Below are 57671 nucleotides of genomic sequence, written 5' to 3'. Positions count from 1 at the left end.
TTAGAAAACGGTTTGGTAGATGAAGCTGCCAATCTTTTAGGTTATCGATTCACTGTCGAATCAGAAGTTATATATGGACAAAAACTAGGAAGAAAATTAGGATATCCTACAGCAAATATGCAGCTACATTCTTCTGTAAATCTAAAGAAAGGTGTGTATGCCGTACGTTTCCGAACGCAGGAAGGAATTTCCTACGGAGGAGTAGCAAGTTTTGGTTATCGTCCTACTGTTATCAAGAATGGAGTACCTTTACTTGAAACTTTTGTATTTGATTTCTCTCAGGAAATTTATCAACAAATATGCGCTGTATCATTTTTTGATTTTTTACGCTCAGAAATAAAGTTTGACAATTTGAATGCCCTTGTAACATGTATGCGCAAAGATGAAGAAAGATCCCGCACCCTCCTTGAAAACAGAAAACCACTCAACAAAATAGATCGCATGATAGCCTTTTAAAAATGAATCTTACCATTAGTTGCTATCAATAAATGAATACGATATAATAACCTTAACAAGCATGCTTTAGGTGTTAATGATTTAAGTGAATGATTTCCATAGCATAAAGGAGTTTTCGATGACGGTACGTCCCCTTAAAAGAGGTGGATTATTTTTTATATTAATAACACAATGTACAGCCTTTTCCATATCAGGCTGCGCTAGCTCTCCTACTTACGGAACCGGCAAAAATTCTACAGAGCAACTTGCACAAGATATATCCCATATCGCTTCACTATCTAACCATGGTCCTAACAGTAAAGGAATAAAATATGTAGAGAGACCAGAGCTTATTACCCCTAATAGTAAAAAGAAATTATTATCCAAAAATAAATATCAAAAAACTGATATATTACAAAAAAATTCCGATACACAAAAACGACAATACCTTTCAGATCCTCCTTCACAATATACCGAAACTTCTGATGATTCAAAACTCAAGGATACAGGAATATCAGAGGATAAAAAAGAAAAGCTGCGCAAGAAAAAATCTGAAATGTCACAAAAAAATTCAATCTGGTGAAAATATTTTCAATAGCACAAAAAGGTATTATTTGCAGTAAACACAAAGTTTTTCTTGCAAACAAACCACCTAAAGTCTGCACTTTATAGCTTTATCTTTTTTTGATCTCATTCAAGAAAGTTAGATTATATCCTGTATCTTCTACCAATAGATTTTCTAGATCTTAAGAAATACGATGTAATATGCTAAATTTTAAAATATTTTTAAAATGACTAGACAAAAGTAAAATTGCTAGTCTATATGATACCGAGTACTCAATGAACAGTACTGGGTGATTAGCTCAGTTGGTAGAGCAGCTGACTCTTAATCAGCGGGTCGTAGGTTCGATCCCTACATCACCCACCAAGTTTAAATTCCCTACTTTTAATAACCCCATTATGTTATATGCAAAACTATATTAAATAAAAAATCTATTAGTCCGAAAATAATAATATATTTTATAAATATCTTTACCTTCAGTTAACTAAATAGATCCCATATTAAAGATTATAGAATAAAAGTCTATTTAATGACCTAGGGTTTTATTATCAGTGATGGATTATAATAGTGCGTGACCAATTTGGTGACCCAAGAGGTCCTATAAACCTCCGTAAAAAAGATGTCGTTTTAATGGCAACCATCACTAGTTTTGAAAATATGCCTGATGCATCCCAAGAAGAATTAAAAGAATTCGAAAAACTTTTTACAGAATTGTTTTATTCTTCAAGTGAGGAAGCAAAACGCCAGGCAGTAGCAGCTTTATCAAGATGTCCTAACGTACCAGAAAAAGTATCCTTTTTTATTGGAAGCCAGCCTATATCAATTGCGGCTATCTTCTTAACAAGGTCTCAAGCCATTAGTGATAAAACTCTCATTACCATTGCTCAAACACAAGGATTTGAATATATACAAGCTATCACTCATCGTAATAACCTATCATCAAATGTCAAAAAAACTCTGATAAGCTTACAACAGAGAATGCTTTTTTCTTTAAATCTTGAAAAATTCAATGCAAAAAATATTTTTTTAGATGAAAAAAATAAAAAAATAGATGCAGATAATATCGGAAAACAATTATTGCAAATTTCAAAACACCTTACTAAAAATCCAGAAAGTCAAAAAAATTCTGCTTGTCTCTCACCCATACACGAAGCATTACTAGTACGGTTTGCAAGATCAGGGGAAAAACAAGCTTTTTCAAGAGTGCTTGCTGACACACTCATGTCAACTATAAGCTTAGCAAAAAAAATCTTATCCAGGAATTCTGGTTACCAATTTGCAATTACTCTCAGAGCACTTCAAATGAACATTTCTCAAGCAACCTTCATACTTGAAAAATTTTATCCTCAGCTTGCTGAGAATAATAAAGGCATAAGTCGCGCAAAAGAAATATTAGAAGAATTAAAACCTGAAGAATGCGCCATAATACTCAATACATGGCGCATTAACGAACAAAATATGCATCAAGTTATTCCTACAAACAATAAAACCTATGAAGACAATTTAACTCTAACGAATGCAAGCTCATTTTAAAAATTAGATAAGCTATGAGAATAGCCAAACCTAATTACAAAAAACCTTGCTTATCAACAATAGACATTTATTTGTTGTATCAGATACAGTAAAATCTGAACTATCAATAGTGGTGCGGTCGAGAAGACTCGAACTTCCACAGGCTTCCCTACAGCGACCTCAACGCTGCGCGTCTACCAATTCCGCCACGACCGCATTACAAAACACTTTATACAGAACTTAACTAACAAAAGCTGTTCTTATATACAAGCTAATAATTAAATCATTTTTTTATAAAGATTTAAAAAATGTATAATTCACACTCATAAAATTAATTTTAACACATTATTTTAAAATACTATTATACTGAAGTATGTCTAGTTTTAAAAACCATGCTCCAATGACTGAAGTCCAAACAAGAAACAACACAGAATAAAAATGAAAAACAAACCAAATACGCTGATTACCTGCCATACGAAGTGCGATTAAATTCGCAAATGAGCTCGTTGCGAAACCAAAACCTCCAATATTGACGACATAAGCCAAAAACTGATTAGATGGAATATATTTGAGCAAAAGGATAGTAGCAGGTACATTACTAATCACTTGAGAAAATCCTATTCCCAATATATATAAATTATCCCGAGATAACGTTGCAATCTCCTGAAAGAAAGATCCCAATGCTGGTAACCGAGTCAACAGACCTATGTCAATGAACACGATACAAAACACTATAATTAAACACCAATCAATGTGAAGCAACACATCTCTTTCTAAAATTAGGAAACCGATAAATACGATAATTAAACCATACATAGGTATACTCATCTTGAGGCTAAACATAAATAAGAAATACAGCCCTATACAACACCACAGTAATTGTCGTTTATAAGAATATCCTTGGATATGAGGCTCTTTCACAAGAATCCGATTTTGGAAACAAAGCCAAGTTAAAGCTAATAAACTGAACATAATAAATATACAAAGTGGAAACATTTGCTGAATAAATGCGAAAAACGATAATTTTGAAGAATGCCAAAGCAAAATATTCTGAGGATTACCTATCGGTGTTAGCAGAGAACCAGCATTCACTGCCATTGCCTGAAACACGATAAGTTTATTGATTGATAACGCAGAAGTTGTTCTTAAAGAAATTGTTAAAGGAATAACAATAAAGAGAGCTATATCATTCGTAAGAAATGCGGATAAAAAAGCAGAAAAAATTACCAGGAATAATGCTAACCACCGTTCATTATATAAATACCGTAAAACAATATGTCCTATAAAATTAAAAAAACCGCTCATTTCTATGCCTTTTGTTAACATCATGAGCCCGGTTATAGTGACTATAGTATAGTTATCAATAAAACCTGATATAGTTAAAAAAGGTTGCGGATGCACACTATACAATATTAGTGCTGTCAACAACAAAAAATGGAGAAGCCAATCTTTAACAAATGGTTGAATGAGTTGAAAAATAATACTTTTTTTTATCAGCATTAATATTATAAGAAAAAAACGAATACCTTAAGGAGACTTATAGATATACTAGACTATAAACCACTTACTCTTTTTGAGTATTCTAAAGACGTGATTGAGATTGAATCGTGGAATTTATTATGCTTAAACCATTTGCACGTTGTGGAGAAAGATGTTCTATTAAACCTAACTGCAAAAATATTTTCATTGCATCAATTTTTTGTATTTCATCCGCCGTCTTCCCTGAATAAATTGCCAGCATAATAAATAATAATCCACGAATAATATGTGAATCTGAATAAACCTCAAAAATTATCCTTGGACTTTTTTCTTTTTCCTCAATAATGTGTTTAATAAGCCAAATTTGACTAATGCATCCTGATATTTTATTACTTGGTGTGCATTTCTCCTCTGGTATTGGAGGCAGTTTCTTCCCTAACTCAATTAAATAATGATAACGATCATCCCAATTATCTATAGAATTAAAATCTTGTATAATATCGCTCAGGATCATCGTATGTTGTTTATTTTTTTAAGCATACTCAAAAATCAACTCTCATATTAACTTATAAGTTTATTTTTTTAAGTTAATAAACTATCATATAGTCCTGTTTAAAGCCAATTAATTTTACTGGGTCATTGCAATAATTCATTGCATTTTTATACCTTATACCGCACACAACAACACAAAAAATGATTATTGATTTAAGTGGCCTCACTGTTGCGGAGATTTCTAAAAGAGCTTTTAAAGGGATGACGAGCTCATATCCCTTCCAAAAATATCATCTCTATGTCAAACGATTCCTTAAAAATAAAAATCTTTTTTCTACTTCGTTAGGCGATTCACTTGTGAAGATACAATAGACGCAATGTTTTGAAAGACTCTAGAGAGTTCTAAAGCACGAGCAACATCGTAATAGTCTCCTGGAGAAGCACAGTCTGTCAAAAACTTATGTGCTGTAGAAAGAGCTTCAAGAGAAAATCCTATTGCGAATATTCTAATTCCTTTTGCTTTTGCAGCTTTACAAATGGGGATACTTGTTTCATTAAAGCCCGGATCATTCTCTCCATCGGTTAAGAATATAATATATTTTTTTATATTTTGATTATTTTTAGCCTTATGTATGAGGTCTTCTTGAGCTGCACTCAACATCTTGTAAGCTGAGTAGAGTGCAGGAGTAGAGTTAGTACTACCTCCTGTACTCTCCAAATTTATAAAATAATCTTTAATATGCTTTGTTCCCCAATTCATAGGAGATTTTGATTTTACTGTACCGTCAAACGCAACAGCCCCCATTCTTATTTTTTCAGCACTGTTCTCCAAAGAATCGAAATGCCTTACAAGGCCAAATACTGCGTCCCTTAAAAAAACAACTTTCGCAGCCGCTGTCTTTTGTACTTCACTTGCTCTCACCCTCTTCAACTTAGAACCATCAATAACACCAGGATAGTACAAAGGATTACAAGAAGTAATGAGATAACGATCAGTAGAGAAGATCTTCTCTCCTTGTGGATCTATCACTACCTCTAGCATAGGGTCAACCATTTTAGCGTCACTAAAACAGTGCGTATAATCATAACCATTTTTATCTATTGGTGGATACCGCATAGAGCCAGATACATCCACTACAAGCTCTAGGGATACGGACTGACTCTCCTGATTTTTGACTCCGCCTGCAACCCCCTCAGAATAAGTTGCCAAACTTACATATTCTTTACCTAAAAAACGCATAGCAAACGAGAATGGATTAATCGGCATATCATAATCAGGTTGAACGACAATCCTATAGGAATCTAAAGCTCCTTTCTTTTTAGCAACATATCTTGTAACAGCAATATCTGCATCCTGAGAAATCTCTTGAGCATCGTTTTGACCAAAGTCATGATATAGATTAAATTCCAAATTGTTTTGAACAATTTCCTTTATTTTCTGCTCTGAAATATTTGTTTCTTTACTTGACAACAAAGCATTAGTTGTTAAAATTGCCCTATCAGAAGCAGCTTGTAACGCATACCGATAATACATCACGTTCACAACATCAATTGCAAAACCAACGATCCCTATCATAACAGGAAGAATAACAGCAGTCAGAAAAAGGAAATTACCCTTAGAAGATTGCATCAATAACTTTAAAATACAAGTTACTTGTCTATAAAATTGCATCATAAATTCCATAAATTTTTAAAAAATAATTAAAATATACTTCGACTTATATTTTTTAACTAAAAATAACACTAAAAAATCTTTAAAATAACATCTATAAAAAATAACTTAGCATCGCAGAAGATAAATAAACCTTCATTCTACTGCGAGATAAAAATTATATTTAAAAAATTATTGCAATAATAATAGATATTTTCAACAACAAAAATGCATATCAGAATTGTTCACTCATAACACAACCCAATCCCACTAATTCTGCTCCCGAAAACCAGTAAAAAATTTCCTGTCTTGCAGTTTCTGCTGAATCAGATCCATGAATAGAATTTTCAGCAATTGACAATGCAAATTTCTTTCTGATCGTTCCTTCAGAAGCTTTAGCAGGATCAGTATCCCCCATAATTTCACGATTTTTAAGTATAGCAGAATCACATTCAAGAACTTGTACAATCACCGGCCCTGAAATCATTGTCTGAATCAGTTCATTAAAAAAAACACGGTTTTTATGAACGGCATAAAATATTTCTGCCTGTTCTTTATTCATCCATACGCGTTTAGAAGCAACGACACACAGGCCCCTGTTCTCTAACATTGTAGTTATAATACCCGTTAAATTACGTCTTACAGCATCAGGTTTTATCATTGAAAAAGTACACTCAACAGCCACAATCTTTTTCCTCACATTATTATATTTAAATAATTATTACATAAATCTTCTTATAAAAATTAAAAATTAAAAATTAAATTCATATTGCTGACATTAAACAAAAATCAATACCTATTCTTAGAACATCCTATAAAAACCGAGAACACATATGTTCCCTATTATTTTATCCCCTTTTTTTCCCAGAGACCGGTTTTGTTTTTCTGGAAATGGCTTAACTTATAACCTTGGGCTTTAAGATTTTTCCATTCACTACGGGCTGTTTCCAGCTGGTTTTTATCATAATCATCGAACATAATAATAACGCTTTCATAAGAGAGAACAGTTTCAATGTTTACAAAAGCATTATCAATCAGGATTCGTACATGAGCATTATTAGGATTATCACAAAAAACTGTCAATAAAACTGGCTGACGAGAAGCAAAACTTGCTTCCTCGCCAACATCTATTCCATGTGGAAGAAAACTATCTTCTGACCAGGTCCACAAATGTTCATTTAACTGATCACGCTTCTTTTCAGAGCCACATTGTATAATTACCTTTTGATCTTTTTTCAAAATTTCTTCAAGTAATGGTGGCAAGGAATCCTCTAATGTCCACCCACTTAATTGATAAAAAAAAATTTCAGGCATTATTCATAATTAGCTTTTATGAACTCATCAAGCAATCGAACCCCAAAACCTGATCCCCAAGAAACATTCACCTCACAAGGGGAAGAACAGGTAGCCATTCCAGCAATATCAAGATGTGCCCAAGGTGTATTATTATCAACAAAACGCTTAAGAAACTGTGCAGCAGTAATAGAACCAGCATAACGACCACCAGAATTCTTTATATCAGCAAATTTACTATCGATCAATTTATCATAATCTTTACCCATCGGCATATGCCAAACATACTCACCTGTAGACAAACCTGCAGCAATTAACTGCTGCACCAATTTATCATCGTTAGAAAACAATCCTGCATGAACTGTACCTAACGAAACCATAATTGCACCAGTTAAAGTTGCCAAATCAATAATAAGCCTTGGCTGGAAATATTCTTTACAATACCATAAAGCATCTGCGAGAACGAGTCTGCCTTCTGCATCTGTATTAATAATTTCAATAGTCTGACCTGACATTGATGTCACTATATCCCCTGGACGCTGAGCAGAACCATCTGGCATATTTTCTACAAGACCAATAATACCGACGACATTAACCTTTGCCTTGCGCGCTGCCAAAACCTGCAAAAGACCAATAACAGTTGCAGCACCTGCCATATCGCTTTTCATATCTTCCATATTAGAAGAAGGCTTTATTGAAATACCTCCTGTATCAAAAACAACTCCTTTACCAACAAACGCAAGAGGTTGTTCATGTGTTTTTTTACCATTCCATTTCATAATGACTAAATAAGGAGGACGAGATGAACCTTGCGAAACAGCTAAAAGCGCTCCCATTCCAAGCTTAGCCATAGCATCCTTATCAAGAATATCAACTTCAACACCGAACTCTTCCAATTTTTTAGCTCTTTCAGCCAGTTCTAACGTACCCAAGATATTTGCTGGTTCATTCACAAGAGTTCGAGTTAAATTGACACCATCAGATATTGATTGAACATCCACAAAAGCTTTTTTAGCAGCAGAAGCTTCTTTCATTACGATTAAAACAGAGACTTCTGTATCCTGATCATCAGAAATTTCATCTTTACGTGTTTTATACTGATCAAAAGAATATGCTCTTAATAAAAGCCCAAGAGAAAAATTGCTGGCTTGTTGCGCTGTCAAAGAAACTTCAGGAGAATCAACAAATATTACAACATTCTTTGCTTTTCCTATTAATGATGCTGCATTTCCTCCTGCTTTTAACCAAGAGTTATTATCAAGCTCTTCCCTTCTTCCCAAACCAATCACTGCCAATCGATTAAATGGAGAAGCCTCAGGAACCAAAATATTGAGCACTGATCCATCTTTTCCAGTAAAACGTTCAATCTCAGCAGCACGTTTTATAACATTTTTAGGATCTACCAGACATATATCTTCCAGATCAACCTTATCTGTTGTTAATATAATAGCAAGATCAGCTGATGGAGAGGGATTGACAGAGAATGAAATATTCACATTCATAAATACAACTTCCTTTCTAGAAAAGAATCTAATGAAACACCCAAAGATACTATCATTGTATGATTTCCCTTGTAAAAACTAAAATATAATAAGATTTATTTCTGCATATAAATAATATTATACAAAAATTGTGTTTGTCTGTATCCTTAAAAAGATACCATAAAAAACACCTTATTTAGATTTTAAAGATCATAAAATGATATTATCATAATTAAATAGAATTGATATGCTATTTTTACTGTCATGAAGCTACTTGAGCTCTATATATTACGTCATGTTTGCAGAAATTTCCTGTTATCATTTATGATAGGCCTTGCAATTATCTGGATAACGCAAGTATTGCAACGCATAAATTTAGTAACAGACAATGGGCAATCTATAATTGCATTTATGCAATTGGCAGCTATGATTCTTCCTACTATTATTCCTGTTATTATACCCTTTTCTTTAGTGATAGCAGTAACACAAACGCTAACTACTCTTAACAATGATTCAGAATTAACAATTATTGACTCTATTGGCGCTTCACGTGTCATTTTGATTCGACCTGTAATGATCGTAGCAATCGCCCTCAGTATATTCTCGTTTATTATAAAAAATACAATAGAGCCTAAATTACGTATCGCAACAAAGAAAACAATCGCAACAGTCTATGCTGATCTATTACCTTCTATCCTCGAAGAAAAAACTTTCAATCGTATAAGTGACGGTCTATATATTCAAATTTCAGAACGAACCCCCAACCATATTCTAAAAAGCCTTTTTGTTGCTGATTCACGAAACCCTTCTACTCATTTTTTATACTATGCACGAAAAGGCTATGTAGATGTAAATGGGACATCTCTTATCATGCAAGATGGTGAAGTTCATCAAAAAAACATGAAGACGAATGCCGTATCCATTATTCGATTTGATTCCTATACCCTTAATCTTTCTTATCTCATGAAAACCCGGGGGCAGATAACTTTAAGAGCAATGGACCGTGACCTTGCATTTCTCTTAAATCCAGATCCTAATGATCCTGACTATCAATCCAGAAAAGGAGAATATAGTGCAGAAATGAATAAAAGACTGGTAGAATGGATGCTTACAATAGTATTTGCATTAATTGCGTTAGTAGCTGCCGGTGATGTGCGCTCACACCGAATTCAAAAAATACACCCTGTAATAGTATCTTTAATAATCGCCTTTGGTGTATATTGGATATTCTTTTATATTGTCAATGGAATAGAAAAACATCTCATATTTATTCCTTTTTTATACTCATTTTTTCCTTTTTCATCTGGAATTATGATCTTTATCCTATTAAGGAAACATAGAAAACTTCTGGCAAAATGAAGAGGCTGTAGATGATGTTTTTTATTTAAAAGCGTATAGTGGAGATATACGATGATATTTGGTACACTATGGCGGTATTTTTTTAAATATTATATCATGGTCACAACTTATTTCTTGCTAGCCATAATTTCTATTGTATTTATGATTGACTTTAATGAAACCCGTTCTCGTATAGGAGGATTTCCTGGTTATACTACACTTAAAGGAGCATTTCTAACTATCTTGCGTATGCCATTAATCATCGAACAGATTACTCCCTTTATTGCCTTATTCGTTGGTATGATTGTTATTATTACACTTAACCGAAGATACGAATTAGTTGTTTCTCGTGCTGCAGGGATTTCTATTTGGCAATTACTTTCACCTTTTATAATAGGTGCTTTCCTATTAGGAGTTTTTACCATAATTTGTATCAATCCATTAGCAGTTTTTGGAGATAATAAAGCTGTCTCTTTAATTAAAAATTGGCGTGAAGAAAGTCATATTCAAAAAGATTCAACTATAATTCCATGGATCAACCAAAATAATGGGAAGGAACGCCTCATTATTGGATTTAAGGCAATCTCTCCCGAAAAAACAAAATTACTAGAACCTACAGTCATACATCTTGATTCTGGAAACAATATCACTCTCAGACAAGATGCTGTATCAGCTATATTAGGAGATGGTTATATTTTACTGGAAAAAGTTATAGAATATCGATACGGAGCAAGGCCTATTGCTTTAGAGTCAGTAAAAATTAAGAGTAATTTACAAAAAAAGTTTCTTAATTCTCTTTTTAAACAAGCAAATAGTATTCCCTTCTATGAACTTCCTCAAAAAATTATATATTCACATGTTCTGGGTTTAGAAACATATCCTTTAGAATCACAATTCTATTTCCTTTTAGGAACACCCTTCTTACTTATTGCCATGACATTAATTGCAGGAGTTATTTCTTTAAATTTCAATCGTACCCATTATTCTCAATCTCTCATTCTTTCTGGAATTTTTTCTGGTTTCATTCTTTACATCATCATAGTACTTATAAAGGCATTTGGGAAAAGCGGCATCATATCTCCTCTGATAGTAACATCAGTGCCAATAATTGTTGCCATATCCCTTACTGCAACGGTTCTTCTTTGGAAAGAGGATGGATAATCATGAGATATCATAAAAAAATCTTAAAAGGTTTTGGAGTTTTCTTGATTACTATGGCCAGTTTATGGATATTCAAATCTGGTAATGCAGCCAATATTCTTCAAAAAAAAGGATCTTCTCCAATAACAGATTCAACTGCTATTGATGACACAAAACTTTTGCTATACGCCAATAATCTTGATTTTTATCCTGATAGTATAATTGCCTCAGGGATGGTACAAATTCGCTATAATGGCTACCGTATGGTAGCTCAAAAAGTAATATATAATAAAATAACAAAAAAACTATCTGCAATAGGTGATATTGAATTTATTGGAACTGATGGGAATCGTCTATACGCTGAACAGCTTGATATAACGGATAATTTTGCAAGAGGATTTATAAAAGAATTAAGACTTGAAACAACGAATAATACCCGCTTGGCAGCCGAAACAGCAGAACGTATAAACGAATCAGAAATAATTCTCCATCATGGCGTATATACAGCATGTGTGCCATGTACCGCACAAGGAGGACATCCTCCATTCTGGCAGGTAAAAGCTGTACGTATTATACAAAACAACCAAAAACATACTATTCGACTTGAGAAAGCAAGATTGGAAATCCTTGGAAAGCCAATTGCCTACTTGCCCTTTATTGAAGTGCTGGACAGTACAGTAAAAAGAAAATCAGGTTTTCTTTTCCCTCGTTTTGGGTATTCACAAAATTTAGGATCTAGTATACAAATTCCTTATTATCAAGTACTTTCTGACCATACAGATGCTACTCTGGCTCTTACCCCATATTCAACACAGGGTTTATTATTAGAAGCTGAATTTCGTCAACTTTTCCAGAATGGCACGCATATATTACATGCTGCCAACATCAATCAAAGCAGCCCTGATAGCTTTACGCCTAATACTACTGATTCAAAATTCAAACATCGTAGTATGATATCATCAGCAGCAGGATTTCAAATTAATCCCAGGTGGACATTTGGATGGAATGGGATATTACAAAGTGATAACAACTTTTCTCGTACCTATAGAATAAATAATTCTTATGATTATGTCTACAATAACAAAATTTATCTTACTGGGCTAGGAGAACAAAATTACTTTGATATGCGCATTATACATTTCAGTATTCAAGATGCTGATATCTCTAAAAAAAGAGAGAAGACACAAGCAAATCTCTATCCATTAATAGATTATCATTATATAGCACCAGAAAGCATTGCAAATGGAGAATTGTCTTTCACTGGAAACATAACAAGTATTTCAAGATCGCAAACAGATATAGAGACAATTTCTAACAATTATACCCGCTTAAGAGGTTTGTCTGGCACAAACAGCAGGCTCAGCACAGAACTTTTGTGGAAACGCACTATAATAGCGCCTGGAGGATTATTGATTACTCCTTTAACAGCTCTTCGTGGAGATATTCATCAACTTGCAGTCAATAATCCATATCCACTTATTGGAGAAAATAGCTCAAGCTCCTTCCTTGATAATGGCTCAATTATAAACGGTATGGCCACAGCAGGTATAGAAACACGCTATCCTATTAGAATCTCTGCAGACAACTCAAATCATATTATTGAAGGAATAGGACAGTTATACATACGTCCCAATGAATCAAAAGTAAGGAGTATTCCAAATGAAGACGCACAAAGTCTCGTCTTTGATTCAACGTCTCTTTTTTCACGAGATAAATTTTCTGGATATGATCGTATAGAAGGAGGAACCCGTTCTAATATAGGCATTCGATATGTAGGAAATTTTGACAATCAATTCACTATTCACAGCATTATAGGTCAATCATTTCAAATTTATGGTAAAAATTCCTTTGCAGAAACAAATTTTTTAAATGTAGGGAAAAACTCAGGTCTTGAAAATAAGGCGTCTGATTATATTGCCGCAGTCAGCTTAAATACTCCTTTTAATATCTCTTTAGCTCTAAATACCCTTTTAGAAAAAAAAACGTTAGATCCGAATCGTATAGACAGTTCTATAGGGTATGAAAACAATCACTTCAAAACTGACTTAATCTATACATATGTAGCAATGCAACCTCAATATGCTTATCCTTTCCATAATAATGAACTTCAAGGAAAATTATCTTTAAAATTACCAAAAAATTGGTCTATACTGACCTCCATAGCATTGGATATACGTAATAATGTTGTTTCACGTCATTCAATTGGTTTAGCGTATGATGATGAATGTACGACATTTAATATTGCCTATCTTCGTAAAAACGATATATCAAAAACTGAAGCAAGCGACTGGACTATTGGTGCTCAATTATCATTTAGAACGCTTGGGAATATACATACAAGTTCAAATTTTAATTAAAAAATAATATGATATTGCAATATAATTGTTTACTATTTAAATATTAAACGCAAGGTAGTATAAAATGCTCTTTAAGAAACTGTATATGAATAAACTCTCTTGGAGAGAAAAAGTAATATTTCTTTCCCTTTTCTTAACAATGATGCCTTTAGATAAAACTTGGACATCAGAAATAAGAAAAGTGCGTATAACAGTTAATGATACAGTGATAACGAATGGCGATGTTTCCAGACGTGCTGCTCTTCTCAAGTTATTTAAAAAAAGTGGCAATCTTAAAAAGATAGCAGAAGATGAACTCATAATTGACGGTTTAAAACAGCAAGAAATTGATCGATTTCATATGTCTCCTAGTGATGCTCAAATCAATAATGTCTTTAAAAGTTTTGCTGAAAGCAATAAACTGTCGGTAAAGCAAATGAAAGAAATTCTTGATCATGTTGGAGTTGGAGAAAAACATTTCAAAAACTTTCTTTCCATCCAGATGGCTTGGCCATATGTTGTGAGCGTCCACTCGGAGCAAAATACAGATACTCCAATCACAGGAAATAAAAAGCCTAATCCAACAACAACAGAATACATATTACAACAGATTATTTTTATAATACCCCAGTCCTTCTCTGCATCAAAACGTAATGTAATGATTAAAAAACGCAAAAAAGAAGCAGAAGCTTCTCGTTCTAAATTTCCAGGCTGTGAAAAAGCAAAAGAATTTGCATCTAAAATGAGAGATGTTTACGTTAGTGATTCTCAACGCTTACTTGAACCGATGCTCTCTCCTGAATTTAAGAAATTATTAAATAAAATTAAAAATGGAACAACGCCTACGCATGTTACAGAAAAAGGTATAGAATATATTTCTATTTGCAGCCAACGGCAAGTTAATGACGATACTGCTTCTTTAGTTATATCCAAAGCGACTGACTTTAATAAAAAACAACAAAAGAATTCTGAACAATATATTGCAGATTTACGTTCAAAAGCACGGATTCGTTACTACTAATACTGGTTGAATTTTATGACCAATCATGAATATCCTTCTCCAATTATCTTAACTCAAGGTGATCCTGCAGGGATTGGTCCTGATATAACTCTCAAAACTTGGATAAATCGTAAAAAACTAAATATTCCTCCTTTTATCTATATTGGAGATCCAGATGTTTTAAATGCACGTGCCAAAACACTCAATCTTGATATTTCTATTCGTGAAGCGAATTGTTCGAATGCTATTTCAATATTCAGAGATCACCTGCCTATTATAATTAATTCATGTGGCATTGAAGTCATAGCAGGAAACCCAAAAATAGAAACAGTATGTTCTACTATTGAAGCTATTAGAAAAGCTGTCTTTCTTACTCTTTCAGGGAAAACACTTGCCATTGTTACCAACCCAATTTCAAAAACAATATTTTACAAAGCAAATTTTGAATTTCCAGGACATACAGAATTCTTAGCAAATCTCGTCCATCAAATGACAGGTGTTGCCTATAAACCAGTAATGATGCTTTCAAGCCCTAGGTTAAAAGTTGTTCCAATAACCATACATACACCTTATGCATCTGTACCTTCTGCTCTATCACAAGAACTGATTATAGAAATATGCAATATCGTAAAAAATGAACTTCAAAAACGTTTTGGCATCAATGATGCACGCTTGTCTATATCTGGTCTTAATCCACATGCAGGAGAAAACAGTGCTCTTGGAACTGAAGAACGCGATATTATTCAACCTGCAATTATAAAATTACAAAATGAAGGTATGAAAGCCTCAGGACCATTATCTGCTGATACCATGTTTCATGATACTGCTCGTCAAAACTATGATGTAGCTATATGTATGTATCATGATCAAGCACTTATCCCAATAAAAACCCTTGATTTTGATACAGCAGTAAATGTAACGCTTGGCTTGCCTTTCATACGTACATCTCCTGATCACGGAACAGCTTTTAACATAGCAGGAAGCAACCTTGTAAGAGAAACAAGTTTGGTATCCGCTATCCAATTAGCTGCGCAGCTTGGATTAAAAAAAGCCTCATAATGAAAATGACAGACCTGAATCCTTTAAACTCTTTAAGAAAAGTTATCAGCCTTCATAATCTTAATCCTAATAAAATAATGGGACAAAATTTCATTCTTGATCTTAACCTGACTCAAAAAATTGCCAAAGCTGCAGGTCCACTCAATAATATTACTGTTTTAGAGATTGGGCCAGGACCAGGTGGATTAACTCGATCAATTTTGGCATCAGGAGCAAAAAAAGTAATTGCTATAGAAAAAGATAAACAATTTTTACCGGCTTTACAAGAAATCATCGGTTATTATCCTGATCAGCTAGAAATTATTCAAGGGGATGCTCTAAAAACAGACTATACAATATTTAATGAATTAGACGATCCTATTCGTGTTATATCCAACCTACCCTACAATATTGGTACACGATTACTATTTGATTGGATCACTTCCCCTATATGGCCTCCTTTTTGGGAATCTTTAACTCTTCTTTTTCAAAAGGAAGTTGCTAAAAGAATAGTTGCAACTAAAAACAATGCTTCTTATGGAATATTAAGTGTATTAACAGCTTGGAGAGCAAATGCTCGTATACTCTTTGATATCCCACCCCAAGCCTTTTTTCCTTCCCCCCAAATTATATCCACTGTTGTACACTTCGTTCCTCATCATGACCCTATTCCTTGTTGTTTAGAATCACTCAAAAAAGTTACCAAAACTGCTTTTGGACAGCGACGTAAAATGTTACGACAAAGCCTAAAAAATCTAGGAGGGGAATCATTGCTAAAAAAAGCAAGAATAGAACCAAGTAAAAGAGCCGAAAATCTCTCCATTGAAGAGTTTTGTCGTATAGCCTCTTTTCTTTAACTTCTTAAAAACAAGAGCTCTTTAAATAGCTATCAATTTTAAAAAATCTTCTTTTATAAACTTTACAATGAATACTTCTGCAATATAACATTACATGTAATGTTGTACTTAGAATGAGACTGTTATTGTATATAATAAAGTTTCCTGGTATTGCTGAAAAAATCATCTTTTTGTATAGAAGACCAACAGCTAAAAATAATAAGTGCATGCGCATAAAAAAACTTTCTGAAAAAGTTGTTAATCAAATCGCTGCTGGCGAAGTTATAGAAAGCCCTGCTTCTGCTGTAAAAGAGCTCATAGAAAATGCTCTTGACGCCGATGCAACACATGTTGAAATAACAACTTCTGCAGGAGGAAAGTCATTTATTCGTGTTTCTGATAATGGTTATGGTATGACACCAGATGAACTATCTATGGCAGTACAAAGACATTGTACTTCTAAAATTTTTAATGACTTAGATAAAATATATACTTTTGGTTTTAGAGGTGAAGCTTTACCTTCCATAGGTGCGATAGCACAACTTACTTTAATCAGTCGTTCTGCTGAACAAGATTGCGGAGCACAAATTATTATTTCTGGAGGTAAAGTCTCCTTGGTGCAGCCAGCTGCCACTAATCCTGGAACTATTGTAGAAATAAAAAATCTTTTTTTTGAAGTTCCTGCAAGATTAAAATTTCTAAAAAGTGAACAAATAGAAGCAAATGCCATCAAAGAGGTAGTTAAACGTATAGCTATTTCTTATCCTAATGTGCGCTTTACTTTATCAGGAATCAATCGCTCTAAGCTAGATTTCTTGCCCACTCCTGGAGATTTGATGTCACGTGTTGCTCAAGTACTTGGAGAAACATTTTATGAGAATTCTATCGAATTAAATAAAGTATCTAAAGATATAAGCCTTAAAGGTTATGTAGGAATCCCTACCTTTAATAGAGCCAATACGAATCAACAGTATTTGTTTGTAAATGGCAGGCCTGTTCAAGATAAATTGCTTTTTTCAGCAGTTCGAGCCTCTTACACGGAAACCATACCAAAAGGAAGATATCCGGTAGTAGTTTTGTTACTCAACATTGATCAAACAATGGTAGATGTAAATGTACATCCAGCAAAATCTGATGTACGCTTTCGCAACCCGGCGATTGTACGTAATTTTATTATTGATACAATCCGTCAAGCTCTTATTAGAAAAGGGCTTGTTACTTCCTCTACTCTTAGTACAAGTATGCTTTCTTCTTTCCACAATAAATTTGGGAAACCTCTTCTCAATAAAGAGTTGGATATAAAATATTCTCCTTCATATCCCTCACATCTTACTTTCCAGGAAGAACAAAAAATCTTTGTTGATTATAGCCCGCCCGGCATCACTCCAATAACAAATGCTGTTGCACAGGATGAAATACCATATCCTCTTGGTATCGCATGTGCTCAAATCCACCAGAATTATATTATATCGCAAACTCATGATAGAGTAGTTATTATTGATCAACATGCAGCACATGAACGCATTCTTTTTGAAAAAATGCGTAAAATATTAGAAAAAGAACGACTTACTTCACAAAAGCTACTGATACCAGAAATAATTGATTTTATTGAAGAAGAATGCAATCTTATAATGGCACATGCGGATCATCTCCATAAACTCGGACTTATCGTTGAACGTTTTGGAGCTGGAGCAATAGCTATTCGTGAAACTCCAACAATACTTGGAAAATTTAATGCATCAGCATTACTACGAGATCTGCTTGATGAGATAATAGACGACCATACAACAGATTGTTTATTTAATAAATTAGAACAAACACTTGCAACTATGGCATGTCATGCATCAATCAAATCTGGTAGAAAAATGCAAATTGAAGAAATGAATGCCCTGCTTAGAGAAATGGAAAAAACTCCAAACTCTAGTCAATGCAATCACGGACGTCCAACGTTTATTGAACTAAAATTAAGGGATATAGAAAAGCTTTTTGGACGTTGATAATATAAAAATAAAAAAATTCTAAAATGTTTCTCAGGTATAAATAATGAATGTATTCAATAGTTATCAAGAACGCGAAGCCAAACTTCATTATATGGATGGCAATTTCAAAATTTTATCTCCAGGAACTTTTGTTATTTGTGCAATAACAGGAAAACGTATTCCACTCCACGAGCTATGTTACTGGAGTGTTGCTCGACAAGCTCCTTACGCCGATGCAGCAGCATCTTTAGAGGCAGAGAAACGCGCAGGAACTTTACCTTATTGAAGAGATTTTTGTTCTTTAAACAAAGTAACTGCCCTATCTATGAAATTTAATGGAGTCAGTGGGTCTTCAAAAACAAGTTCAACTTCTATTATTAAAATCTTAGATAAAAGTTCTTGAGCAATTCCTAAGCGATTTGTAAGTCTTGCAGCATCTTTAGCAGTAGTTACTAATTTTAATTTTTTTTGTTCAGCTCGGGTCAGTAAAAAAGTTATCTGTTCATCTTTTAAAACAGCATGATCAGCAAAAGGATAGCTTTCAACAAGAACTGCTCCAAGACTTTTAACTGTTAAAAAAAATTTTTTAGGATCTGCAATACCAGAAAAAGCAAGAACATGAATACCAAAATAATCAAATCCTAACTTTGGTTGCAACTTTGCAAAATAGACTGGCTTGCCAAGATTATTATATATGGACAATTTAGAATTCATAGCTTCTTTATCACCTATACAAAGGATAATATCTGCATAAGAAGCCTGCGTCTTTAAAGGAACCCGTAGAGGACCTGCTGGAAAAACACAAAGATTCCCTAAACCTCTACGTAAATCAATAACCCCAAAAGAAAGATTGATTATTAATTGTGACGTCTGAAAACCATCATCCATAATAATAATATCAACAGCTTCTTTGATCAAGAGATTAGCACCCTCTACTCGATTATGTGATACAACTGTACTTGCATAAGCTGCAAGCATCAGTGCTTCATCTCCGACATCAAAAGCTCCGTGTTTTTCTACATCAACTAAAATAGGATGTTTAGATTTTCGTCCATAACCACGTGATAAAAAGCCTGGTTTCAATCCTCTATTCATTGCAGCAACAGCAAGTGCTAAAGAAGTAGGCGTTTTTCCTGCTCCTCCCATAACAAAATTACCAACACAAATTACAGGAACAAGAACTTTCTTACGACGACTATGTTTCATTCGCCAAGAAGAAATAAGACCATAAATAAAAGAAAGAGGCAAAAGAGCTAAAGAAATCCAGCTAAACTTTAACCACCAAAAAGATGGTGTTTTGATCATAAATTAACAACCATAATCAAATTATATAAAACTTGGTAATAATGCCTCAAGAACAGTAATATCTTTAATACAAAGATCAGATTTCTCACTTAATGAAGAATGTGTGCCTGTTCCAGTTAATACTGCAACTTTTAAACCAGCCCCAACACTTTGAGCCATATCCATATCCCGATTACTATCACCAATTATAGCAATCTGAGAAGGTTCTAATCCTGTAGCAGAACAAAAACCAAGAGCCATCCCTATATCAGGTTTACAACCGTAACCGCTATCACACCCAGAAATATAATTAAGATACTCCAAAAATTCAAAGTGCTCCGCTGTTTTTATAATAGAATCTTCACTATCATTAGAAGCAATACCAAGAAGAAACCCTCGTTGCTGAAGACGAGAGAAAAAAACTTTAAGATTGGTAATCTGTTTAGAAACATAAACAGAACGAACGATTACATCTTTGAAAGCTTTTATCATATCTACGAATTTTACAGTTGATCCAGCCTCAATCATAGCAAGAGCGATTTCATTGATAGTACCAGAAGCCAATAAAGTATCGGGTATAACAGAACCTGTATTTAAATCCATACCACAAGCCGATAGAATTTTTTCAGCAAAGGTATGATCCCCACGAGCTGCAATCATTGCGAGTTCTTTATTAACAACCAGCCAACTTGTATCATATGAAAAGAGGGTACCGTCTTTATCAAAAAGAAGACCTCCAATTTTTGAAAAACTCTCATGGTGCTTCATATCATTCTTATTTCTGCTAAAAATCACAAAATCTTCTTTGGTAACAAACTTGCCTGAAAAGCAAGTGGATTAATATATGGCTCTAAAGCACGTAATGTAATTTTAAGAGCACCCTGACCCTGCATTTCATAAACCTTATTCATAGCAGCTTTTATCATTTTATCACGAACATCTTTATTAGACAGCAAATACTGAATAATTTTACTTAATTGCTCTTCATCCTGCACAAAACAAGAAGCTTCAGCAGATATTAAATTTTGATAAATTTCATCAAAATTATGAACCTTTGGACCAGATAAAATAGCACAACCAAGCATAGCAGGCTCAAGAGGATTTTGTCCTCCTTCTCCAAACAAAGAACGACCAACAAATGCAATCTCAGTTAATCGCAAATAAAGACCCATTTCACCAATTGTATCTCCTAAAAAAACATCAGTTTCTGATGTCAAAATATCTCCACGTGTACGACGCGCAACTTTTAGTCCCTGAGATAATAAAAGCTTCTCTATAGCATCACAACGTTCAGGATGACGTGGCACAAGAATAGTAAGAACATTATTTTTTTGTTTAAGAATATGTTGAACATGGCCTGCAACATTCTCTTCTCCCTCAAAAGTAGAAATAGCAGCCCAAGTATACCTATCTTTAATCTGTTGTTGATAAAAAGAAAGCACTTTCTCATCATAGGGAGGAAGGCTAACATCCATCTTAAGGTTACCAGATACGAGTACTTGATGCGCACCCAATTCACGGTACCGTGTACAATCTATCTCAGACTGTGCAACCACTAAAGATAAATTATTAAAAATTTTCTTTGAGATACTAGGATAGGCATGCCATTTATTGAATGAACGAGAAGACATCCTTGCATTAACAAGGATTTGTGGAATACGACGTACAGATAATCCAAGAATTGTTACTGGCCATATTTCTGATTCTGAAATGATGGCACTATCAGGCTTCCAATAATCAAGAAATCTTGAAATTGCAGATTGCACATCCAACGGAGCATACTGATGTATTACTTCCTCCCCTAAACGATTTTTTACTAAAGTAGCCGAAGTCATTGTACCTGTAGTCAACAAAACACAAATCCCCCGACAACATACCTCACGAATTAACTCAATAATCGCAATAGTTTCTCCAACACTAGCAGCATGAAACCAAACAAGAGGTCCTGAAGGACGCAGGATACTTGCATATCCAAAACGCTCTGAAAGACGAGAGCTTTCTTCCTTACCAAGGAAGACTCTAAAATTTAGATAAGGCCATAAAAAGGGTGATATAATATTCCCTAGACAACGGTATCCAAATATAACCTGCGATCCAAAAGAAGCCCTATCAGTAATATCTTGTTGATGCCAAGTTACCATTATGACTGCCATCTTTCATGTCAATATAAAACTAACAAAATATCTCTAAGAGATTTTAAGAACAAAGTACTTGTCCAATACTTTAATAAAAGATACCATGATATTCATCTCATTCAGCATACAACATAGAATGTATATTTACTATAAAATAACGTATGTGAGCATTATCAACTGTTTGATGTGCTTTTGCTTTCCAAGCAATATAAGCACTAGAATAATCAGGGAAAATACCTACAACATCAATATTATTGGTATCCTGAAATCTCAAACTTGTTAAATCTTCTAGCTCGCCACCAAATACAAGATGTAAACTTTGTTCACTGGCATACTTATCACTCATAACAATTCTTTTCCAAACAGTTTTTTAAAGAAATTATAATATATTTTATAACTATATTATACAAAAAATTACTTTATAAAGTAATTAATACGATGATGATTTAAAATCAAAGACTTAACATCCCGCACCCTGTTAGGGGTGTTGATTTCATTAAGGAATTTCAGGTGTATACCGCACCTTTTGTTGACTTTAATTCTCTACAAAGTTCATCATCATTTTATGAATACACGAGTGCCTATATGAAATCGGCCATCACACTGCATCGCTTGCATCGCTATAAAGGCACCTCCCTGGTCAATTCGCACCATGATACGGGCACTGGGGTTTGGGGAAGTGGAGAAATATCGCTCTTTTCATCCTTTTGGAACGAAGGCAAGGAGGCAGGTTTACCAGACGAATGTCGAACTCACGGCTTACGTAAAGCAGGGGCAACCATTGCTGCAAATGCAGGAGCCAGCACAACAGAAACCCCAAAAAAGGTGCGGGATTTAAAGAAAAAACGTAATAAAATCAATGAGTTATAATTTTTTTATTATAAAGTAGATAACTGATCCAAAAATGTTGGCAAATGACGTTTAGCAGAAGCAATCAAAATTCCGTGCTTAACATGAGAGCGATTATATATCAAGGATTGACCATCCAAGTTTACTAAAGCACCGCCAGCACGCTCAAGCAATAAATCAACAGCAGCCAAGTCCCAATCACTGGCATTACGCCGAACCAAAGCAGCATCTATTCTTCCATCTGCTACCATAGATAATCGCAATGCCAAAGACGGAATACATTGAATAAGTTCACAATTAATACATGAAACTAAATCCCCTTCTTCAGCCATTACAACCAAATTATCACCAATTGAAGAAGATGATACCGATATATTTTTCCCATCACAACTAGATTCTATGCCAAGACAAACATAAAATTCCTGCCCAAGAGCTGATGCATTTATTACACCAGCAACAGGACGACCCTGATGAACAACTGCAATACTAATACACCAAGCTCTATCTCCTAGGATAAATGCTCTTGTCCCATCAATAGGATCAATAATAAACAGAGTTTCATGAGCTAACCGCTCAAAATTATCATCTGTTTCTTCTGATAACCATCCATAAGAAGGACGTAAAGGACGAAGAAAACTCTCAAGATATGAATTAACAGCTATATCAGCATCACTTACTGGCGATCCTCCTTCTTTTTCTCTGAAAACTTTAGGGGACCGACAAAAATATTTCATCGCTATTTGTCCAGCTTCACGTGCTGCAAACCTAATTATATTAAGATCATCACTCCAGTCATTCATGAATATACTTCCTCGAGACAAGAGACTACGAATTACTGACCTGCCAATGTCATATTATCAATAACTAATGTAGGCGTAGAAATTTTATAGCGACGATCTATATCATTCGCAGGAACAGCAGACATAAACATCTCTTTCAAATTAGACGCGATCGTTACGCCTGAAACAGGATATGTCAACTGACCATTTTCAATACAAAAGCCAGAAGCCCCTTGACTATATTGACCTGTAATTAAATCAACACCGTGCCCAATTAATTCAGTGACATAAAATCCTTTTTTAATGTTCCTTATCAGTTCTTCAGGCGTAGCCTCACCAGGCTCCAGAAAAACATTCGTGGAACCTGCAACAACAGATGAACCACAACGAACACCCCGACCATTCGTACGCAAACCAAGCTCACAAGCAGATGAATGAGATAACAACCAATTGGTAAGCACACCATCCTTTATCAACATTAAACAACCCTGTGAAATACCTTCATCATCAAATGGACGAGAGGAAGAAGCACGCTTTACAAAAGAATCATCAATAAGAGTTATATGTCTAGAAAAGCACTGTTTTCCCATGCTATCACATAAAAAACTTGTTTTACGGGCAATAGCTTCTCCATTAATGGTATTTATTATAGCGTGTACAAGGCTGCGCGCTGCACGAACATCGAATACAACAGTATAGGAACCGGTATCCATTTTATGTGGATTAAGCCGTCGTACAGCAAAGTTTCCTGCACGATATCCTATCTCTTCTGTATTTCGAAGATCAGAATAGAAAACACAACTATCAAAGTCATAATCACGTTCCATGTTAATCCCTTTTCCAGCAATGACACTAACAGAACGAGAAAAATTTGTTTTCATATAAAAACCTGAAAATCCATGAGAGGTTACCAAAGCTATCCCTTGCATGCTCATAGAAACCGATGAGCCTAATGAATTACTAACACCTGGAACAGAAAGAGCTGCTCCTTCCATTGCCAATGCACTATCACGTAAATCATTATCATTAACTGTCACTGGATCAAATAAATCTAAATCAGGATAATGATGAGCAAGATCATTTTTGTCGCTTAAAGAGATAAAAGGATTTTTTAACGATACCTTAGCCATATCAACAGCTCTTTCAACTAATAGATCAATATCAAAAGTATGATTAGTCGAAACTGTTGCAACCTTCTGCCCTACAAATACACGTAAAGACAAAACACTATTTTCAGAAGTGTCTATACCTTCTGTTTTTCCAAGACGGATTGAAAAGCTTTTATCGCGTGAATACAGAACCTTTACATCAGCAGCATCAGCACCAGATTTCAAGGCAAGATGAACAATTTTAGAAGCACGATCTATAAGAGAAGCTGAAAGAACATCAGGCAGCATACTTCAAACTTTCATTTACATTATTTAATAATTTTAACATATACCATACACTCAATCACAGCGAAGTCTATCAGGAATTAGCTCTGATAGCAGATTTATAATTCAGAATTAAGCCTTGAAATCTCTAAATGAAAACACAACAATTCTTATTTAGATCATAACTATCATATCCAATATACAAAAAAATATACTCCTCACAAATCTTACCTGTCTTTCAACAGACTGTTCCTTTTCTTTCCTTTAGAAGAAAAATGGATTATTGTTTCGGACAATATCGAAAAAAATGCATCTGTGTATCACGAAATCTACGCTTTTGAAGCATTCTAAATACTGAACTCAGCGAAAGATCAGCATCAATATGCTCTTCAAGGACGACCAAAGCACCTGGTGCAATCCATCCACCGGTTTCCGCTGATTCCAAAGCCCTTTCTCCTAGTTTCTTTCCATACGGTGGATCCAAAAAAATAAACTGAAATGGCTTTATTATCCTTAATTTTTGTATATTAACAACATTCCACAATAGAACTTTCGTATGCTCTTCTACTCCCAGAACACTAATGTTTTTGCGAATGACATTCAAACTTTTGATGTTATTATCAATAAAAAAAACGTAACGACAACCTCGAGATAACGCCTCAAGTCCTATAGAACCTACACCAGCAAACATATCAACCATATATGTCGCATTTAACGCTTCAGGATAAACATGACTTAAAATATTAAAAAGCGCTTCCCTTGTTTGACTGCGTGTTGGACGAATATGATTACTCTCAGAGCCAGAAAGAATACGACCTCGAAACTTACCTCCAACGATTCTCATCTTTCTTATTTCTACCTTTAGGATTCATACTTTCTTTATAATCTATTCTTTTCGGTGAAAATTCTTTATTACCTTCTCCAGAAAAACGTCTTCCTTGATGATTCTCTTCTCCTATAATTTTATTATATTTTACTCTTCCAGAAAATTGAGACCTATGATTGCCTTGATGTTTTTTATGATATTTATGTGCTTTATCCTCACTTTCATGAATATAATCCCTTTTCCTATGCTCTTTATTCAAAAATTTTATATTCTTACTGCCTTTAACAAAAGATAAATCTGTATAAGGTTTTTCTTGCTTTGTATCCTTAAATGACTTCTTTCTGAGATCTGTCCCCACCTTCGTAAAACGACTTGAATAAATATCTGGAGCTCTCCAAATATTAGAAGAACGACTCGTACGTTTTGCCCAAAGAGAAGAACGAATTTCTTCACGAGGCTTATCTGTTATTCTATCTCTTTTCCTATCGTTTTTATAATGAACGGTATTATAATTATTAATGGGGGCTTTCCTAACGTTATTCTGTACAGCCACTTCAGAACAATAAACTGGCGCATCAAAACTTACTCCTGCTTGTTCAACAAGATTTGGACCAAGTTGATCGCGCAGTACCCTACTTCGGACTTCTATGATATCTCCTTCTGACATTTCTCCTAATTGAAAAGGCCCATAAGAAATACGAATAAGACGATTTACTTTCAAACCAAGAACTTCAAAAATTTTTTTAATCTCTCTATTCTTCCCTTCACGTAATCCCATAGTGATCCAAACATTTGAACCTTTTACTGAATCAAGAGTAGCCTGAATAGATTTGTAAACGATACCGTCAATTGTCAAGCCTGTTGCTAGTTTATCCAACTTACTCTGATCGATATGTCCATAAGCACGCACACGATATCGCCGCAACCAACCTGTAGAAGGCAATTCAAGAATACGAGAAAGACCTCCGTCATTTGTAAGAAGCAAAAGTCCTTCAGTATTAATATCTAGTCGGCCAATTGTTATAACACGAGGCAGATTATCTGGTAACCGCTCAAATACAGTAGGACGTCCCTCAGGATCAAAATTAGTAGTTACACAACCAGAAGGCTTATAATAAAGCCAAAGACGCGTCTTATCTTTTTTTCGAAGAGCTTTTCCATCAATTTCTATCTGATCCTCAGACGTAACATTGATTACTGGTGTATCCAAGAGCATACCATTTACTTTTACACGTCCTTGTTTTATCATGTTTTCTACCTCACGTCGAGAAGCAATCCCAGCACGTGCTATAAATTTTGATATTCTACCAGATTGTAAAATGATTTGTTCAGGTTCCATATTCTTTAAGGACTCTATTTTTAGATGCGAAATCATTATTCAATTAATTTTCGCAATATTTTTCAAAAGGTTTAGTATGTTTTTTAAAATCCATTGATTATTTTTTGCTAATCATATTAATGATAGTATATTAACTTTCAAAATAAACCTCTAAAAAAATTCTCTCGTGATCAAAAAAAATCATTTTATGTCTATTGCCATAGAAGAAGCTCACAAGGCTGCTTCAAGAGATGAAGTGCCCATTGGAGCCGTTATTGTTCTGAATAATAAGGTGATTAGCTATTCAGGCAATAGAATGAAAGAATTAAATGATGTCACTGCACATGCCGAAATTCTAGCAATCCGCATGGGCTGCCAAATCCTTTCTCAAGAACGTTTAACAGGAGCAGACCTTTATGTAACCTTAGAACCATGCGCAATGTGCGCTGCTGCTATTTCTTTTGCACGAATACGAAGACTTTACTATGGAACAAACGATCCCAAAAGTGGAGGCATTGAAAATCATGGATGTTTTTACTCCCAAAAAACATGCCACCATAAGCCAGATGTTTATTCAGGAATTGAAATATATCAAACAAAAAAAATTCTTCAAGAGTTTTTTCTAAGAAAACGACATATTAAAGTAGGTATATAGTCGCATTACTGTAAAATTATCCATAACTATAGACAAGACATATATCCCTGCTTATAGGATATCTTGTCTTAAAAACAAAACTTCCTTTATTTTTGTTATTTTTATATAGCGTTGTTATACTATATCATTCATTTAAAAATTTCCAAGAAGGAGATAATTATGTCACATAATACATTCGGACATCTTTTTCGTATTACAACTTGGGGAGAAAGTCATGGAGCAGCTTTGGGATGTGTTATTGACGGTTGTCCTCCTGGAATTCACTTTACACTTGATGAAGTACAATATTGGGTTGATCGAAGAAAACCAGGGAAATCAAGGTTTGTTACACAAAGAAAAGAAAATGATATTATCAAGATCCTATCAGGAGTCATATCAGAGAAAGATGGGGAAACACTCATAACAACTGGCACACCTATTTCAATGATCATTGAAAATATTGATCAACATTCTGCAGATTATGAAGAAATTTCTAATATGTACCGACCAGGCCATGCAGATTACACTTATAATATTAAATATGGTCTCCGTGATTACCGTGGTGGCGGACGTTCTTCAGCAAGAGAAACAGTGGCACGTGTAGCAGCGAGTGCTTTAGCACGGAAAATAATTCCTGACATCTCTATTCGCGGAGCACTGATCCAAATTGGACCTCATAAGATTGATCGCTCTCGATGGGATTGGAAAATAGTAGACCAGAATCCGTTTTTTTTCTCCTGACTTACAAATTATATCTGTTTGGGAAGACTATCTTGACAAAATCCGCAAAGAAAAATCTTCTGTGGGGGCTATCATTGAAATTGTAGCTGAAAATGTTCCTGCAGGACTAGGAGCTCCTATTTACGGGAAGCTTGATCAAGACATAGCAGCGCTCATTATGTCCATTAATGCTGTAAAAGGTGTGGAAATTGGTGACGGATTCTCAATAGCATCTATGACGGGGACAGAAACCTCAGATCATATGCGCATTGATACTCATGGAAAACCAGCATTTTCATCAAATCATGCTGGCGGAATCTTAGGTGGCATATCCACTGGACAACCAATAATTGTTAGATTTGCTGTCAAACCAACATCTTCAATCCCAACTGAACAACCTTCTATTGATGTAACTGGAAAAGAGATTTTCATAAAAACAAAAGGTCGACACGATCCTTGTGTAGGCATCCGTGCAGTACCGATCGGGGAAGCAATGTTAGCATGCGCTTTAGCTGACCATTATCTTCGTGATAGAGGACAGACAGGTAATCCAAGATTCGAGAAAAAAAATGTTATTTAATCAGCAAAAAGTTTCTGATGCCATACAAGCTTTTGGCAAAGGCGAAATAGTTATTGTAACTGACGAAAATGACCGTGAAAATGAAGCTGATTTAATCATTGCGGCTACTCATTGTACAATTGAAAAAATGGCTTTCATTATTCGCCATACTTCTGGTATTGTATGTACACCAATGCCTTATACAGAAGCAAACAGGCTTCATCTTAATTTAATGGTAGCAAGCAATGAATCAATTCATAGCACTGCATTTACGATATCCATTGATTCCAAAGACGGAATCACTACAGGAATATCTGCGTCTGACAGAACTCGTACAGTACAAAATCTTGCCAATCCTAATAGTAAGCCTTCTGACTTTACTCGACCAGGACATATTTTCCCACTAATAGCACGCGAAGGTGGGGTTTTAACTCGTTCAGGTCATACAGAAGCCTCTGTAGATATGTGCAAACTAGCACAACTACCACCAATCGCCGTTATCTGTGAACTGGTTAATGATAATGGAACTGTGAAAGAGGGAAAGGAAGTTTTTGATTTCGCAAAAAAACATAATTTAAAGATTATTTCTGTTTCTGATATTATCATTTGGCGTCAAAGAGAGGAACATTTAATTATATTAAAATCCTCGTGCAAAACAGAAACATCTATAGGAACTATACAAGTAAATACTTATTGTTTACCCAAAAGTACTTTAGTACATACAGTACTTATTGTTGGTGATATAGAAAATAGCCTAAATACACCTATCCCTGTATATGTCCATCGAGAAAATTTTGTAGAAGACATCTTGCTTAAAAAAAGCCCCATTGACTATTATCTTAATCAAATATCTATTGAAGGAAAAGGCATAATAATTTACTTACGCAATAACTTTTCTGACCATGAAACAATAAAAACGATTTCTTCTCCTTTTCAAACACCTCCCATTAAAGAAAATAATGGGTCTAAAAATCAAAAATCACAAGAAACCGGTCTCATTGCACAAATATTAAAAAATCTTTGTATTACTTCCGTAAAAATACTGAGTACAAATACTCATTACCCTTCTGATCTAAAGAATTATGGAATTACAATACACAAATAATCTTATTTTCAAAGATATCAGTTAAAGATTAATCTAAAAATGTTATTATGATAAATAATTTAAACCATACCGTGTTTATGCTAAACCCTAAAAGAGAAGAATTGGTAGCTGAGCTTCTTTTAGGTTTATAAACATTAACAGTTATCCAGAAGAACATTCTGGAGTAGGCTGAAATTTCAATAACAACAACAAATAATAGAATTTATGAAGCTATTAATGTCTTTCATATCTGTGATACTGCCTTGTTTGCTTCATTTACTACTTTAATATCAGCCTATAATGATTAAATGATCAATCATTAATGCCGCAAAAAGGGCAAAAAGATATATTATTGAAAATTTAAACAATTTTTTGGCAGGTACCATTTTTTTATCTCCTTCAGGTATAAAAAAAATACGCAATGAAAAATATACCAACATACATCCAAGAACAACCGCGCTGAAGGCATATAAAGATCTTGCAAAGCCAAATAAATAAGGAGATACCCCGGTTAATGCTGTTAAAACTGCATAAATGAGAATTTGTACTTTGGTAGCTTTTTCTGTTGCTACATTCGGAAGCATAGGAATACCAGCAGCAGCATAGTCCTTCATAGTAAATAAAGCGAGAGACCAAAAATGAGGAGGTGTCCATAAAAAAATGATAGCAAACATGATCATGCTCTCTAAAGATAGGCCCCCAGTAACAGAGCTCCAACCAATCATAGGAGGGAAAGCTCCTGCAATACCTCCAATGACAATATTTTGCGGAGTAGAACGCTTAAGCCAAATGGTATATATTACTACATAAAATAATATAGCAAGTAACAAAAGGATTGCTGACATCCAATTAATGAACAAGGCCATGATCATAACAGATAGTACTGATATTAACGAACCAAATACGAATGCCTCACGCGGTGTAATCTTACCTGTTGGAATAGGACGTAATGCAGTGCGCAACATCATTTTATCAATATCAGCATCATACCACATATTCAAAGCACCAGACGCACCTGCACCCATAGCAATAGAAAAAATAGCTATCATCCCTTTTATAATACCAATATGACCTGGAGCTAAGATAAGTCCCGCTAAAGAAGTAAATACGACAAGTGACATAACCCGCGGCTTTAGAAGCTTAAAAAAGTCCTTTATTCTGAACTTATGAAGGAATATATTCGCCGCATTGCATATTGTACAACGACTGTTAGTAATCGCCATTACATATCTCTCAAATTTATATAACTTTCTCCTTTTGCACAAACCTATTGAATGCAAAAGAAACCTTATGTATAAATATATTTTACAAAAAGGAAAATTATTCTATTATTATACCAATCTTATATTTATACTAACACGATAATCTACAAAAATTTAAATTAAATATTTAAAAGTCAATAGATATTATAATATCATGCCAACAAAATAGACAATTAGAAAATTCTTATGTCTCTTTTTTAAAACCATGAAGATAAGATTAAGAAAAGTCTATCGTAAAAACTCTACAGAATAAAGCTATAGACATTAATACTCACAATGATCATGGTTTTAAAAAAAACGCAATATGTAAGGATTTCTTTTATGCTCAGAAAAACTATAATAAATATCTTTAAATGACATTAAACTTTACGCATTGTTGCCACAGTTAGTTCAGAAATTTAATAATAATATAATAAAGATAGCCTCTTATAAAAATGAGTTCCATTGTTTTTTCAAAAATCCTTCAAAACATTTACCGATATTTACGGTACACCTTATTTCTAGGTGTTATCAGCATAAATATTTGTTCATCAGCACTTTCAGAATCATTGTTACAAACAGGAGTTGTAAAATCAAAACATGGAGCATGGTCAATACTCTGTGAAAAACCAGCCGGTGCATCAAGAGAACAATGCGCACTCATGCAAAATGTCATAGCTGAAGATAAACCTGATATAGGTTTATCTATTATAGTTCTGAATACAGTTGATCATAAATCCCGTATTCTACGTGTTCTTGCTCCACTGGGGATTTTATTGCCAAATGGCTTAGGCCTTAGCATTGACGGAAAAGATATTGGAAAGACATACTTTGTTCGTTGTTCTTCAGATGGATGCTATGCTGAAGTAATTTTAGAAGATGAACTTATGAATGCATTAAAAAACGGTACAACTGCAACATTTATATTATTTCAAACCCCAGAAGAAGGAATAGGAATTCCAGTAGATCTTAAAGGATTCTCTAATGGTTACGAGGTATTACCTTAAAGAGATAATTATGGATGAATAACCTGAAGCCAATGCCAATTGTAAATAGGAAAATTAAGCATGTTTAAAACTCTTCTTTCTCTGTTTGATGTTGATGAGTCAACAATAAAAAATGTTGTATCTGATACTCTAAAACCAGCAGACGATGGAGAGCTTTTTCTTGAATATTCACAATATGAAACCCTTAAGTTCGATAATGGATATATCAAGGAAGGAAATTTTTGGACAGAACAGGGATTTGGATTACGTGTTGTAGCTCATGAAGCTGTAGGTTACGGCTATTCTAATGAAATGTCACTAGCAGCTCTTAAACGTGTAGCAAAGATCGCAGGAAAAGCAATCGATGGGTATACATGTACATACGCTTCTGCTCCCCAGCAGAAAAAAAATCATAATCTATATTCCAATGAAAATCCGATTGGAATACCTTCTTTCAAAGAAAAGGCTCAATTACTTTCAAAGATCGATACTTACCTGCGGAGTAAAGATGAACGAGTAAAACAAGTCACCGTTTCTCTTGATGCAAGTTGGAAAATTATAGAAATCTTACGTGCTGATCATTTTCGTATATATGATACGCGTCCCATGACAAGAATCGCTATATCCGTGGTTGTTGGCACAGAAAACCGTCAAGAGTCAGGTTATTGTGGTAAGGGCGGAAGAGTTGGATTTACTGAATTCATTCACAATGAATCATGGAAAAAAGAAGCAGAAGAAGCTCTTAGACAAGCACTTGTAAATCTGGAAGCTATAGATGCTCCAGCAGGTACTATGGATGTAGTACTTGCTTCAGGCTGGCCTGGAGTAATGCTGCACGAAGCAGTTGGACATGGACTGGAAGGTGATTTTAATCGCAAGGAGAGCTCTGTGTTCTCCAATCTTATGGGTGAGATAGTTGCTTCTCCCAATGTTACTGTCGTCGATGATGGAACTATCAGCAAGAAACGAGGTTCACTCAACTTTGATGATGAAGGAACACCATCAAGTTATAATGTCCTTATTGAAAAAGGAAAACTCGTCAACTTTATGCAAGATCGCCAAAATGCCAGGCTTATGAATATGAAACCCACAGGAAATGGCCGTCGTGAAAGTTATGCATCCCCTCCCATGCCACGTATGACAAATACCTACATGCTTTCAGGGGATAAACATCCTCAAGAAATCATTGCTTCTGTAAAAAAAGGAATTTATGCTGTTACATTTGGTGGAGGGCAAGTAGATATTACTTCAGGACAGTTTGTATTTAACTGTACTGAAGCTTATCTTATTGAAGAAGGTAAAATTGGCGCCCCTATAAAGGGAGCGATGCTCATCGGAAATGGACCAGAAGCTATGAAACGCCTATCCATGATAGGGAATGATTCAGAACTTGATCCTGGAATTGGACAATGCGGTAAAAATGGACAATGGGTTCCTGTTGGTGTAGGGCAACCGCATCTTCGTATGGATCAAGTTACAGTTGGCGGCACTAAAACATAGTTTCTTTAAAATTTCAGGCTTTACTTGATATTCACACTTAACCTACTTTCATTTTTAATTGCAAACATACCGAATTGGTAGGCATTTACAAATATCCTGTGTTCTGAAGATATTGCAATAGACACGCACTTTTAATCATGATGTTATTGATCGAATACCACCAAGCACCAGTGTAAGAAATCAACTATAGGACGCTTCATAAAAGATTAAACTTCTATTCAAAAACAATAATCATTCAAACATACAAGCCAGTAAAACCAGTACTTCTACAATAAAGCACCTTAAAGCTGGAATTAAAACCAATTACACAAATTTAATGAGATACAATCACAATAACTTTATGCAAGAGACTCGTATGCTCATCTTTATTGTTAGGAATGATCTTTTTCTTTTACTGGAAAAACCTGGCGACCACGATAAGTACCAGTTTTTATATCTATATGATGAGGACGACGTAATTCACCAGATTTTTTATCATCAATATAAGCAGGTGCTTTTAGAGCATCTGCAGAACGACGCATGCCGCGTTTTGATGGACTTGTTTTTCTTTTAGGTACAGCCATATTTCTTTAACACTCCTATTGATTTATAAAAGCATATTTTAAAAACTCTAAATTAATTTATAGTATGCTTCTCTTATTCACATAACATAGGCTATTTCATTAAGGAGATCACCATCTTTTTTATAAAAATATCCTAAAATCAAAAAAATACAACAAGAGATTAAAGCTACAATCAATATTTAAAATATTGTTATATGTCCTAGAACTGATATTATGTATATATAAATATTGTCTATTCAAAGTTTTTTATTATGTATTTTTTTTATATTTTTTCTAATTACTGCTCAAAAAAATTTAAGGACTCCTTATATAAAGATACAACAAAAGGTTTCTTACTTATAATCTTTTCTGTGATAGCAATGATACTTGCTAACTCTCCATTTGATTCGGTCTATTTTCAAATACTAAACTTTAAAATTGGCACTATTTCATTTCAACATTTTATTAATGATCTGCTAATGGTAGTATTTTTTCTCTCCATAGGCTTAGAAATTAAACGTGAAATACTTGAAGGAGAATTATCTAACTGGAAGAAACGTATCCTTCCAGGATATGCAGCTATAGGAGGAATGATTGTTCCTGCACTCATATACTTATATTTTAATATTAATGCACCCGTCTCTCTTCTAAAAGGCTGGGCAATTCCGACAACAACTGATATCGCATTTACACTTGGAGTTTTATCGATTATTGGGTCACGAATCCCTTCTTCTCTTAAAGTATTTCTTACAGCCCTCACTATATTAGATGACGTTGGAGCAGTGATTATTATTGCCTGTTTTTACACAAAAAATTTAAATTTCTTTATGTTAGGAGGAGCAATATTTATAGTAGCTGTATTATATTTATTCAACCTTTATAGTGTAACTCGTTTTTATGCGTATGGTTTAATAGGTCTCGTATTATGTTTTTTTATAGGTCAAGCGGGTATTCATACAACCATTGCAGGCATAATTGTTGCTATGAGCATTCCTTTCAAAAGCCACTCTGATTCTATTTCACATGAGTCTTTTTATCGACTTGAAAAACGTCTCAAGCCTTGGATAACTTTTATAATATTACCTATGTTTGTCTTTGCCAATGCAGGTATCCCCTTATATGATGCATCTTTCTTAACCCTTACTGACCCTGTAACCCTAGGAGTGATGTTTGGACTTTTTGCTGGCAAACAGATAGGCATTTTCTTATTTTCTTTTATTATCATCCGAATAGGATGGGCAAATCTTCCAGAAAAATCAACTTGGCTGCTATTATATGGAATCTCTGTCCTTTGTGGTACAGGCTTCACTATGAGCTTATTCATTACCTTACAAGCCTTTCCTGATTCCCTGATTCTTCAAAACAAGATCAAAATTGGTATTATCCTCGCCTCAATAACTTCAATCATCTTGTCTGCTGTTATTCTAAGACTTTCAAAAAACAGGGAAGAAACACCTAAAACAATACAAAAAGCCTCTTAAAAATCTTATGAAAACGCACGTTCTGTAACAAATTCCCCTGGTCTACTGTTTGAGCCCTCACTAAAACCTGCTGCTTTCATAAGTATTTTCATATCATTTATCATAGAAACAGAACCGCATATCATTGCCCGGTCACAATCAGGATTAAGTGAATGTACACCTACAGCCTTATAGAATTCTCCCGAAGCAATCAGATTGGTAATACGACCTCTATGGACATAATCTTCACGCGTTACACTGGTATAATGCTGAAGTCTTTTTCCAACAAACTCCTGAAGGATATCATCCTTCTGTATCTGGTCCATGAGATCAAACCCATATTTCAGGTCATCAATATTACGACAACTATGTGTAAGAACCACTTCATCAAATTTTTCATATGTTTCCGGATCACGGATTAAACTTGCAAAAGGAGCAATACCAGTACCAGTAGAAAACATATACAGGCGTTTTCCTGGGATCAAAGCATCAAGCACTAATGTACCAGTAGATTTTTTATGCATTAAAATAGAATCACCAGGCTGAATTTTATGCAAATGCGATGTTAAAGGTCCATCTTGAACTTTGATAGAAAAAAATTCTAACTTTTCATCCCAGCAAGGACTAGCAATAGAATATGCTCGATATATTGGTCTATCATTGACGATAAGACCTATCATGACAAATTCACCAGAACGAAATCGAAATCCATTAGGTCGAGTTATACAAAACAAAAATAACTGATCCGTATAGTGTTTCACTGTGATTACATTTTCAATGTAAACAGCTGAAGATAGGACCGAAGAAGATTTATCTATCATTTTACAGTAGCCATTACTTATCTATTATAAACCATTTTTTATCTCCCGGGGTTTACATTTTTATATTAACATCTCCTAATCATGTCTTCTATCAAGAATTCGTTAGAGCAGAAATATAACATTAAATTGAAAAACCCAAAGCTTACCGAGACAACACACCAGACATACAACAAAAGATACTCATGCTCTTTTGATACATGACTGTATATAAAATATTCATTTTCATAAACTTCAAGATTCTGAACAATAAAGACATCAGAATAAAATCTTTTTATCGTAATGCATCTAGAAGATTCTTGAGATCATCTTCTATATTAGAACGTACATCTTCTCGAGAAAGTGCAAAAGCAATATTTGCCAGGACAAAACCTTCCTTAGACCCACAATCGTAAGTATTTCCTTTAAAAAGATAAGCAGAAAAAGTCTGACTCGCTGTCAATTTAAGCATAGCATCTGTTAGTTGAATTTCGCCTCCTGCTCCTCTTTCCTGAGTTTCAAGTATTGAAAAGATTTCAGGCTGTAAAATGTAACGTCCATTAATAAAAAAATTTGACGGAGCCATACCAGGCGATGGCTTTTCAATCATATCAGTAATCAAAAAGCTTTCATTATCAATAAAATCTCCTACGCCTACAATTCCATACTTATGAGACAAATCAGGATCACACTCCTCAACTGCTACAACATTACCACCACTTTTATTATAAAGCTTAACCATACCTTTTGTACAATTATCACCTTGAGCCTGCATCAACATATCAGGCAACAACAAAGCAAATGGTTCATCATCAATAATATGTCGAGCACACCATACAGCATGCCCAAGACCATGTGGCTCTTGTTGACGTGTAAATATAGCAGTACCAGCTTGAGGCAAAATATCAGATAATAAAGTTAATTCAGCTTTTTTTTCTCTTTTTTTTAAAGATTGTTCTAATTCAAACTGAATATCGAAATAATCTTCTATCAAACATTTTCCACGTCCTGTAACAAAAACAAAATGTGTTAAACCAGCTTCAAGAGCTTCGTCTACTATATATTGAATTACCGGTTTGTCGACCACCGTTACCATTTCCTTTGGAACAGCTTTAGTGGACGGAAGAAGACGTGTTCCAAAACCCGCAACAGGGAAAACTGCCTTACGGAGTTTCTTAAACGATATCACCTGATACACTCCTTACATAATTAATTTTTAATCTTTACGAGCAATACTTATTAAGTTCCTTAAAATCGTTAATTCGTATAAAATTATGATGTCTGAACAATAAAATCATATATTTTATTATTCGTAACTTCTATAAGACAAAAAACAAAGTATCACTATCTCTTTAAATTCATATCACCTGCTAATTTTTTTAATATATTTCACAAAAATAAAACCAAAAACGTTTTTGAGAAACACACATATAATTCAAATAGTATACGCTTTGATCTATAAAAAATTGTTATTGATCAATTCAATACTTTAATTTCCGGAACAGAAACAAAAACAGGGTTGCTTCTATATCTTTATGTATAATTAAAATCGGGGCATAGCACAGTCTAGTAGTACACTTGACTGGGGGTCAAAAGGTCGCTGGTTCAAGTCCAGTCGCTCCGACCACTCCTTCATAAAAAAGCAATCATACTCCCTCTCTTACAGTACAATATTATAAAATAAACAACTCCACGCCCTCAACTCTGATGATAGTTTTACTATGATGTTTTGAATTTTCCTAGTTTTTAAGATTAATGAGTACTATTATAATATGTTATCTTTCACTTTATGTGTTTACTTTTACTATTTCAGTAGACTTTCAAATAGAAAAACTCTTTATTATATCTAAATATAGAAATCTTCTTAAGATTTTTATACAATAATTAATTTATATTCAAAACACCATGAAAGGTTAATACTTAATGAACAGGATTTTAAGCCTGACATTAACAAAAAGGCAATTGACAATACTGCTTATGATAGGCATGTCTACAGTATTAATATTAACATTGGTTTTAGAATATGTTGATGAATATATACCTTGCGAATTATGTCTTAAAGAACGAAATGCCTATTATTATTGTTTACCTATCTCTATATTAGCCGCTATATTGGGTCGAAATGAAAAGTTTTCTAAGTTAATTTCTTTCTTAATGATAACTATTTCTTTTATCATGTTAAGTAACGCTATCATTGGATCATTTCATACTGGCCTTGAACGGGGTCTTTGGTCAGGATCAAAAATTTGCACCCTAGAAGATACAAACTCTAACAATCTAACAAACGCGAAAGATCTCTTTAGCAAGATAAAAACCAGCAACAAAAAATCTTGTAATGAAGTACAATTATATATCTTAGGGTTATCCCTTGCTTCTTGGAATGTCATCACGAGCTTTTTCTTTGCAATAATAGCTTTTCAAGCTTCAAGAAAAACCTTAAAGGAAAATTTCTAATATAGAATTTAAAAGAAAAAGTTAGTTTATTCTTTATTCCAATAAAAAACTATTCATAATTTCTTATAAGACATATTCTTAAAATACCTCGTTTAAGAATCATATTCGTCAGTCAACTGTTTTTAGATATTAAGCCTGTACATATATTATTATATTTTATGAGTGAGGCATTAAGTTCGGCGCCTATAATAAAAATTACTCCTAACATATACAAAAACACCAATACTATCATTATAGAGGCCAATCCTGCGTATGTAGCTGTATATGTTGAAAAGGTAGAAATATAATAGGTAAAGAAAACTGCACCAAACAACCAACTTACTACAGTAAATAAAACACCAGGTAAAACGCTAACAATTTTACGCTTTCCTGCTGGTAAAAACAAATGAGCAAAAACGAGACCAATAAAAATGATTAAAAGACTTCCATATATTCTCCCATTCCAAATAATCCGAAGAAGCTTGTAAAAAGCAGGAAAAAATCGTTGAGAATGACCAAGTGCCAAAGGAACAGCAACAAGAAGAAAACTGATTATTATACACGCAAATGAAGAAAGAACAACATACCCAAGACTTGCTAATCGTGTTACATACCAAGGCCTTATTTCTGTAACACGATATGCTCGATTAAGAGAAATTCGTAAGGCTTCTACACCATTAGAAGCAAAATATGCCGCTGCTAATACTGAAGCTGTTAACAAACCTCTTCTAGGGATCGTTAAAACTTGTAGAACTTGATCTGTAATAGGCTTTTTAATCAAATCAGGCCAAGAACCAAAAATGATATTAATAACTGTTGGAGCAAATTGATCTGCTCCCAAAAAGGCCGCCATAGTTGTCCCGAAAATTATAAAAGGAAAAACAGCTAACAATGTTGATAACGCTATATGACTTGCCATAGCCCAACCATCATCTTCCATAAAATGCCATAAAGCATCGAAGACTACGCGGTAAATCATGCGAATGAACTTTCGCATATTATAAAACTCCATTTTTATTGACATCAGTACATAAAAAATGTGTAAACATTATCCTAATTTATATATAATTTTCAAAAAGATCATCGCTTTTAATAAAGAGAATTATCTTGTATAAAGGCCTTTATTAAGTATAACTTTTTACTTTACGCATATTTTCATCTGATAACTGAACTTCTTTGACTCAATTCACAAAGGAAAAGACAGAAAAAACTCTTGATATCACTACCCTTACAACACCTAATATACTTTATATTATATTAAAATTGACAGTATATTTACAGCACTAAGATATTGAATTTACTCTATTTTTTATCTTATTTAGAGAGACAAACTTAACAAGAAGCAAGAAAGAAATACAAAAACAATAAAATCATCTATATAGTTTAGTAAGCTATACTGTTAAAAATGATACCTTCAGAATATAAACCTATATAACTAGGCACTGCTTATATGTAAAAGATTTATAGGATTAATACATGAATATACTCATACCTATAAAAATGGTTGTAGACTCTCATATTAATGTGCACGTTAAAAACGACGGCTCCGGGATAGAACTAAATAACATCAAAATGTCGATAAATCCCTTTGATGAGATCGCAGTTGAAGAAGCTGTACGCCTTAAAGAGCTTGGAAAAGCAAAAGAAATTATAGTCGTTTCTATAGGCCCAAGAAAAGCTGAAGATATCCTGCGACATGCTTTAGCTATGGGAGCAACTCGTGCTATTTTAATTGAAAGCGATGAAGATTTAGAGCCCTTAGCAATAGCAAAATTACTTAAAAAAGTCATCGAAGAAGAGCAGCCAAAGATTGTAATAGCGGGTAAAAAAGCTATTGATGATGAAGCCTGTCAAACTGGGCAAATGATAGCAGGACTTATGGGATGGTCTCAGGCTACCTTCGCTTCAAAAATAGAGATAGATGACAATCACGCAATTGTTACACGTGAGATAGACGGAGGAACTCATACAATAAAAATAAATCTCCCTGCAGTAATAACAACAGAGCTAAATCTTAATGAACCCCGCTACATGTCGTTATTAAATATCATAAAAGCTAAAAAACAATCTATTGAAAGAAAATTATCCAGTAACTTTTCTATTGACTTAACAGCCCGTTTAAAAGTTCTAAGCATTGAAAAACCTTGTATAAATCGAAAAAGTTTGCGGCTAAATTCTATTACAGAACTTTTCGAAAAATTAAAAAACAAAAGTAGTATGTTGTAATGTCTATTCTTGTCATTGCAGATCATAATGAAAAGTTCCTGTCAGAACAAACCGCAAGAACTATAACAGCTGCCAAAAAAATTGGAAGTGAGATCCATTTACTCATAACAGGAAAAAATGCTTATAATATTGCAGAACAGTCATCTAATCTTTTCGACATTCAAAAAATTCTTATTGCCGAGAACGCTAACTTTTCTCATAAACTTGCTGAACCCTTGAGTTCTCTTATTTTATCAATTGCAAAGAATTATAATACAATTATAGCACCATCTAATAGCAATGGGAAAAATGTTCTTCCGCGTGTTGCCGCTCTCCTCAATGTTATGCAAATTTCTGATGTTATAGAAATTGTATCTCCTGATACTTTTAAAAGACCTATATATGCAGGAAATGCAATCCAAACCATACAAACAACTGATTATTGCAAAATTATAACTATTCGTACAGATTGTTTTACTCCTGCTTTAGAAAAAGGCAAATCTGCTTTAATAGAAAATATAACTTCTTTTAAGGATCCTAAATTATCAAGTTTTATTAAGGAAGATCTTATCGTTTCAGGAAGACCTGAACTTACCTCAGCAAAAATTGTAATCTCTGGAGGAAGGGCACTAGGATCAGCTGAAAATTTTCAAAAAATTATTTTTCCATTAGCAGACAAGCTCAACGCAGCTGTTGGTGCCACTCGTGCTGCTGTAGACGCTGGTTATGCTCCTAATGACTGGCAAGTAGGACAAACTGGGAAAATCGTATCTCCTCAACTTTATATTGCAATAGGAATTTCTGGAGCTATTCAACATTTAGCTGGCATGAAAGAATCGAAAACCATTATTTCTATAAATAAAGATGAAAATGCACCTATTTTTAAGATTTCTGATTATTTCATTGTTGGAGATCTTTTTGAAATTGTTCCAAAGCTTGAAAAAATGTTATAATTTTTATTAAATTCATTTTAAAAAGATCAATTTTGATTTTGTATCTTTTAAAAAAGAGTTCATTAATTTTTTCGAACTTGTAAAAGAGAGTAGTTTTTCTTCTCTAGAAATTCAGAAGTATTGCAATGTTATCTGTTTTTAATATACTACTTACTATAAAAAATACTTATCGTGATCATTCCTCTTAGTTAAGAGGAAAAACGATACAAAAAATCTTTCCCTGGTCTATAATCAATAAAGAGTGTCTATGTCAAAAGGAATGAAGAAATCCGAAATATCCAATAAAATGTGGGGTGGTCGGTTCTCTTCTAACCCTCATTCCCTCATGGATAAAATAAATGTCTCTATAGATTACGATAAAAAATTATTCGATCAAGATATACGTGGCTCTATAGCACATGCAAAAATGCTAGCTAAGCAAGACATAATCTCTCAAGAAGATTGCGAAAAAATTATATACGGCCTTAAAAAGATACACGCTGAGATTAAAGATGGGTCATTTAAATTTTCACGGAACCTTGAAGATATTCATATGAATATTGAAGCACGCCTGGAATTATTAATAGGCCCTGTTGCCGGAAAGCTGCATACAGCACGCTCTCGTAATGATCAAATCGCACTGGATTTACGGCTCTGGGTTAAAGAAGAAATCATTAAAATAATAGATGCACTAAAATCACTTATTATGACCTTGTTAGACAAAGCAGAAGCTCATGCCCATACTGTTATGCCTGGCTTCACCCACCTTCAAGTAGCGCAACCAGTGACCTTTGGTCATCACTGTATGGCTTATGTAGAAATGTTTAACCGTGATTGCTCCCGCTTTTCTAATACTATAGAACGACTTGATGAATGTCCTATAGGAGCAGCAGCTCTTGCCGGAACAAGTTTTCCTATAAACAGAGAGATGACTTCCCATGAACTTGGCTTTCGAGAACCAACTCGTAATTCAATAGACTCAGTTTCAGATCGTGATTTTATTCTAGAGTTTCTTTCAAATTCTGCAATCTGTGCCACACATATGTCTCGACTTGCTGAAGAAATTATACTTTGGTCAACGCCACAGTTTAATTTTATCCATCTCTCTGATGCATTTTCAACGGGCTCATCAATTATGCCACAAAAAAAGAACCCTGATGCAGCAGAATTAATACGAGCTAAAACAGGTCGTATTAATGGAGCACTAATCGCAATTTTAACAGTAATGAAAGCGTTGCCTCTATCTTACTCAAAAGATATGCAAGAAGATAAAGAGCAACTTTTTGATGCAGCTGCAACTCTAGAACTTATTATCTTAGCTATGACAGCTATGATTTCTGATATGACTATTCATGAAGAACATATGAAAAAAGCTGCAAGATTAAATCATTCAACTGCTACTGATCTCGCTGACTGGCTAGTGAAACATGCCGAACTTCCTTTTCGAGAAGCTCACCATATAACTGGATTAATTGTAGCTCTTGCTGAAGAGAGACATTGCAACCTTGAAGAACTCCCTCTGCAAGATCTAAAAAAAATAAGCTCTTCAATCACATCTTCTGTTTACGAAATACTTACAGCTGAACATTCTGCTTCTAGCCGTAATAGCTTTGGAGGTACTTCTCCTGTAGAAGTCTATAAACAAATCAAATATTGGCGTAAAAAACTATGAAATAGTCATCTATCTCAGTTACTATAGTCTACATAACTCATAATTTAAAGAAATGAAAATACACTTAAACCTGACAATGTCATTTTCCTATTTAATCGTAGGAAGTTTACTTCTATGCAGCTGTGGACGAAAAAACGATCCACCCTCCCCAAAAGAAATCATAAAGGAACAATCCAATCAAAAAAAATCAATAAAAGATCATTCTTTTATTCTTGACCCACTCCTCTAAAAGGTTTTCATGATGAATCTTCTAAAATATATTGACAATTCTTTATACATGGAAGATGCATCCGTTGAAGAAATCTCCAAAGTTGTTGGGACACCTTTTTATTGTTATTCGACAGCTATCATTAAACAAAACTATCATGCATTTTCTCAAGCTTTTGAAAACATGGATGTAATGATTTGTTATGCAATGAAAGCAAATTCTAACCAAGCAATAATAAAAACCTTGAAAAATTTAGGTTCTGGTTTGGATATTGTATCTGAAGGGGAATTACATCGTGCTTTAATTGCTGGTGTTTCAGCAGAACGAATCGTTTTTTCAGGTGTTGGTAAAACACCCCACGAAATGGATTTAGCCTTAAAAAAAGGAATATATTGCTTAAATGTTGAATCAGAGGCTGAACTTGAAATTCTGAATCAACGTGCTATCAGTCTAGGGAAAGTTGCTCCTATTGCTTTTCGTGTCAATCCTGACATAGATGCCAATACGCATAAAAAAATATCAACCGGAAAAAAAGAAGACAAATTCGGTATTCCTTTACATCGCATACGTTCTATTTATGCTTATGCAAAAACACTTCCAGGTATACAAATCAAAGGTATTGATATGCATATAGGAAGCCAAATAAACGAAATGACTGTTTTTAATGAAGCCTTCAAATTCCTACGTCATCTTACGGAAGAACTTCGTTCTGATGGACATAAAATTGAACACATAGACATAGGTGGTGGACTAGGAATTTCTTATCATAAGAACGATCATTCTCTCTCTCCAATTGTATACGCAAAACTTGTTAAAGAACACTTTGGAGATTTAGATTGCCGAATCATTACTGAGCCCGGTCGGTTTTTAGTCGGTAATGCTGGAGTATTAATAACACAAGTACTCTATGTAAAAGATACTGGAGACAAGCATTTTATTATTATAGACGCAGCTATGAATGACTTTATGCGTCCTACACTATATGGTGCCCATCATGAAATTAAACCTGTTAAAATTTCATCAATGAATTTAAAACCCATTATTGCTGATATAGTAGGAGCAATATGCGAATCAGGGGATTTTATAGCTTTAGACAAAGAAATAGAACCTCCTAAACCTGAGGATTTACTATATATCGAAACGGCTGGTGCATATGGGGCAGTTCAATCAGGAACATATAATTCTCGCCTTTTAATCCCAGAAGTTCTGGTGAAAGGCTCACAATTCCATATCATTCGTCCACGTAAAACTTACGCAGAACTCATTGCGATTGATTCTATTCCTAATTGGCTGGCATAAAAATTACACTTAATAATATACATATCTACTTCGTAATATATACTTTTTAGTTAATAAATAATAATATTATCTTAAAATAGTTACTGAAAATACTCAGCTGACTGATAATATATATTTTAATAAAAATTTTTTATAAAAAACTATAAAAAAACACAAAAACCATTATATATACATGGTTGTTATTTCTGAGCAGTTTTCTAATTATCTTTTAACTCTCGGTTATAAAAACTATATGATGTAGATCATAAAATATAATGTACATAATGTTACAAAATGTAAACAGGAGAAAATTTATGAAGGCTATTACTTTAATGACAGCTGCCTCTTTAATGGCAGTATCATATCTATCACAAGCAGTTGCTGCAGACACAAAGGCTGCTGATTATACAAAAGGAAAAACAACAAAAAGTGGCGTTCATAAAAAAGCTCACCCACCAAAGAAAGGTGGAGCCAAGTAAATAGTCATTTAACCAATAAATATTCTATAAACGACTTGCTGTGAATAACAGCAAGTCGTCTTATTTAAGAAAAAGGGCTCTTTATAAAAACAATCCACTACGTACATTTATTTATGAAACTTTCTATAACGTCCTCGATAAAATAAGCCAATTAAGGTCATAATAGACCTTTTTAAAATATCTTTAAATTAAAAAGCGTTAAAGTTAGCGAGAAGATTAAACAAAAGAACGGACCAAACTCCCTACCAACAAGTTCCAACCATCAATTAAAACGAAAAAAATAAGCTTAAAGGGAAGAGATATTGAAGTCGGAGGAAGCATCATCATTCCCATAGCCATAATAATTGCAGAAACGATCATATCAATAATCAAAAATGGTAAAACTATAAGAAATCCCATTTCAAATCCTCTACGAATTTCAGAAATCATAAATGCTGGGATCAATACTCGATATTCAACATGATCCACGCCCTGAACTGAATTTCCTTTTTCACGCGCCATATTTATAAAAAGCTGCAAATCTTTATCCCTGGTGTTGTCTTTCATAAATTTATGAAACGGCTCACCAATACGTTGTATTGCTTCTGATTCTGTGATTTTATTTTCAATTAAAGGATGTATTCCTTCTTTCATAGCGTGATCCAAAGTTGGAGACATAACATAGAAAGTCATAAACAATGCAAGACTTATCATAATAATATTAGAAGGCGTGGACGTTAATCCTATACCAATACGTAAAATTGAAAAAACAATGATAAATCTTGGGAAACTAGTGACCATAACGAGTATAACAGGAATTATTGAAAGAACAGTCAAAACCCCAAAAGTACGTATAATCCATGTAGCAACAGATGAATCAGCTGGTATATTTAACACATCATATAAAAACTGTTGTGCCAACACCAAATCCGGTGTCATAAGAACTATTAAAAAGATAATGTACTTAATCATTCAATTATAAATGTTCGAAATATAACTTTCGATACACCCCCTTTTGAGCGCAAGTTAACACGTTCTTCAATATCATCTCGTAAATATTGCAATCCACGAGTTACCTCAAGATCTTGAACAGATACAGTACGAATATAAGCCATGATATCTTGATGAAGATTTTCTATTAGACTTAGATCGGGCTTATCTTTAAATATTAATACGATATCTAGTCTTATAAAATTTTTTTTTGAATCCGCTAAATTGGATATGATTGGTGCAAGTTGAACGATATTATTAGCATTTATTGTCACAGGAAATGTTTTTTTCTCCTCATTAGGATACTCAAAAACACTACTCTTAAATAAACTTACTAAAAATTTAATTTCTTTTATCCCTTGAGGAGATAAAAAAAATAACATAGCAGAACCACCAACCCAACCACAAACACTACCAATAACAGTTAAAATAACAACTTTAAGCATAATCACTTTTTTTGTAGAAACTGGATTTTCGATTTCCTGCGACATCTTATTGATAACCTTTTTTCTACTCCCCTAATGAATATTAAAGTGGTGACAGCAAATCTATTGCCTGTTGACCTATTGGGGGTTGTTGTATGTCCATTGAACCTCCTCTTCCTCCGTAAGAAATGCGTGCCTCAGCAATTTTATCGTAAGAAACAGTATTCTGTGCATCAACATCTTGCGGACGTACAATTCCAGTTACATTAAGAATACGCATTTCATGATTTACTCGTACTTCTTGTGAACCACTAACAATAAGATTTCCATTCTCTAATATTCTTGTAACAACAGCAGCTATTAAAAGATTTAATTTTTCTGCACGACTAATAGATCCTTTACCTGTAGAAGTACTATCTGCCCCATAACCTAAATTAGCTTTTATTTCTGGAGACTTTAGTCCTAAAAAAGATACGTTCCCTCCTATTTTTTTAGCTAGAGAGTTCGTACGACTCCGGCCAGTATTATTATTAAAACTTGCCTTATCATCAATCTGTATATTCACAGTTAGAATATCACCAACATTAATAGCGCGTGCATCTTTAAACAAAGCAGCTTGAGAATCTCTCCATAAAGAATAACTTCTGTTTATATGGTTTTTTTGTTTAGGATAAAGAGCAATTAAGGGAGGATGACTATATTGCAATCCCGATCCTACTGGACTCATAGAAGGCAATTGACCAATTTCATTAATGCTTTGGCTTTTACAACCAACCAAGAATAAAATACTACTAAAGCTAATAAAAAAGAAAAACGAAATCATGAAGATCCTTTTGATAATTTCGAATTAAGTAAATTGGAAATAATATTAGTTATAACCGCTGCTTTTTGGGGATCCATTTCTGCCATAATCGAACTTGCTTGACGTGCATTAAGTTTGATTAAAATAGAGGAAGCTGTTTCAGGATTAATTTTTTCTAATTGGGCAGCAGCAGCAGCTGAAGTCATCTTTTTATAGATATCTACAATGCTTTTTTTAGTAATTGCAAAGAATTTCTCATAACGAGTAAGCCAATGTTGATATTCAACTTTATGTTTTTCTAACAAATTAATACGATTATCAACTTCTTTCTTGAGTTTTTCCAACTCCTCTTTTTGCAAGACATAACGTTGGTCTCGGGCTATATCAACGATATTAGAGCAATATTTGCTAATTTCTTCTTTGCTGGGTGATGAAAGAGAAGCCGCACGATGACTTTCATTTGCGAAAAGAAAGGTACTAAAAATTACTGAAATAAAAAATGTATTTTGAATTTTTAAAAAAATAGAAACACAGAACCGGATCATTGGAGCACCAACTCTGATTGAAGAGCTCCCGCCGACTTAATTCCTTGCAAGATTGCAATAATACCATCTGGTTTAAGACCAATTCTATTAAGTCCTGACACTAGTGTAGTCAGATCAGGTCCATCAAGAAAAGCTACAGGCCCACTACTTGTTAACACATCAATATCAGTATTCTCTTGAATACTTGTAATCCCATTTGATAAAGGACTAGGCTGAACAATTTTTTGCTGCTCATTTATTCGTACTGTTAGATTACCATAACTCACAACGACTTTAGAAATTTTTACATTAGCACCAATAACAATAGTGCCAGTACGTTCATTTACCACTACCCTGGCAGGAGTATCTGTTTTTACAGGAAGATTTTCTATATCGGCCATCAATTGAGTAATTTCTATATTCTTCGGTTTTAATATAGATACTTCTTGTGAATCATGCGCTTCTGCAATCTTCGTACCAAACCGAGAACTCGCATAAGAGTTAATGCTATCAGCAATATTCACTGAAGTAGAAAAATCTGGATTCCGCAATTGCAAAATAAGGTTTGTAGAATTTTTAAATTTTACTGGCAATGCTCGCTCAATAATTGCACCATTAATAATACGTCCACTTGTTGTTATCCCTTCAAAAACTGAAGCTTTTTTCCCTTTTACAGAAACTCCAGAAACAACTATTGAACCTTGAGCTACCGCATAGATTTGTCCATCGGCACCCAAAAGAGAGGTCATTATTAATGTACCACCTCGCAAAGAAGAAGCATCTCCTAATGAATTAACGGACACATCAATACGGCTTCCGGGACTAGAAAAAGGAGGTAGACTCGCTGTAACTATAACAGCAGCAATATTTTTTGCTCCTAACTTACCTCCTTGTGTAGATATACCAAGATTCTGCAACATAGCGCGGACTGATTGTTCTGTAAAAGGTGATAAACGCAAACTATCTCCACTACCTTGAAGTCCAACAACAAGACCATAACCAATCAATTGATTACTTCGAGCTGCTTGCAAAGAAGCAACATCTTTTATCCGAGAAAAAACCTGTGCAAACGTTACACTTAAAATCCCAGACACAAAGAACAGAAAAAAAGCAACAAAAAATCTCATTTTTCAAGAACATGAACTGTGCCATCTATCATAACGGTTCCAGAGATTATTATCCCAGTGTCACTGTTTCGTACACGAATCACGTCACCGACACTAGCATCAGTTAAAGAAATGCCAGAAGCAGATATCATCATGGAACCTTGTATGAAAACAAGGCGAATATTAGAACCACGTTTAATGACATAAGAACGCCGCAATGCCGATCTTGGAATCATAAGGTTTGGCAACAACGTGCGTTTAGAAGCTAAACCAATAACTTCTTTAATAGAACGTGCATAATCATCCTTTATATTTGAATTAGTAATTTTTATCTCTTTTAGCTTAGAGACTTCCAATATTTCACCTGGATAAATAACAACAGAAGGAACAACAGCATTTTCTACACCAGTTGCAAAAGCAAAAGACGCATTTGATAAACCAAACATACAAAGTAAAACAAACCTTATATAAGAATCTGCCACGGATTATATCTCCTAAAAAAATTATCGTAACTTACTAATCAATGAGGACATTTCATCAGCAGCTTGGATAACTTTAGAATTCATCTCATAAGCACGTTGTGCAGATATCATTTCAGCAATTTCCTGTACAGCATCTACATTAGATGTTTCCAAATAACCTTGCTTAATATATGCAAAACCAGGATCATCAGGTGCAGCTATAATTGCTTCTCCTGAAGCTTCTGTCTGAACAACAAGATTGTCACCTATATTCTTGAGTCCAGCTTCATTAACAAAATTAGCAATATTCAGCTGACCAAGATTTTGAAACTCACTATTTTTAGCAACTCTTGCCATAATTTGACCAGATCGAGAAATAACTATTTCAGAAGCATCTTCTGGTATAATTATTTCAGGATATACTATATAGCCATTGCCCGTAACAAGCTGACCTTTTGGATTTATATTAAAAGAACCAGCCCTTGTATAAACGATAGTCGTATCAGGGGATTCAATTTGAAACCAGCCACGACCTACTAAAGCGAGATCTAGACTATTCTTAGTATGATTTAATTCTCCTTGAAGATATATATTACGCACAGCAGCAGTCTGAACTCCAAGGCCAATATTAACAGCTTCTGGAATAATTGCTTGATTTGAAAGATCCTTGACACCAGCACTTCGTTCCAGCTGATAAAGCAAATCAGAAAATTCCACACGTGCACGCTTATAAGCTGTAGTATTAATATTAGCGATATTATTTGCTATAACTTCCAAGTTAGTCTGCTGAGCAGACATACCAGTCGCTGCAATAGAAAGAGCTCTCATAGGTTAATTTTCCTTCAATTATATCTGCATTTTTGTAATTTCGAGATAAGCGGAAACAAGCTTATCTCGAACTGCTATAGAAGTTTGCAAAGATCTTTCCGCTTTTATGATGGAATCAACGACTTCACGTGCACTTGCTTTCCCTTGCATAGCATCATAAGAGAAGGCTTCTGCCTCTCTAAGGTTACTGCTCATATCTTTGAACATATCCTGCAAGAGAGATAAAAAACCCAAATTAGAATCCTGTTGAATAGTGTTTTTATCTAAAAAACTATCATTGTTAATCAATGCACTACGAGCAAGAGAAGAGATCCCAGTCATATTTTGTAATTTTTCAATCATCATTAACCTTTCAAAAGCCCAATTGTCATAGTAATCATATCGCGCGATTGCTTAATAACCTGCAGGTTTGCTGCATATATTCTATTTGCTTCCCGCATATCTGCCATTTCAATCAGTGTGTTAACGTTAGGATACTTTACAATACCTCTTGCATCGGCAGCAGGATGGCTTGAATCAAATTCTTCAACAAATTTAGAATGATCGACATTGATTTTTCTAACGTAAACACCACCTTGTCTATTCATAATTTGTCCAAAAGAAATAGTTTTTCGTCGATAAGGATCAGATCCCGGAGAGCTTCCTGTAGAACGAGCATTAGCAATGTTTTCAGATATGACCCTCATACGCGTAGACTGAACCGCTAACCCTGTCCCTCCTATTTTAAAAGCAGCATGTAAATGATCCATAACTTTATCCCTTAACAACAAGCATTGTCATAGTATTAATCCTGCTTACCAAGAGAGTATTCAGCTCGTACTGATGTTTAATTTCTCCAGACTTCATTAACTCATTCGTTAATCCAACTGTATTGCCCGATACTTGCACCCCAATTTCTTGATCGAAAGCAGCATTAACTTTTTTTATACTTTGACCATTCTCTGATCTATTTATATGCGACTTATGTGTACATGCCATACCAAAGCCCTTGCCAAGACTCTCTTGAAAAGGAGTAATATCCTGTGCTCGATAATGTGGAGTAGAAGCATTAGCAATATTTTCAGATACAACCTTTTGTCGTACAGATAACCACTCAGCATGTTTTGATGCAAATTCAAAAAATCGGATTGTTTGCATAGAAGAGTTCTCCTTATTCCTTGATACAGAAACTAGAGCTTTAATCTTGTGCAGAACTTACCCAAAAATCAGCGAAAAGGCTTCTCATTAAAAAGAGCTTTTCTTTATCAGTAACGTAACTATTTCTTGAATTTAATGCAGATGAATTTTATTAAAAAATTAATTAAAACGACATATCTCACAATTACCAAAAAGCCTCTTAAGAAGAATCATTCTTGATGTCATCAGGAATCTCTGCTATCAATTTCCATGGAAAAGGTTCTGTTAAAAGAACTCAAGAATAAATCAAAATATGCACTCGTAGCTCAGCTGGATAGAGTAACGGACTTCGAATCCGAAGGTCGCAGGTTCGAATCCTGCCGAGTGCGCCATGTAACTCATACCCCATTGATTTTACTGAGTTTTTTCTTGGATTTGGTTGCACCTTAAAATAGGAAGGGTATTTACTCATCACGCAGTTCCATCTTCATAATGAATATTCCATATACCGCAATAATTTCAGAAAAAAATTAATCAAAAAAACATTTCATAGTTGTCTTATTATCCAAAAATACACACGGTAAGGGAAAAAACGCAAAAGTTTAACAAGCATGGTGAAGTGTTTAGGAAAATGAACTTCAAACGCTTTAGATAAAAGTCCTTGCGCAATGGCTTTAGCAGCATCTTCTGGTTTGATAATCATTGGCATTGTAAAATCGTTCTGATCAGTTAATCGCGTTCGTACAAAGCCTGGACTGATAAGCTTAATATCAATTTTATCAAATAATTCCGCATAAAGACTCTCTGCTAAATTGATAATAGCTGCCTTAGTTGCACTATAAGGCTGTCCACCGGAAAGACCTGCATAACCGGCAACGCTCCCACATAATGCAATCTGTCCAATTGACTTATGTACCGAAGGTAAAGACAAAACAGCTTTGACAACGTGAAGCGCGCCAAGTAAATTAACTTCAACAATTTGCCTAGAAACTGCCAAATCAAGAGAATATAGTTTCATTGGTTGGTAGGTGGCAGCAAAAAATATAACTCGATCTATACGTCCAAAGGTAGCATAAATAGCATGTGCTGTACGTTGCGTCATTACTGAATCGGTAACGTCTAGTACAAAGACTTTATGCTTCTCTCCTAGAACAGATTTCAAATTCTCTAAGTCATTGCTACTCCGAGCTGAAAGGACAAGTATCGCATTCCGTTTTGCAAGCTCATGAGCAAGTGCATAGCCAATACCGCTACTTGCACCAATAATCCAGATAATTTCATTTTTGTAGCTATTTAATTTCACAGTTTTTGCTTTTGCATAAAGACAGTTACTTCGGCAACGGTAATCCCGAATTTCTTTAAATAAGAACGGTTAATCAAAACCTGATCTTTCATAGTCCACATCCAATCATCAAACTTGATTTTATATGTTTTACCTTTCACAGGTAAATTCATGATATAATTCCAATATATAGCACTACCTTCGGTTCTTCCAATCGCCTTATCAACGATATCGGATGCAGTTCCTTCATAGCTTCCATTAGCAAGCTTTTTGATCGTCCATATGCGTTCGTGCTTCTCACCATCATAATAATCAAAATGCTCAACAAGCTTTCCAATATTGCCTTCCCATTTTCCTACCATATCAATTTCAAAACGGCGTATGACATATCCGCTCCAACTCTGAACAATGCCCCAAGCTTTAATGTGCCCATTAAAATAGTCCTTGATATCAGCCTGTGGTGTTGTATCCTTGTAATAATCAAGAGCATTTCTTGAACATCCATTAACTATGAAAAGAGCACCCATTATTGCCATGAATTTAAATAGTCTCATTATTTACTCCTGATTGAGATCTGATGAAAAAAGCGTAAAGTAAGACAGCAGATACAAGCTTCAAGATACATGGGATAAGAGAATAGCACACAGAAAGCACTTTTAGAGCGTTTTCTGTATTTAAAGCTTGTGGCCTGAAGCCTGCCAAGTCAAGAACCGGAAGAGCGATAGCCGAGGCAAGAGCAAAACTAGCCTTAGAAATAAAAGCTAATAAGGCGTAATGCGTTGCCGAAAATTGGCTATTTTTATGTGCGTGAATATCATCTGAAAGGATAGATGGAGGTAAAATCAGGTCAGCACCCAAAGAAAATCCTGATATCAAGCAGACCATACAATACAGATCAACATGCTTGGCACCTAAGAAAAGAGCATAAAAACCTAAGATTGCAGGTATATTTGATAGAAACCAAGCTTTATATTTTCCAAAGTATTTGCTTGCTTTTTTCCAGAAAGGTATACCAAGCACACCGGAAAGAAAGTAAAAAAACAAAAAAACACCTATCAAATTTTCTGCTTCCAAAAAATCACGTACATAGAAAATGACCAATACAGCCGGAATACTTGAAGCAACCATACTTACAAAATATACAATAAAAAGCCGAATACTCTGCTTAGGCAAAGCGCACAAACCAGATAGAAATGAGCTAGATTGTTTTTTCCTGCTCATTTCTACATAAAATAGAGGAGAAAAAATTTGATAAAAGCCTAACATGCTCCCAAGCATAAGAATGGCTAAAATGACTCCGTACCATATGAATACATGGTTAGGATTTACTATATGAAATAGGAATGATGGCATGGAAACAGCTATGATAAGCCCTATCAATCCAAAAGCCTCGCGAGCTGCGGCAATCCTTGTTTGATCATCTTTATTTTCTGTCCATAATGTTGCATAAGAGCCAAGTATAATTGTAAGAACGCTATAGGCACCGACTGCAATAATCATACAAAGGATAAACCAAATCACAGGCGAAAAAAATACAACATTAAAAAGCCCGAATATCGATAGGGAGAGTAAAATACCTGCAATACCAACAAGTGAAAAAAACCTCCCTTGGAGTCTATCGGCTATCCAACCGATAACTAGATCTTCCACAGCATCAAACAAGCGAATCAATAATAAAATTGTCCCAAGCAACGTTAACGAAATACCATAACGGGTGGCATAGAAATCAGGTGCAAAAATATACAACGGAAACCCAGCAAAGGCTATGGGTAAAGCAATCATAGCGTATTGAAGAAGGGACTTGGTGTTAATGGGCGTTCTGTTCATGGAAGCCTCAATAAAGCACGACGTAATTTTGGTTCCGAGGTTTTTTTACTAAGCCATATACCAAAAAACAATTTTCCAAAATCATCGTTCTTGATAAATCCAATTATCTCATTACCATTGTAGAATGTAGTTTTCTTTCCAGGAAGATACATTCCTGACACAACAGATCCATTTCGCACATTTAAGAAAAAATTTTTCAACAGAAGCATTGGGAAGAACGATCTCAGCGACAAAAGCGTTATGTGCGTAAAAACGCAAAGGCACTTAAGTAAATAAGAAAACTACGCTTCATGCTGAAGCTCCCACTGCACGACATCAACCCGCCCATATTTGAAAGCAGCGATACAATAGCTCAGATAAAAACGCCACATATAGATAAATTTTTCATCAAAACCTATAGACTTGATATCCTTAATTCTTCTCTCAAAATTGTTGAGCCAATGCATCAATGTTAAGACATAATCTTGACCAAAAGCAAATTTATCAGTCACACGCAATCCAGCTTTTACAATTTCAGAACTCAATCTTTCTGAAGAAGGAAGCATTCCGCCTGGAAAAACAAAACTCCGAATAGGATCACCGCTGTTTTTATAGCGCTTAAAACATGTGTCATTAATGGTTATTGTCTGTATTAAAAACTTTCCTTTTTTTGCCAGAAGAGATTTGATTTTTGAAAAATAAACAGACCAGAATGCTTCTCCAACCGCCTCAAACATTTCAATAGAAACAATTTGATCATATATTCCTTCTTGAAAACGGTAATCTTCAAGAGCTATAACCACTTCACTTCCAATACGGCGAGAAGCAAATTCATACTGCTCTTTGGAAATAGTTAAACCTTTAATCCTGTAGTCACCTTTTTTAAGCGCATGCTCAGCAAAACCTCCCCATCCACAACCAATTTCAAGAAGGGTTCCTGATGGCTTTAACCGCTCTAAAATCCTGTTATATTTGCGTTTTTGGGCATTGATGAGAGAATCATTCTTATTGCTGAAAATTGCTGATGAATACGTCATCGTTGGATCAAGCCATAACGCATAGAAATCATTGCCAAGATTATAATGCGCGTGAATATTCTTTTTACTACCATTAATAGTATTTCGTTGAAAAAAATATACTACTTTTGAAACAAATTTACCAAACATTCCACCATAAATATACTTCTCAAAAGTAGCCTGATTTTGTAAACCAAATAAAAATAATTCTACTAGATCGCTCGAATTCCACAAACCATCACGATACGCTTCAGCAAGCGCTGTATCACCGTATCGCAACATCGATCTAATAAAACTCCAGTCATGGATATCAATGAATGCATTCGCTCCTTGATACAAACCTTGAAAAGAGTAGGTTTTTCTATCAGGATCAGTAAGTGTCAGCACACCATATTCAATATGGTTTAGAGCGTTAAGAAACTTATTGGTAACTTGACGATCGAACATGTTTAAACCTCTTCACTTGTTTAAATAGAAGCTCTTTTTCTTGTCTTAAAATTTTCCTTTTCTTTACATTTTGTCAAGGTTACGTGTAGTAGTTATTTTTGTCACAATCTGGGAAGGTTTGGAGCCATAACGAACCCCTTTTAGAAAGAGCCGCAACGCCTGCCAATGTATGAACGTAATTGCCTTAAGAGTAACTAAAGGATGGCGCCAAAAAACATAGCGTAGGTTTTTTTCATTTAAAGGCGAAAATGTTCCAGTCAAAGATGTGACAAGCTGCTTTTTTTTCTGAGCATCATAATAATCAATCCAAACCCCAAGTTTGTCGTTCTGTAAATCAAAACGAAACTTATAATTCCCTGTCCTTTCTAAAAAGGGAGAGACATGAAAAACTTTCTTCGCTTCTAGCCATATTTCTGAACTAATAGGGACATGATCAGGATTGGCGCACAAGTAGCTGTGTTGTTCTCCAAAGGTATTATGAACTTCACATAAAACAGATCTTAAGATTTTATCGTGATCAAGACAAAAATAAAAACTGATAGGATTAAATACATAACCCAAAACACGTGGCATAGTGACAAGTATTATATCTTTAATATATCTATCCAGACCATAATCAGCTAATATAGCTCTAACCCAAATCGCAGGGTCACTGCCATCTCGCTGCCCTAGATCCTTAGCATGAAAACTAACTAGCCTCCCTGGAATTGACCCGGCGGGAAGTGGCAACACAAGATAATACAGATTGTAATAAAAAACATTTTTTTTAGGGAAAAGTCTCTTATGCATGACTTTAGCAGTATAAATCTGCGGTTCGATCACCATGGGGACTCAATTCCCATATGCTTTGCCATTTTAACTGCACTGCAAAGACCGTCTTCATGGAATCCATAGCCTTGATAAGCGCCACAAAACCAAAATCGATCTCGTCCCTGTATATTTTCAATTTTTGATTGATTTTTTATTGCTATAGCATCAAAAACCGGATGCTCAAATATATAATCATTGTAAACATTTTTGGGC

58 protein-coding genes, 4 tRNA genes and 2 pseudogenes (2 of these 64 only partly in view) are annotated in these 57671 nt (G+C 34.4%); 27 read left to right on the top strand and 37 right to left on the bottom strand.

Annotation, left to right across the window (positions count from 1 at the left end):
- From B488_RS01255 to B488_RS01240, 4 genes are all read left to right on the top strand, one after another.
- On the top strand, positions 1-456 hold the 3' end of the coding sequence (locus B488_RS01255; protein WP_015272673.1) for a bifunctional riboflavin kinase/FAD synthetase. It extends 519 nt beyond the left edge of the window; 456 of the gene's 975 nt are visible here — the last part of the coding sequence; its start codon lies off the left edge, out of view; its stop codon occupies positions 454-456.
- A 118-nt stretch (positions 457-574) separates the two neighbouring features.
- Positions 575-1018 (top strand): hypothetical protein, encoded by a 444-nt coding sequence (locus B488_RS01250; protein WP_015272672.1) that lies wholly within the window; start codon positions 575-577, stop codon positions 1016-1018.
- A gap of 269 nt (positions 1019-1287) precedes the next feature.
- A tRNA-Lys gene (locus B488_RS01245) sits at positions 1288-1363 on the top strand.
- A 201-nt stretch (positions 1364-1564) separates the two neighbouring features.
- Positions 1565-2530 carry a hypothetical protein gene (locus B488_RS01240; RefSeq protein WP_051012095.1) on the top strand — a complete coding sequence of 322 codons (966 nt, stop codon included), beginning with the start codon at positions 1565-1567 and terminating at the stop codon, positions 2528-2530.
- A 110-nt stretch (positions 2531-2640) separates the two neighbouring features.
- Here the strand turns inward: B488_RS01240 and B488_RS01235 are convergent.
- The 7 genes from B488_RS01235 to B488_RS01205 form a co-directional block, all read right to left on the bottom strand.
- Positions 2641-2725: transfer RNA gene (locus tag B488_RS01235), tRNA-Leu, on the bottom strand.
- 129 nt (positions 2726-2854) lie between these two features.
- Positions 2855-4009, bottom strand: a complete 1155-nt coding sequence (locus B488_RS01230; RefSeq protein ID WP_015272670.1) for an SLC13 family permease — start codon at positions 4007-4009, stop codon at positions 2855-2857.
- Between the two features lie 82 nt (positions 4010-4091).
- Positions 4092-4502 carry a SufE family protein gene (locus B488_RS01225; RefSeq protein ID WP_015272669.1) on the bottom strand — a complete coding sequence of 137 codons (411 nt, stop codon included), beginning with the start codon at positions 4500-4502 and terminating at the stop codon, positions 4092-4094.
- A 312-nt stretch (positions 4503-4814) separates the two neighbouring features.
- A complete protein-coding gene (locus B488_RS01220) occupies positions 4815-6152 on the bottom strand; it encodes a vWA domain-containing protein (RefSeq protein WP_015272667.1) in 1338 nt (445 codons plus the stop codon).
- Between the two features lie 214 nt (positions 6153-6366).
- Positions 6367-6816: a nucleoside-diphosphate kinase gene (gene ndk / locus B488_RS01215; RefSeq protein ID WP_015272666.1), complete on the bottom strand. Its 450-nt coding sequence runs from the start codon at positions 6814-6816 to the stop codon at positions 6367-6369.
- A gap of 158 nt (positions 6817-6974) precedes the next feature.
- Positions 6975-7445: a DNA polymerase III subunit chi gene (locus B488_RS01210; RefSeq protein ID WP_015272665.1), complete on the bottom strand. Its 471-nt coding sequence runs from the start codon at positions 7443-7445 to the stop codon at positions 6975-6977.
- Positions 7445-8926, bottom strand: a complete 1482-nt coding sequence (locus tag B488_RS01205; RefSeq protein ID WP_015272664.1) for a leucyl aminopeptidase — start codon at positions 8924-8926, stop codon at positions 7445-7447. Before B488_RS01205 ends, B488_RS01210 begins: the two co-directional genes overlap by 1 nt.
- 243 nt (positions 8927-9169) lie before the next feature.
- On the opposite strand from B488_RS01205, the gene B488_RS01200 reads away from it, so the two are divergent.
- The 8 genes from B488_RS01200 to B488_RS01165 all read left to right on the top strand — a co-directional run bounded on the left by B488_RS01200 (position 9170) and on the right by B488_RS01165 (position 18858).
- Positions 9170-10264, top strand: a complete 1095-nt coding sequence (locus B488_RS01200) for an LptF/LptG family permease (protein WP_015272663.1) — start codon at positions 9170-9172, stop codon at positions 10262-10264.
- A 51-nt stretch (positions 10265-10315) separates the two neighbouring features.
- A complete protein-coding gene (locus tag B488_RS01195; protein ID WP_041770545.1) occupies positions 10316-11404 on the top strand; it encodes an LptF/LptG family permease in 1089 nt (362 codons plus the stop codon).
- A gap of 2 nt (positions 11405-11406) precedes the next feature.
- Positions 11407-13740, top strand: a complete 2334-nt coding sequence (locus tag B488_RS01190; protein WP_015272661.1) for an LPS-assembly protein LptD — start codon at positions 11407-11409, stop codon at positions 13738-13740.
- Between the two features lie 85 nt (positions 13741-13825).
- Positions 13826-14740 carry a SurA N-terminal domain-containing protein gene (locus tag B488_RS01185; RefSeq protein ID WP_051012094.1) on the top strand — a complete coding sequence of 305 codons (915 nt, stop codon included), beginning with the start codon at positions 13826-13828 and terminating at the stop codon, positions 14738-14740.
- 15 nt (positions 14741-14755) lie between these two features.
- Entirely contained in the window at positions 14756-15778 is a 1023-nt protein-coding gene (gene pdxA / locus B488_RS01180; protein ID WP_015272659.1) for a 4-hydroxythreonine-4-phosphate dehydrogenase PdxA, read from the top strand.
- Positions 15779-15783: 5 nt separating this feature from the next.
- Positions 15784-16614 carry a 16S rRNA (adenine(1518)-N(6)/adenine(1519)-N(6))-dimethyltransferase RsmA gene (gene rsmA / locus B488_RS01175; protein WP_041770938.1) on the top strand — a complete coding sequence of 277 codons (831 nt, stop codon included), beginning with the start codon at positions 15784-15786 and terminating at the stop codon, positions 16612-16614.
- A 206-nt stretch (positions 16615-16820) separates the two neighbouring features.
- Complete coding sequence (gene mutL / locus B488_RS01170; RefSeq protein ID WP_041770935.1) at positions 16821-18590, top strand: DNA mismatch repair endonuclease MutL; 1770 nt, start codon at positions 16821-16823, stop codon at positions 18588-18590.
- Between the two features lie 46 nt (positions 18591-18636).
- Positions 18637-18858, top strand: coding sequence for a DUF2093 domain-containing protein (locus B488_RS01165; RefSeq protein WP_015272656.1), 222 nt, complete (start codon positions 18637-18639; stop codon positions 18856-18858).
- Here B488_RS01165 and lpxK read toward each other — a convergent pair.
- From lpxK to B488_RS01145, 4 genes are all read right to left on the bottom strand, one after another.
- Positions 18852-19877, bottom strand: coding sequence for a tetraacyldisaccharide 4'-kinase (lpxK, locus tag B488_RS01160; protein ID WP_015272655.1), 1026 nt, complete (start codon positions 19875-19877; stop codon positions 18852-18854). The two genes, B488_RS01165 and lpxK, sit on opposite strands and share 7 nt — an antisense overlap.
- A 21-nt stretch (positions 19878-19898) precedes the next feature.
- Entirely contained in the window at positions 19899-20624 is a 726-nt protein-coding gene (locus tag B488_RS01155) for an HAD family hydrolase (RefSeq protein ID WP_015272654.1), read from the bottom strand.
- 23 nt (positions 20625-20647) lie between these two features.
- Positions 20648-21997, bottom strand: coding sequence for a lipid IV(A) 3-deoxy-D-manno-octulosonic acid transferase (gene waaA, locus B488_RS01150; protein ID WP_015272653.1), 1350 nt, complete (start codon positions 21995-21997; stop codon positions 20648-20650).
- A gap of 109 nt (positions 21998-22106) precedes the next feature.
- Positions 22107-22337 (bottom strand): DUF4170 domain-containing protein, encoded by a 231-nt coding sequence (locus B488_RS01145; RefSeq protein ID WP_015272652.1) that lies wholly within the window; start codon positions 22335-22337, stop codon positions 22107-22109.
- Between the two features lie 164 nt (positions 22338-22501).
- Between B488_RS01145 and B488_RS01140 the strand changes: the two genes are divergently transcribed.
- Positions 22502-22861 carry a hypothetical protein gene (locus tag B488_RS01140; RefSeq protein ID WP_041770542.1) on the top strand — a complete coding sequence of 120 codons (360 nt, stop codon included), beginning with the start codon at positions 22502-22504 and terminating at the stop codon, positions 22859-22861.
- Between the two features lie 8 nt (positions 22862-22869).
- On the opposite strand, the gene B488_RS01135 is transcribed toward B488_RS01140, so the two are convergent.
- The 4 genes and pseudogenes from B488_RS01135 to B488_RS07275 all read right to left on the bottom strand — a co-directional run.
- Positions 22870-23640, bottom strand: a complete 771-nt coding sequence (locus B488_RS01135) for a 3'(2'),5'-bisphosphate nucleotidase CysQ (protein ID WP_015272650.1) — start codon at positions 23638-23640, stop codon at positions 22870-22872.
- 32 nt (positions 23641-23672) lie between these two features.
- A complete protein-coding gene (locus B488_RS01130) occupies positions 23673-25016 on the bottom strand; it encodes a TldD/PmbA family protein (RefSeq protein ID WP_015272649.1) in 1344 nt (447 codons plus the stop codon).
- 256 nt (positions 25017-25272) lie between these two features.
- A complete protein-coding gene (gene rsmD, locus B488_RS01125; RefSeq protein ID WP_015272648.1) occupies positions 25273-25836 on the bottom strand; it encodes a 16S rRNA (guanine(966)-N(2))-methyltransferase RsmD in 564 nt (187 codons plus the stop codon).
- Positions 25837-26227: 391 nt separating this feature from the next.
- Positions 26228-27124: pseudogene (locus B488_RS07275) on the bottom strand (pseudouridine synthase); the annotation flags it as partial.
- Positions 27125-27344: 220 nt separating this feature from the next.
- Between B488_RS07275 and B488_RS01115 the strand changes: the two are divergent.
- The 3 genes and pseudogenes from B488_RS01115 (at position 27345) to ribB (ending at position 30154) form a co-directional block, all read left to right on the top strand.
- Complete coding sequence (locus tag B488_RS01115) at positions 27345-27791, top strand: nucleoside deaminase (protein WP_015272646.1); 447 nt, start codon at positions 27345-27347, stop codon at positions 27789-27791.
- A 159-nt stretch (positions 27792-27950) separates the two neighbouring features.
- Positions 27951-29070 (top strand): annotated as a pseudogene (aroC, locus tag B488_RS01110) (chorismate synthase).
- Entirely contained in the window at positions 29060-30154 is a 1095-nt protein-coding gene (ribB, locus tag B488_RS01105) for a 3,4-dihydroxy-2-butanone-4-phosphate synthase (RefSeq protein ID WP_015272644.1), read from the top strand. Before aroC ends, ribB begins: the two are co-directional and overlap by 11 nt.
- Positions 30155-30423: 269 nt before the next feature.
- On the opposite strand, the gene B488_RS01100 is transcribed toward ribB, so the two are convergent.
- Positions 30424-31356, bottom strand: a complete 933-nt coding sequence (locus tag B488_RS01100) for a heme o synthase (protein WP_015272643.1) — start codon at positions 31354-31356, stop codon at positions 30424-30426.
- Positions 31357-31829: 473 nt separating this feature from the next.
- On the opposite strand from B488_RS01100, the gene B488_RS01095 reads away from it, so the two are divergent.
- Together B488_RS01095 and tldD are read left to right on the top strand one after the other, a co-directional pair.
- Complete coding sequence (locus B488_RS01095; protein WP_081583158.1) at positions 31830-32381, top strand: invasion associated locus B family protein; 552 nt, start codon at positions 31830-31832, stop codon at positions 32379-32381.
- Positions 32382-32441: 60 nt separating this feature from the next.
- A complete protein-coding gene (gene tldD / locus B488_RS01090; protein ID WP_015272640.1) occupies positions 32442-33860 on the top strand; it encodes a metalloprotease TldD in 1419 nt (472 codons plus the stop codon).
- Positions 33861-34231: 371 nt separating this feature from the next.
- Here the strand turns inward: tldD and rpmF are convergent, their stop codons facing one another.
- Positions 34232-34423 (bottom strand): 50S ribosomal protein L32, encoded by a 192-nt coding sequence (gene rpmF, locus B488_RS01085; protein ID WP_015272639.1) that lies wholly within the window; start codon positions 34421-34423, stop codon positions 34232-34234.
- Positions 34424-34674: 251 nt separating this feature from the next.
- Here rpmF and nhaA point away from each other — a divergent pair, with 251 nt between their 5' ends.
- Complete coding sequence (gene nhaA / locus B488_RS01080) at positions 34675-35883, top strand: Na+/H+ antiporter NhaA (RefSeq protein WP_041770539.1); 1209 nt, start codon at positions 34675-34677, stop codon at positions 35881-35883.
- Positions 35884-35888: 5 nt separating this feature from the next.
- On the opposite strand, the gene B488_RS01075 is transcribed toward nhaA, so the two are convergent.
- Both B488_RS01075 and galU read right to left on the bottom strand, forming a co-directional pair.
- The gene (locus tag B488_RS01075; RefSeq protein WP_015272637.1) at positions 35889-36683 is read right to left on the bottom strand and encodes a ferredoxin--NADP reductase; all 795 of its coding nucleotides are present in this window, start codon (positions 36681-36683) and stop codon (positions 35889-35891) included.
- A gap of 271 nt (positions 36684-36954) precedes the next feature.
- Positions 36955-37848: a UTP--glucose-1-phosphate uridylyltransferase GalU gene (gene galU, locus B488_RS01070; RefSeq protein ID WP_015272636.1), complete on the bottom strand. Its 894-nt coding sequence runs from the start codon at positions 37846-37848 to the stop codon at positions 36955-36957.
- A gap of 361 nt (positions 37849-38209) precedes the next feature.
- Between galU and B488_RS01065 the strand changes: the two genes are divergently transcribed.
- Positions 38210-38286 (top strand) — tRNA-Pro (locus tag B488_RS01065).
- A gap of 296 nt (positions 38287-38582) precedes the next feature.
- Positions 38583-39113: a disulfide bond formation protein B gene (locus B488_RS01060; protein WP_015272635.1), complete on the top strand. Its 531-nt coding sequence runs from the start codon at positions 38583-38585 to the stop codon at positions 39111-39113.
- Positions 39114-39225: 112 nt separating this feature from the next.
- On the opposite strand, the gene B488_RS01055 is transcribed toward B488_RS01060, so the two are convergent.
- The gene (locus tag B488_RS01055; protein WP_051012093.1) at positions 39226-40089 is read right to left on the bottom strand and encodes a YihY/virulence factor BrkB family protein; all 864 of its coding nucleotides are present in this window, start codon (positions 40087-40089) and stop codon (positions 39226-39228) included.
- A 479-nt stretch (positions 40090-40568) separates the two neighbouring features.
- Between B488_RS01055 and B488_RS01050 the strand changes: the two genes are divergently transcribed.
- The 5 genes from B488_RS01050 to B488_RS06975 all read left to right on the top strand — a co-directional run bounded on the left by B488_RS01050 (position 40569) and on the right by B488_RS06975 (position 45866).
- Positions 40569-41318, top strand: coding sequence for an electron transfer flavoprotein subunit beta/FixA family protein (locus B488_RS01050; RefSeq protein ID WP_015272633.1), 750 nt, complete (start codon positions 40569-40571; stop codon positions 41316-41318).
- Entirely contained in the window at positions 41318-42250 is a 933-nt protein-coding gene (locus B488_RS01045) for an electron transfer flavoprotein subunit alpha/FixB family protein (RefSeq protein ID WP_015272632.1), read from the top strand. Before B488_RS01050 ends, B488_RS01045 begins: the two co-directional genes overlap by 1 nt.
- A 247-nt stretch (positions 42251-42497) precedes the next feature.
- Positions 42498-43901, top strand: coding sequence for an argininosuccinate lyase (argH, locus tag B488_RS01040; protein WP_015272631.1), 1404 nt, complete (start codon positions 42498-42500; stop codon positions 43899-43901).
- Positions 43902-44142: 241 nt separating this feature from the next.
- Positions 44143-45408, top strand: a complete 1266-nt coding sequence (gene lysA / locus B488_RS01035; RefSeq protein ID WP_015272629.1) for a diaminopimelate decarboxylase — start codon at positions 44143-44145, stop codon at positions 45406-45408.
- Between the two features lie 254 nt (positions 45409-45662).
- The gene (locus B488_RS06975) at positions 45663-45866 is read left to right on the top strand and encodes a twin-arginine translocation signal domain-containing protein (protein WP_081583157.1); all 204 of its coding nucleotides are present in this window, start codon (positions 45663-45665) and stop codon (positions 45864-45866) included.
- 216 nt (positions 45867-46082) lie between these two features.
- Here B488_RS06975 and fliP read toward each other — a convergent pair whose 3' ends face one another.
- Genes fliP through B488_RS00985 form a run of 10 tightly spaced genes read right to left on the bottom strand, consistent with a single transcriptional unit; the run spans position 46083 to position 52118 of the window.
- Entirely contained in the window at positions 46083-46817 is a 735-nt protein-coding gene (gene fliP, locus B488_RS01030; protein ID WP_041770536.1) for a flagellar type III secretion system pore protein FliP, read from the bottom strand.
- Positions 46814-47326 (bottom strand): flagellar basal body-associated FliL family protein, encoded by a 513-nt coding sequence (locus B488_RS01025; RefSeq protein WP_015272626.1) that lies wholly within the window; start codon positions 47324-47326, stop codon positions 46814-46816. Before B488_RS01025 ends, fliP begins: the two co-directional genes overlap by 4 nt.
- Before the next feature lie 37 nt (positions 47327-47363).
- Positions 47364-48083 carry a flagellar basal body L-ring protein FlgH gene (gene flgH, locus B488_RS01020; protein WP_015272625.1) on the bottom strand — a complete coding sequence of 240 codons (720 nt, stop codon included), beginning with the start codon at positions 48081-48083 and terminating at the stop codon, positions 47364-47366.
- On the bottom strand, positions 48080-48607 hold the full coding sequence (locus tag B488_RS01015; RefSeq protein ID WP_015272624.1) for a MotE family protein: 528 nt from the start codon (positions 48605-48607) through the stop codon (positions 48080-48082). The genes flgH and B488_RS01015 overlap by 4 nt, the downstream gene beginning before the upstream one ends.
- Positions 48604-49713: a flagellar basal body P-ring protein FlgI gene (locus B488_RS01010; RefSeq protein WP_015272623.1), complete on the bottom strand. Its 1110-nt coding sequence runs from the start codon at positions 49711-49713 to the stop codon at positions 48604-48606. The genes B488_RS01015 and B488_RS01010 overlap by 4 nt, the downstream gene beginning before the upstream one ends.
- On the bottom strand, positions 49710-50174 hold the full coding sequence (flgA, locus tag B488_RS01005; protein WP_244422697.1) for a flagellar basal body P-ring formation chaperone FlgA: 465 nt from the start codon (positions 50172-50174) through the stop codon (positions 49710-49712). The genes B488_RS01010 and flgA overlap by 4 nt, the downstream gene beginning before the upstream one ends.
- Positions 50175-50195: 21 nt before the next feature.
- Positions 50196-50981 (bottom strand): flagellar basal-body rod protein FlgG, encoded by a 786-nt coding sequence (gene flgG, locus B488_RS01000; RefSeq protein WP_015272621.1) that lies wholly within the window; start codon positions 50979-50981, stop codon positions 50196-50198.
- Between the two features lie 18 nt (positions 50982-50999).
- The gene (fliE, locus tag B488_RS00995; protein WP_015272620.1) at positions 51000-51323 is read right to left on the bottom strand and encodes a flagellar hook-basal body complex protein FliE; all 324 of its coding nucleotides are present in this window, start codon (positions 51321-51323) and stop codon (positions 51000-51002) included.
- 2 nt (positions 51324-51325) lie between these two features.
- The gene (gene flgC, locus B488_RS00990; protein ID WP_015272619.1) at positions 51326-51730 is read right to left on the bottom strand and encodes a flagellar basal body rod protein FlgC; all 405 of its coding nucleotides are present in this window, start codon (positions 51728-51730) and stop codon (positions 51326-51328) included.
- 4 nt (positions 51731-51734) lie between these two features.
- Positions 51735-52118, bottom strand: coding sequence for a flagellar basal body protein (locus B488_RS00985; RefSeq protein ID WP_015272618.1), 384 nt, complete (start codon positions 52116-52118; stop codon positions 51735-51737).
- Positions 52119-52412: 294 nt separating this feature from the next.
- Between B488_RS00985 and B488_RS00980 the strand changes: the two genes are divergently transcribed.
- Positions 52413-52489, top strand: a tRNA-Arg gene (locus B488_RS00980).
- A gap of 155 nt (positions 52490-52644) precedes the next feature.
- Here the strand turns inward: B488_RS00980 and B488_RS00975 are convergent.
- The 7 genes from B488_RS00975 to B488_RS00945 all read right to left on the bottom strand — a co-directional run.
- Positions 52645-53400 (bottom strand): SDR family NAD(P)-dependent oxidoreductase, encoded by a 756-nt coding sequence (locus B488_RS00975; RefSeq protein ID WP_015272617.1) that lies wholly within the window; start codon positions 53398-53400, stop codon positions 52645-52647.
- Positions 53397-53933, bottom strand: a complete 537-nt coding sequence (locus tag B488_RS00970; RefSeq protein ID WP_041770533.1) for a DUF3833 domain-containing protein — start codon at positions 53931-53933, stop codon at positions 53397-53399. Before B488_RS00970 ends, B488_RS00975 begins: the two co-directional genes overlap by 4 nt.
- Positions 53920-55206, bottom strand: a complete 1287-nt coding sequence (locus B488_RS00965; protein WP_015272615.1) for an MFS transporter — start codon at positions 55204-55206, stop codon at positions 53920-53922. Before B488_RS00965 ends, B488_RS00970 begins: the two co-directional genes overlap by 14 nt.
- A complete protein-coding gene (locus B488_RS00960) occupies positions 55203-55415 on the bottom strand; it encodes a chalcone isomerase family protein (protein WP_051012092.1) in 213 nt (70 codons plus the stop codon). The genes B488_RS00965 and B488_RS00960 overlap by 4 nt, the downstream gene beginning before the upstream one ends.
- A gap of 72 nt (positions 55416-55487) precedes the next feature.
- Positions 55488-56648: an SAM-dependent methyltransferase gene (locus B488_RS00955; RefSeq protein WP_015272612.1), complete on the bottom strand. Its 1161-nt coding sequence runs from the start codon at positions 56646-56648 to the stop codon at positions 55488-55490.
- 63 nt (positions 56649-56711) lie between these two features.
- Positions 56712-57473, bottom strand: a complete 762-nt coding sequence (locus B488_RS00950) for a DUF1365 domain-containing protein (RefSeq protein ID WP_015272611.1) — start codon at positions 57471-57473, stop codon at positions 56712-56714.
- A protein-coding gene (locus B488_RS00945) for an NAD(P)/FAD-dependent oxidoreductase (RefSeq protein ID WP_041770530.1) crosses the window boundary here: on the bottom strand, positions 57467-57671 show its 3' portion. Its footprint extends 1061 nt past the window's final position; only the last 205 of its 1266 coding nucleotides appear in the window; its start codon lies off the right edge, out of view — the gene reads right to left on this strand; its stop codon occupies positions 57467-57469. The genes B488_RS00950 and B488_RS00945 overlap by 7 nt, the downstream gene beginning before the upstream one ends.

Origin of the sequence: Liberibacter crescens BT-1 (genome assembly GCF_000325745.1) — a bacterium.
GTDB lineage: Bacteria > Pseudomonadota > Alphaproteobacteria > Rhizobiales > Rhizobiaceae > Liberibacter > Liberibacter crescens.
The sequence above is the reverse complement of the archived record's forward strand: the minus strand, read 5'-3'. Positions and strand labels throughout refer to the sequence as shown.

Bases quoted from the DNA above. Each gene is read 5' to 3' on its own strand.
- argH (WP_015272631.1), top strand. From the start codon at position 42,498: ATGTCAAAAGGAATGAAGAAATCCGAAATATCCAATAAAATGTGGGGT.
- B488_RS01060 (WP_015272635.1), top strand. From the start codon at position 38,583: ATGAACAGGATTTTAAGCCTGACATTAACAAAAAGGCAATTGACAATA.
- waaA (WP_015272653.1), bottom strand. From the start codon at position 21,997: ATGGTAACTTGGCATCAACAAGATATTACTGATAGGGCTTCTTTTGGA.
- nhaA (WP_041770539.1), top strand. From the start codon at position 34,675: ATGTATTTTTTTTATATTTTTTCTAATTACTGCTCAAAAAAATTTAAG.
- tldD (WP_015272640.1), top strand. From the start codon at position 32,442: ATGTTTAAAACTCTTCTTTCTCTGTTTGATGTTGATGAGTCAACAATA.
- B488_RS01100 (WP_015272643.1), bottom strand. From the start codon at position 31,356: ATGGCGATTACTAACAGTCGTTGTACAATATGCAATGCGGCGAATATA.
- flgG (WP_015272621.1), bottom strand. From the start codon at position 50,981: ATGAGAGCTCTTTCTATTGCAGCGACTGGTATGTCTGCTCAGCAGACT.
- rsmA (WP_041770938.1), top strand. From the start codon at position 15,784: ATGACAGACCTGAATCCTTTAAACTCTTTAAGAAAAGTTATCAGCCTT.
- lpxK (WP_015272655.1), bottom strand. From the start codon at position 19,877: ATGATCAAAACACCATCTTTTTGGTGGTTAAAGTTTAGCTGGATTTCT.
- B488_RS01050 (WP_015272633.1), top strand. From the start codon at position 40,569: ATGAATATACTCATACCTATAAAAATGGTTGTAGACTCTCATATTAAT.
- B488_RS01145 (WP_015272652.1), bottom strand. From the start codon at position 22,337: ATGAGTGATAAGTATGCCAGTGAACAAAGTTTACATCTTGTATTTGGT.
- B488_RS01190 (WP_015272661.1), top strand. From the start codon at position 11,407: ATGAGATATCATAAAAAAATCTTAAAAGGTTTTGGAGTTTTCTTGATT.
- rpmF (WP_015272639.1), bottom strand. From the start codon at position 34,423: ATGGCTGTACCTAAAAGAAAAACAAGTCCATCAAAACGCGGCATGCGT.
- B488_RS01025 (WP_015272626.1), bottom strand. From the start codon at position 47,326: ATGTCGCAGGAAATCGAAAATCCAGTTTCTACAAAAAAAGTGATTATG.
- B488_RS01205 (WP_015272664.1), bottom strand. From the start codon at position 8,926: ATGAATGTGAATATTTCATTCTCTGTCAATCCCTCTCCATCAGCTGAT.
- B488_RS01195 (WP_041770545.1), top strand. From the start codon at position 10,316: ATGATATTTGGTACACTATGGCGGTATTTTTTTAAATATTATATCATG.
- B488_RS01135 (WP_015272650.1), bottom strand. From the start codon at position 23,640: ATGAATGACTGGAGTGATGATCTTAATATAATTAGGTTTGCAGCACGT.
- B488_RS01165 (WP_015272656.1), top strand. From the start codon at position 18,637: ATGAATGTATTCAATAGTTATCAAGAACGCGAAGCCAAACTTCATTAT.
- B488_RS01230 (WP_015272670.1), bottom strand. From the start codon at position 4,009: ATGCTGATAAAAAAAAGTATTATTTTTCAACTCATTCAACCATTTGTT.
- lysA (WP_015272629.1), top strand. From the start codon at position 44,143: ATGAATCTTCTAAAATATATTGACAATTCTTTATACATGGAAGATGCA.
- fliP (WP_041770536.1), bottom strand. From the start codon at position 46,817: ATGATTAAGTACATTATCTTTTTAATAGTTCTTATGACACCGGATTTG.
- B488_RS01055 (WP_051012093.1), bottom strand. From the start codon at position 40,089: ATGCGAAAGTTCATTCGCATGATTTACCGCGTAGTCTTCGATGCTTTA.
- B488_RS01010 (WP_015272623.1), bottom strand. From the start codon at position 49,713: ATGAGATTTTTTGTTGCTTTTTTTCTGTTCTTTGTGTCTGGGATTTTA.
- B488_RS01220 (WP_015272667.1), bottom strand. From the start codon at position 6,152: ATGCAATTTTATAGACAAGTAACTTGTATTTTAAAGTTATTGATGCAA.
- B488_RS00965 (WP_015272615.1), bottom strand. From the start codon at position 55,206: ATGAACAGAACGCCCATTAACACCAAGTCCCTTCTTCAATACGCTATG.
- pdxA (WP_015272659.1), top strand. From the start codon at position 14,756: ATGACCAATCATGAATATCCTTCTCCAATTATCTTAACTCAAGGTGAT.
- B488_RS00955 (WP_015272612.1), bottom strand. From the start codon at position 56,648: ATGTTCGATCGTCAAGTTACCAATAAGTTTCTTAACGCTCTAAACCAT.
- B488_RS01115 (WP_015272646.1), top strand. From the start codon at position 27,345: ATGTCTATTGCCATAGAAGAAGCTCACAAGGCTGCTTCAAGAGATGAA.
- B488_RS06975 (WP_081583157.1), top strand. From the start codon at position 45,663: ATGTACATAATGTTACAAAATGTAAACAGGAGAAAATTTATGAAGGCT.
- B488_RS01015 (WP_015272624.1), bottom strand. From the start codon at position 48,607: ATGATCCGGTTCTGTGTTTCTATTTTTTTAAAAATTCAAAATACATTT.
- B488_RS01130 (WP_015272649.1), bottom strand. From the start codon at position 25,016: ATGCTGCCTGATGTTCTTTCAGCTTCTCTTATAGATCGTGCTTCTAAA.
- B488_RS01155 (WP_015272654.1), bottom strand. From the start codon at position 20,624: ATGAAGCACCATGAGAGTTTTTCAAAAATTGGAGGTCTTCTTTTTGAT.
- B488_RS01210 (WP_015272665.1), bottom strand. From the start codon at position 7,445: ATGCCTGAAATTTTTTTTTATCAATTAAGTGGGTGGACATTAGAGGAT.
- B488_RS01225 (WP_015272669.1), bottom strand. From the start codon at position 4,502: ATGATCCTGAGCGATATTATACAAGATTTTAATTCTATAGATAATTGG.
- fliE (WP_015272620.1), bottom strand. From the start codon at position 51,323: ATGATTGAAAAATTACAAAATATGACTGGGATCTCTTCTCTTGCTCGT.
- B488_RS01075 (WP_015272637.1), bottom strand. From the start codon at position 36,683: ATGATAGATAAATCTTCTTCGGTCCTATCTTCAGCTGTTTACATTGAA.
- B488_RS00970 (WP_041770533.1), bottom strand. From the start codon at position 53,933: ATGAGACTATTTAAATTCATGGCAATAATGGGTGCTCTTTTCATAGTT.
- B488_RS00950 (WP_015272611.1), bottom strand. From the start codon at position 57,473: ATGGTGATCGAACCGCAGATTTATACTGCTAAAGTCATGCATAAGAGA.
- B488_RS00985 (WP_015272618.1), bottom strand. From the start codon at position 52,118: ATGCAAACAATCCGATTTTTTGAATTTGCATCAAAACATGCTGAGTGG.
- B488_RS01095 (WP_081583158.1), top strand. From the start codon at position 31,830: ATGAGTTCCATTGTTTTTTCAAAAATCCTTCAAAACATTTACCGATAT.
- flgC (WP_015272619.1), bottom strand. From the start codon at position 51,730: ATGGATCATTTACATGCTGCTTTTAAAATAGGAGGGACAGGGTTAGCG.
- B488_RS01185 (WP_051012094.1), top strand. From the start codon at position 13,826: ATGAATAAACTCTCTTGGAGAGAAAAAGTAATATTTCTTTCCCTTTTC.
- ribB (WP_015272644.1), top strand. From the start codon at position 29,060: ATGTTATTTAATCAGCAAAAAGTTTCTGATGCCATACAAGCTTTTGGC.
- B488_RS01250 (WP_015272672.1), top strand. From the start codon at position 575: ATGACGGTACGTCCCCTTAAAAGAGGTGGATTATTTTTTATATTAATA.
- B488_RS00960 (WP_051012092.1), bottom strand. From the start codon at position 55,415: ATGCTTCTGTTGAAAAATTTTTTCTTAAATGTGCGAAATGGATCTGTT.
- B488_RS01200 (WP_015272663.1), top strand. From the start codon at position 9,170: ATGAAGCTACTTGAGCTCTATATATTACGTCATGTTTGCAGAAATTTC.
- mutL (WP_041770935.1), top strand. From the start codon at position 16,821: ATGCGCATAAAAAAACTTTCTGAAAAAGTTGTTAATCAAATCGCTGCT.
- rsmD (WP_015272648.1), bottom strand. From the start codon at position 25,836: ATGAGAATCGTTGGAGGTAAGTTTCGAGGTCGTATTCTTTCTGGCTCT.
- B488_RS01045 (WP_015272632.1), top strand. From the start codon at position 41,318: ATGTCTATTCTTGTCATTGCAGATCATAATGAAAAGTTCCTGTCAGAA.
- flgH (WP_015272625.1), bottom strand. From the start codon at position 48,083: ATGATTTCGTTTTTCTTTTTTATTAGCTTTAGTAGTATTTTATTCTTG.